Source organism: Trinickia sp. Z7, from assembly GCF_056498045.1.
In genome coordinates this window covers 1-57,671 of record NZ_JAUEQW010000011.1, presented here as the reverse complement: position 1 = coordinate 57,671, position 57,671 = coordinate 1, and the positions used below count along the sequence as shown (strand labels likewise).

The window sequence follows — 57,671 nt, the reverse complement described above, 5'->3', positions numbered from 1 at the left end:
ACGTCGTTTCGATCAAGGGCCCGCTCACGACGCCCGTCGGCGGCGGCATCCGCTCGTTGAACGTCGCGTTGCGTCAAGAGCTAGACCTGTATGTCTGCCTGCGCCCGGTTCAATATTTCAAGGGTGTTCCTTCGCCGGTGCGCGAACCGGAGAAGACCCACATGGTGATCTTCCGCGAGAATTCGGAAGACATCTACGCCGGCATCGAATGGGCGGCGGAATCGGAGCAGGCCAAGAAGGTCATCAAGTTCCTGCGCGAAGAAATGGGCGTGAAGAAGATTCGCTTCCCCGAAACCTCGGGCATCGGCATCAAGCCGGTATCGCGCGAAGGCACGGAGCGTCTGGTGCGCAAGGCGATCCAGTACGCGATCGACAACGATCGCCGCTCGGTCACGCTCGTGCATAAGGGCAACATCATGAAGTTCACCGAAGGCGCATTCCGCGACGCGGGCTACGCGCTTGCTCAGAAGGAATTCGGTGCGGAACTGATCGACGGCGGCCCGTGGATGAAGTTCAAGAACCCGAAGACGGGCAACGATATCGTCGTGAAGGATGTGATTGCCGACGCATTCCTGCAGCAAATTTTGCTGCGCCCGGCAGAGTACGACGTCATCGCCACGCTGAACCTGAACGGCGACTACATCTCGGACGCACTGGCCGCGCAAGTCGGCGGCATCGGCATCGCGCCGGGCGCGAACATGTCCGATTCCGTGGCCATGTTCGAAGCCACGCACGGCACGGCGCCCAAGTACGCGGGCAAGGACTACGTGAACCCGGGCTCGGAAATCCTGTCGGCTGAAATGATGCTGCGCCATATGGGTTGGACGGAAGCGGCCGACGTGATCATTTCGTCGATGGAGAAGTCGATCCTGCAAAAGCGTGTGACGTACGACTTCGCGCGCTTGATGGAAGGCGCGACGCAGGTGTCCTGCTCGGGCTTCGGTCAGGTGATGATCGAAAATATGTAACGCGCACGGCAGTCCTGCGTAGGCTGCTGCGAACCCCGGCCGGTGCTTCTTGCCCGCCGGGGTTTTTCTTTCGATGGTCGATATCGCATCGCATGCGATATTTCGACCTTCCAGGATATTGCCCAGTGAACGCTTCGATTTCGATTCGCGCATTCGAAACGCGCGATTTAGCCGAAACAGCTCGATTGTTCGATTTATATCGACAATTCTATGAGCAGCGCCCCGATTTGATGCATGCCGAGCGATTCATTCGCGCCCGCATCGATAATGGCGAATCGGTCGTGCTGGTAGCGGAGGACGGCGAGGGTGCGCTCGCGGGATTCTGTCAGCTCTACCCCTCGTTTTGTTCGGTGGCGGCGGCCCCGATCTATGTGCTGTACGACTTGTTCGTCGAACGGCGGGCACGGCGCCTCGGCCTCGCGCGGGCTCTACTCGCGGCAGCGCACGCGCGCGCCCTAGCGGACGGCAAGGTTCGAATGGACTTGACGACCGCCAAGACGAACGTGGCGGCACAGGCGCTGTATGAGTCGATGGGGTGGCGCCGCGACGACGTATTTTTGACTTACACGCTGGCGGTGCGTTAGCGCTGCATCGGAGGGGCGCCGTGGAGCGGCTCGCACGCGCGAGGCCTGGGGCAGCCTCCTTCAGGGCGAAAAAAACCCGGCCGAAGCCGGGCTTTCATAGGCGCTGCCGTCGAGGCAGTCTCAAGCTGCAGACTGAATGTTCGACGCCTGCTTGCCCTTCGGTCCTTGGACGACCTCAAAGCTCACCTTCTGACCTTCCTTGAGCGTTTTGAAACCGTTCATTTGGATGGCCGAGAAGTGCGCAAACAGATCCTCGCCGCCTTCATCGGGCGTGATGAATCCGAAGCCTTTCGCGTCATTGAACCATTTGACCGTACCAGTTGCCATACCAACTTCCCCTGTAACTCATGTCCCACGAGCCTGCTCGAAAAGCTCGACAGCCGCATGATGCAGCCGCCCCCTCCGCACTAGCTCACCTCGGCATTTTTTTTCGTACGTCCACTTCTTGCGGCTAGCTGAAAAAAGTGCCAGCTTGATTGTTGGATCTCTTTAAGCAGGTGTCAAGTGAATTTTGAGATGTTGGATGGAGCGTTGCTTCGAGCACCGATTTTCAGGGTTTCTCCCGCGTAGAGTTTGTGCGCTAGCGCAAGCGGCGGCTCTTGAAAAGTCGCATAATCGACTCAGATGTGTCCGGTGCCCGATACCGCGAAGCGCGGCCGGCGGCCGGGGTGGGCGTCGAGAAGCTCGGCACGCTCTGTGCGATACTCGATGCGGTCGCTTCGATCTCTGCGGCGGGAAGCCGCGGCGGCGAGCGTGGCGGCGGCGCGAATAGGCGCATGATGCGGGAAGCGGCGGCGATCGGCGCGCGAGTGGGCGCGGGGCGGCGGCGGCCCGGTCCACCAACCGGTCGGTCGGGTTTCGGCAGGATTGCGAGCCCGTCCGAGTTGTTTAGAATGGGTGTATGGCGATTATCCCGGACAAGCAGGATGGCACCGTACTGGAGCGGCAGGAAAAAGCGCTGAAACCGCCGTCCATGTATAAGGTTGTCTTGCTCAATGACGATTTCACGCCAATGGAATTTGTCGTGATGATCGTGCAGGAATATTTCAATAAAGATAGAGAGACCGCTACGCAGATCATGCTGAAGGTGCATCGCGAAGGGCGGGGGGTATGTGGGGTCTATACGCGGGACATCGCGTCGACCAAGGTCGAGCAAGTAGTTACCCACGCACGGCAGGCAGGGCATCCGCTGCAGTGCGTGATGGAGGAAGCATGATTGCCCAGGAACTGGAAGTCAGCCTGCACATGGCGTTCATGGAAGCACGCCAGGCGCGGCATGAGTTCATCACGGTCGAACATCTGTTGCTGGCGTTGCTGGACAATCCGACGGCCGCCGAAGTGTTGCGCGCGTGCGCGGCCAACATCGAAGATTTGCGCCAAAACCTACGCAATTTCATCCACGACAATACGCCCACGGTGCCCGGCACCGACGATGTCGACACGCAGCCCACGCTCGGCTTTCAGCGCGTGATTCAGCGCGCGATCATGCACGTGCAGTCGACCTCGAACGGCAAGAAGGAAGTCACGGGTGCGAACGTGCTGGTCGCCATCTTCGGCGAGAAGGATTCACACGCCGTCTACTATCTGCAACAGCAGGGCGTGACGCGGCTCGATGTCGTGAACTTCATTTCGCACGGCATTGCGAAGACGAGCAGCAGCGATTCGGCCAAGGCGGGCGACGCCAACGCCGAGTCGGAGGACGCCGCTTCGCAGAAGGAAACGCCGCTTGCGCAGTTCACGCAGAATCTCAATCAGATGGCCAAGGACGGGCGCATCGATCCGCTGATCGGTCGCGAGTCGGAAGTCGAGCGCGTCGTGCAAGTGCTTTGCCGCCGCCGCAAGAACAACCCGCTGCTCGTGGGCGAAGCCGGCGTCGGTAAGACGGCGATCGCCGAGGGGCTCGCCTGGCGCATCACGCGTGGCGAAGTTCCGGACATCCTGGCCGATGCGCAGGTGTATTCGCTCGACATGGGTGCGCTCTTGGCCGGCACGAAGTATCGCGGCGATTTCGAGCAACGCTTGAAAACCGTGCTCAAAGAGCTCAAAGAGCGTCCGCACGCCATTCTGTTCATCGACGAAATCCACACGCTGATCGGCGCGGGCGCCGCATCGGGCGGGACGCTCGACGCATCGAACCTGCTCAAGCCAGCGCTGTCCTCGGGCACGCTCAAGTGCATCGGCGCGACGACGTTCACCGAATACCGCGGCATCTTCGAGAAGGATGCGGCGCTGTCGCGGCGTTTCCAGAAGATCGACGTGACCGAGCCCACCGTGGAGCAAACGGTTGCGATCTTGCGCGGGCTCAAGTCGCGCTTCGAAGAGCATCACGGCGTCAAGTACTCGTCGGGTGCGCTGTCGGCGGCTGCCGAATTGTCGGCTCGTTTCATCACCGACCGGCATTTGCCCGACAAGGCGATCGACGTGATCGACGAAGCCGGCGCGGCGCAGCGCATTTTGCCCAAGTCCAAGCAGAAGAAGACGATCGGCAAGGGTGAGATCGAGGACATCATCTCCAAGATCGCGCGGGTGCCGGCGCAAAGTGTGTCGCAGGACGACCGCAGCAAGCTGCAGACGCTCGATCGCGATCTGAAATCGGTCGTGTTCGGCCAGGATCCGGCCATCGATGCGCTCGCCGCCGCCATCAAAATGGCGCGGGCGGGGTTGGGCAAAACGGATAAGCCGATCGGCTCATTCCTGTTCTCCGGTCCGACGGGCGTCGGCAAGACCGAGGTTGCACGCCAGTTGGCGTTCACGCTGGGCATCGAGCTGATTCGCTTCGACATGTCGGAGTACATGGAACGCCACGCCGTCAGCCGCCTGATCGGCGCGCCGCCGGGATACGTCGGCTTCGATCAGGGCGGGCTGTTGACCGAGGCCGTCACGAAGAAACCGCACTGCGTGTTGTTGCTCGACGAAATCGAGAAGGCACATCCGGATATCTTCAATGTGTTGCTGCAGGTGATGGATCACGGCACGCTGACGGACAACAACGGTCGCAAGGCCGACTTCCGCAACGTCATCATCATCATGACGACCAATGCCGGCGCCGAGTCGATGCAGAAAGGCACGATCGGGTTTACGTCGCGTCGCGAAACCGGCGACGAGATGGCCGACATCAAGCGGATGTTTACGCCCGAGTTCCGCAACCGTCTCGACGCGGTCATCAGCTTCCGCTCGCTCGATGAGGAAATCATCATGCGCGTGGTCGACAAGTTCCTCATGCAACTCGAAGATCAGTTGCACGAGAAGAAGGTCGACGCGCTCTTCACCGACGCGCTGCGCAAGCACTTGGCCAAGCACGGCTTCGATCCGCTCATGGGCGCGCGCCCGATGCAGCGCTTGATCCAAGACACGATCCGCCGCGCGCTTGCCGATGAGCTCCTCTTCGGCAAGCTCATGAGTGGCGGGCGCGTCACGGTCGATGTCGATGACAACGACAAGGTGCAGTTGACGTTCGACGAGAACGCCGCGCCGCGTAATGCGAGCCCGGAGACTGTCGAAATCGAATAGACGAGCAGCCTGGCGGATCGAGGTTCGCCAAGGAAAACGGCGCTTCGCAGTTCGAAGCGCCGTTTTTGTTTTTGTGCGAGCGGAGGCCGGCTCGCGGCCGGCGCAAGGTCCGAATCGCTGCGGTATTCCTTGGCTCGGACCCCGGGCGCGGACGACTGCGAATCACGCGAACGAGGACCGCGCACGCCCGACACAAGCGGCGGTCTGCGCCGCCGGTTTAGCGAGCGATCAATGTTTGCCCGTGCTGCCGAACCCGCCCGCGCCGCGCTCGCTCGCGGGAAATTCGTCGACGATATTGAACTGCGCCTGCACGACGGGCACGATGACTAGCTGTGCCAGGCGCTCCATGGGATTTAACGTGAACGTCGTATGACCGCGGTTCCACGTCGAAACCATCAACTCGCCCTGGTAGTCGGAATCGATCAAACCGACGAGATTGCCGAGCACGATCCCGTGCTTATGGCCCAAGCCCGATCGCGGGAGGATCAACGCTGCATAGCCAGGATCGCCGACGTGAATCGCGAGACCGGTCGGCACGAGCGCCGTTTGCCCCGGTTCGAGCGTGATCGACGCCTCGATAGCGGCGCGTAAGTCCAGGCCCGCGCTGCCCGGCGTGGCATAGGCGGGGAGGTAATCGCGCATGCGCGCGTCGAGGATTTTCAGGTCGAGTTTCATGAGTGAAAAAAGGAGCAGGGAAGCCGCTGTGTCGTGTCCTGTGCCATCGGCGCCAATCCGCGCCGAACACTTGCGCGAGGCACTGCGCTAGGCCATGGGCGCGTCGCGCTTGATCATCACGAAATGAGGCCCGTATCGGGGAGGCGTCGCGCGATCTCGGCAATCAGCACGCTCGCCAGCGTGTCCTTGTCAGCGCGGGGCAAATGCGTCGCCCCCGCCGCATCGAACAGGACCACCTCGTTGTCGTCGCGGCCGAACGTGGCCGGCCCGAGATTGCCGACGATGAGCGGGACGCCCTTCTTCAGGCGTTTTTGCTCGCCATTGGCCGCCAAATCGCCGCTTTCGGCCGCGAAGCCGACGCAGTACGGCGCATTGGGCAGTTTCGCAACGGTCGCGAGAATATCGGGATTTTCGACGAACGAAAGCGTCGGGACGGCTTGCGCCGCCGTTTTCTTGATCTTGTGCTCGCTTGCTTGCGTCACGCGCCAGTCGGCCACCGCCGCCACCGCGATGAATACGTCCGAATCCGCCACCGACTGCATGACGGCGTCGAACATTTGCTGCGCGGTTTCGACGTCTTCGCGCTCGACGCCCCAAGGGGTCGGCAGCGCGACCGGACCCGCGATCAACCGTACTTCGGCGCCGGCTTGCTGCGCAGCGCGCGCAAGTGCGAAGCCCATCTTGCCGCTAGAACGATTCGTGATGCCGCGCACGGGATCGATCGGCTCGAACGTCGGCCCGGCCGTGACGAGCACGCGCCGCCCCGCGAGCAGCTTCGGCCGGAAGAACGAGACGAGCGCCTCGAATGCATCTTCCGGTTCGATCATGCGGCCTTCGCCCACCTCGCCGCAGGCTTGCGAACCTGCGTCGGGGCCAAGAATGACGACGCCGTCGGCGCGCAATTGCGCGACGTTGCGTTGGGTGGCGGGATGCGCCCACATCTGCCGGTTCATCGCAGGCACGACGAGCAGCGGGCACTCGCGGGCGAGGCAAAGGATCGAGAGCAGATCGTCGGCGCGCCCATGGGCGAGCTTCGCGAGGAAGTCGGCCGATGCGGGCGCGATCACGATCGCATGCGCCGCACGCGATAGATCGATGTGCGGCATATTGTTGTCGATGCGCGTATCCCATTGGCTCGTGAACACGGGCCTGCCCGAGAGAGCTTGCATCGTGACCGGCGTGATGAACTGCGTCGCCGCATCGGTCATCGCGACCTGAACGGTCGCGCCCGCCTTGGTCAGCAAGCGCGTCAGTTCGGCGATCTTGTAGCTAGCGATGCCGCCCGTCATGCCGAGCAGCAGATGTTTGCCTGCGAGTTCCGCGGTTCCCAAGCTTGCCTCCGAAGCGCGTCAACGCGCGCCGCGCACACGCCGCAGCTCGTCGAGCACGAGCAGCGCGGCGCCAATGACGATTGCACTGTCCGCGAGATTGAACGTCGGCCAATGCCAGGTGCCGATATGGAAATCGAGGAAGTCGATCACGCGCCCGTGCACGAGGCGGTCGATCACATTGCCTAGCGCGCCTCCCATGATCAGCGCGAGCGCTGTGCAAAACAACCGCTGATTGCCGTGGCGCTTGAGCAAATAGACGATGACGCATGCGGCGATCACCCCCAGGCCCGTGAACGCCCAGCGTTGCCAGCCGCTGGCATTGGACAGAAAGTTGAACGCCGCCCCGCGGTTGAAGAACAGCAGGAAATTGAAGAACGGTGTGAGGACATATGGCGTGGCGTACGCGAACACCTTCGTGACTGCGATCTTGGTCAACTGGTCGAACAAGATGACGATCAACGAGATGCCGAGCCACGGGGCGAGAGAAGTGCCGCTCGCCTGCATCGAACGTGATTTTGCCATTAGGCTGCGCTCCTTTTTTCACCTTCGCCGAACAGGTTGCTGAAGCAGCGGCCGCAAAGCGTCGGGTGCTGCGCCTTCGCGCCGACGTCGGCGCGATAGTGCCAGCAGCGCTCGCACTTCAGATACTTCGAGGCGACCACGTCGACGCCTTCCTCGGATTCGGCATCGACCTTCACGACCTTCGCATCGGAGGTGATCAGCACGAACTTCAAGTCGCCGTCCAAGCTAGCGAGCGCATCGTAGGCGGCCCCGGTCGCACGGATCGTGACTTCGGCTTGTAGCGACGAGCCGATTTGCTCGGCCGCGCGCGCTTCTTCCAACGCCTTCGTCACGTTGCCGCGCACCGCGCGCAGCAATGCCCATTTCGCGCGCAACGCTTCCGCGCCCGGGATCTCCGGGTACACGTAGTACGTTTCCGTGAAGATCGTGTCGTTGCCTGGTTGAAACACCTTCCAGGCTTCTTCCGCCGTGAACGAGAGGAACGGCGCCATCACTCGCAGCAAAGCTTGAGCGATGTGATAGAGCACCGTTTGCGCCGAACGTCGCGCCGGCGAATCGGGCGCGCTCGTGTATAGACGGTCCTTCAGCACGTCTAGATAGAAGCCGCCGAGATCTTCCGAGCAAAACGTCTGCAGCTTCGCGACGACGGGGTGGAACTCGTACTTCTCGTAGTGCGCGAGGATGTCCTGTTGCAGTTCGGCGGCGAGCGCGACGGCGTAGCGATCGATCTCGAGCCAGTGCGCGACCGGCTGCGCGTGCGTGGCGAAATCGAAGTCGGACAGATTGGCGAGCAGGAATCGCAGCGTGTTGCGAATGCGGCGATAGCTTTCGGTCACCCGCTTGAGAATTTCTTCGGAGATAGCGAGCTCGCCCGAGTAGTCGGTGGACGCGATCCACAAGCGGATGATTTCGGCGCCCAGGCGGTTCGCGACCTCGTGCGGGTCGACGCCGTTGCCGAGCGATTTGCTCATTTTGCGGCCTTCGCCGTCCACGGTGAAGCCGTGAGTCAGCAGTGCGCGATACGGCGCGCAGCCGTCGAGCATCGACGCCGTCAACAGCGACGAGTGGAACCAGCCGCGGTGTTGGTCCGAACCCTCGAGATAGAGATCGGCCGGGAAGTGCGAGACGGCTTGGTGAGAGCCGCGCAGCACGTGCCAATGGGTCGTGCCCGAGTCGAACCAGACGTCGAGCGTGTCGCGGTTCTTCTCGTAGAGGTTGGCGTCCTCGCCGATCAACTCGCGCGCGTCCAGCGTTTGCCAGGCTTCGATGCCGCCTTGCTCGACGCGCTGTGCGACGGCCTCGAGCAACTCGATCGTGCGCGGATGCAGTTCGCCCGTTTCCTTGTGGACGAAAAACGCCATCGGCACGCCCCATTGGCGCTGACGCGAAAGCGTCCAGTCAGGGCGATTCGCGATCATGCTGTAGAGACGCTGCTTGCCCCACGACGGGAAGAACGCGGTGGCTTCCACGCCGGCCAATGCCGTTTCGCGCAGCGTGGCCGCGCCGTCGTTCGGCGTGAGGTCCATGCCCGCGAACCATTGCGAGGTGGCGCGATAGATGATCGGCGTCTTGTGGCGCCAGCAGTGCATGTAGCTGTGCGAGTATTTTTCCGCATGCAGCAGCGTGCCGGCTGCGGCGAGGGCCTCGACCACCTTCGGATTCGCTGCCCAAATGCTGAGCCCGCCGAAGAGCGGCAGCGATTCGATATAGCGGCCATCGCCCACCACCGGGTTGATGATGTCCGAATCGGCCATGCCGTGCGATTTGCACGACTCGAAATCTTCTACGCCGTAGGCCGGCGACGTGTGAACCACGCCCGTGCCCGAATCGATCGTGACGTATTCGCCCAAGTAGACCGGCGAGGTGCGCTTATAGCCGAGGTGCGCCGACGAGAGGGGATGGTGAAAGCGCAGATTGACGAGCTTCGCGCCGGACGCGGCGCCGATGACATTGCCCGTCAGGCCGAACTCGTCGAGCGATGCCTGCACGCGTTCTTGCGCGAGCACGAGCAGGCCGCGCTCGGTATCCACGAGCGCGTAGTCGAGCTCGGGATGCACGTTCAGCGCCTGGTTGGCCGGGATCGTCCACGGGGTGGTCGTCCAGATGACGATGCCGCCCTCGGCGCGCGGCAGCGACGCGAGGCCGAACGCACGCGCCGTTTTCTCGGGTTCCGCGAAGGGGAACAGAACGCTGATCGACGGGTCGACGCGGTCCTTGTACTCGACCTCGGCCTCGGCGAGCGCCGAGCCGCAGTCGAAACACCAATTCACGGGCTTCAGGCCGCGGAACACGTAGCCCTTTTCGAGGATCTTGGCGAGCGCGCGAATTTCGGCCGCCTCGTTCGAAAAGTTCATCGTCTTATACGGGTTGTCCCAATCCCCGAGCACGCCGAGCCGCTTGAACCCAGCCTTCTGCGTCTCGATCTGCTCGCTCGCATAGGCGCGCGCCTTTTGCTGCACTTGGGCCGCGGGCAGCGATTTGCCGAACTGCTTTTCGATCTGGATTTCGATCGGCATGCCGTGACAGTCCCAGCCCGGCACATACGGTGCGTCGAAGCCGGCCATGTTGCGGGACTTCACGATGATGTCTTTGAGGATCTTGTTGACCGCGTGGCCCAAATGGATGTCGCCGTTCGCATAGGGCGGGCCGTCGTGCAACACGAAGAGCGGGCGGCCTTTGCTGGCGGCGCGGATCTTCTCGTAGATGCCATTCTCTTGCCACGCCTTGACCCATTGGGGCTCGCGCTTGGGCAAATCGCCCCGCATGGGGAACGGCGTGTCGAGCAGGTTGACCGGATATTTGGCCTGCGGTTTCGAATCGGCTTTCTTGTCGCTCATAGTGCTATCGCTGAAATCGGTGGGCGCCCGAGCCGTGGGCGCGTCGGTATTGAATAAGTGGATGACCGCACGGACGGGCGCTGCGCCTTGCGCCGTGCGCCGGTTCGGCGGCTAGCGAATTCGGTCGGTTGCCGAGGTCGAAAACCCCGTCGCGCGGCTGCCGGGCGCGCCTTCGGCGGCCGCTTGCGCCCCCTCGAGCGCCGTGAAATAGGCGCGCGCACCTACGACATCGCGCGCGATGGCGGCCGTCAGCGTTTCGAGATCGGCGTACTTTTCCTCGTCGCGCAACTTTTTCAAAAATTCGACGCGCACGAGTTTGCCATAGGCGTCGCCATGCCAGTCGAGCAGATGCACTTCGAGCAGCACGCGCCCCGAATCGTCGACGGTCGGGCGCAGCCCGAGGCTCGCGACGCCGGGCAGCGGCGCCGCTTCGACGCCATGGACGCGAACGATGAAGATGCCGGCCAGCGCGGGACGCTTATGGGCGATCGGCAGGTTCAGGGTGGGAAAGCCCAGGTCGCGGCCGAGCTTGAGCCCATGCACGACGTGGCCGCTGATCGCATACGGGCGGCCGAGCGCGGCGTGGGCGGCGTCGAGATCGCCCGCGATCAGCGCGGCGCGCACGCCCGAGCTGGAAATGCGCGCGCCGCTCGGATCGGCGATCGTTTGCATCTGTTCGACCTCGAACGCGTATCGTTCCCCGGCCGCTTTGAGCGAGGCGAAATCGCCGGCGCGCTTGGCGCCGTAGCGGAAATCGTCGCCGATCAACACCCAGCGCGCGTGCAAGCCGTCCACGAGAATGCGCTTGACGAAGGCGTCGGGCGACTGGCTCGCGAACGTGTGATTGAAATGTTCCACCACCACGCGATCGACGCCGTTGGTGCGCAGCGCTTCGAGCTTGTCGCGCAGCATCGCGATGCGGGGCGGCGCGCCGGCCGGATTGAAGAACTCGCGCGGGTGCGGCTCGAAGGTCATGACGCACACGGGCAAGGCGCGCGCATGCGCCGCTTCGCTCACGCGGGCGAGCAGCGCCTGGTGGCCGCGGTGGACACCGTCGAAGTTGCCGATCGTCAGCGCGCAGGGCGCGCGGCTTTCGGCGTTGGGAAGACCGCGGAAGACTCTCACGATAGCCGTTGGGGTGGGCGGCGCATTGCCGCGAAGCCGATCATCGATGAACGGGCGGCGCATGCCGCAAAGCAGAAGATTATAAACGCTCGGCGCTTGGCCCGGCTCGCGCGCGGATTTGCGCGAGGCCTCGGGTGATAAAATCGCCGGATGAAAAATATCGTAATTCTGATTTCCGGGCGCGGCAGCAACATGCAAGCGATCGTACGCGCTTGCGAGCAAGAGCGCTGGCCCGCGCGCATCGCGGCCGTCGTGTCTAACCGGCCCGATGCCGCCGGGCTTGCGTTCGCAGCGTCCCGCGGCATTGCCACCGCCGTGGTCGAACATGGCGGCTATCCCGATCGCGAAGCCTTCGACGCAGCGCTTGGGCAGGTCGTCGATCGCTTCTCGCCCGACCTCGTCGTGCTGGCCGGCTTCATGCGCGTGCTCACATCGGAGTTCGTCGAACGTTACGCCGGCCGCATGCTCAACGTTCACCCGTCCTTGCTGCCTAGCTTTCCCGGGCTGCGCACGCACGAGCGGGCGCTCGAAGCAGGCGTGGCGCTTCACGGCGCGACGGTGCATTTCGTGACGCCGCAACTCGATCACGGCCCGATCGTCGCGCAAGGCGCGATTCCCGTTACGGCCGGCGACGATGCCCGCTCGCTCGCGCAGCGCCTGCTCGCGGTCGAGCACGTGATCTATCCGCGCGCGGTGCGCTGGTTCGTCGAAGATCGCTTGACGCTCTCGGGCCTGCGCGTGCTCGTCACGCCGCCCGAACCGCAATGGTATTTCTCCGACACGCAAGAGGCGGCCGTATGAAGCAAACGAAGAAGAAAGAAAAGGGCGCGCACGGTCCCGCGCGCGCCGGCGGCAAGCGAGATTCGGCGCTGCACGGGTTCCTGATCGGCCAGACCGAAACGCTGCTGGCCGAAGTCCTCAAATTCACGGGCCCCGCCGACGCCACGACGAGCCGCTTCTTTCGCGCCCATCCGAAGCTCGGCCACGCCGAGCGCGGCGTCATCGCCGAGGCCGTGTTCGCGGTGTTGCGCCGGCGCATGGAATTCGCCCACTTGGCGGAGAGCGGCAGCGGCAGTCCCACGCGGCGCCTCGCACTGCTCGGGCTGATGCAGACTGCCGGCCGCGCCGCGCTCGCGCCTTACGTGTCCGAAGCCGAAGGCGCATGGCTCGAGCACGTTTCGAAGATCGATCCGGCCAGCTTGCCGCTGCGCGTGCGGACGAACTTGCCCGATTGGATCGCCGAAGCGCTGGCCAAGCGGTTCGACGCGCAGGAGCTGGCGCAGTTGGCCGCCGCGCTCAACTACCCGGCGCCGCTCGATTTGCGCGTCAATCCGATCAAGGCGAATCGCGAGCAGGTCATCGATGCGCTGGAAGCCGCCGGCGTGGAAGCGGGGGCGACGCCGTTTGCGCCGTTCGGCGTGCGCGTCGTCGGCAAGCCCGCGCTTACCAAGCTCAAGCCGTTCGAGGATGGCTGGATCGAGGTGCAGGACGAGGGCAGTCAATTGCTCTGTGCGCTCGTCGCGCCGCGTCGCGGCGAGATGATCGTCGACTTTTGCGCCGGTGCGGGCGGCAAGACGCTCGCCCTCGGTGCGGCAATGCGCTCCACGGGCCGCCTGTACGCGTTCGACGCGTCCGACCGGCGCCTCGCCAAACTGAAGCCGCGTCTTGCGCGCAGCGGTTTGTCGAACGTGCATCCGGTGCTGATCGACAGCGAGCACGATGCCAAGATCAAGCGCTTGGCAGGCAAGATCGACCGCGTGCTCGTCGATGCGCCGTGTAGCGGCTTGGGCACCTTGCGGCGCAACCCCGATCTGAAATGGCGCCAGAGCCCGGGCTCTGTCGAGGAACTCGCGCCCAAGCAGGCGTCGATCCTCGCCAGCGCCGCGCGCCTCGTGAAACCCGGCGGCCGGCTGGTCTATGCGACCTGCAGCGTGCTCGAAGCGGAAAACGAAGCGATCGTCACGCAGTTTCTCGCCGATCACCCCGATTTCTCGCTCGTACCGGCGGGCAAAGTGCTCGCCGAGCAGCGCATCGAGCTCGAGATGGGCGATTACCTTTCGCTCTGGCCGCATCGGCATGCGACCGACGGCTTTTTCGCCGCGGTGCTCGAACGCCGCGCGTGATCGTTAGCACAAGGCCGGCCGCGTGTGCGGCCGGCCTCTCATCGAGATGACACAGAACCGCATCCTTTCCCATATGCTGGCCGACATCGCGCGCGATTACGGTCAGCCCGTCATGATCTGGCAGGCGTCGACGCTGCTCGGCACGTTGCTCGTTGCATGGGTGCTCGCACGCCTCGTCGCCCGCGCACTGGATTCGCGCCGGCGCGCGCGGCAGGAAACGGCGCGTTTCGGCGCGGAGAGCCTGCGCAAAGCGTTGTTTCCGCTGCTGGGCGGTGTGCTCGTTTGGACGGCGCAGACCGCGCTCGACGAGTACATGTCGACCTCGCTGCTGGAGCTTGCGCTCGTTCCGCTGTTCGGGATTGCGCTCATCTACATCGTCTTTTTCGTTGCACGCCGCGTATTCGGACGCACCGGCCACGCCCACGCGTGGCTCTCCATCGCCGAAAAGCTCGTTTCCGTGTTGGTGTGGATCGGCATGGCCATCACCGTGCTCGGCATTCAGGACGAGGTGCTGCGCTGGATGGCGTCGGTGCGCTTTCGCGTCGGCAACGCGCACATGACGCTGCTGTCGTTCACGACGGGGCTGACGTGGGTCTGTGCGACCGTCGTGTTTGCGCTGTGGCTCGGCTCGGTCTACGAGGACCGCGTCATGCGCGCGCATTCGGTCGACGCCAATTTGCGCGTCGTGCTGTCGCGAGTCGGGCGCGCGCTGTTGTTGCTGGCGGCGGTGCTGCTCAGCTTCTCGCTCGTGGGCATCGACATCACCGTGCTCGGCGTGTTCGGCGGGGCGCTCGGCGTGGGCCTCGGACTGAGCTTGCAAAAGATCGCGAGCAATTATGTCTCGGGCTTCATCATCTTGATCGATCGCTCGTTGCGGCTAGGCGATACGATCAACGTCGCGGGTCTGCAGGGCATCGTCACCCAAATCACCACGCGTTACACCACCGTGCGGGGGCTGGACGGCATCGAGACCCTGATCCCCAATGAAAAGCTCGTGACGGACGTGGTGCAAAACCACTCCTCTTATTTGACGCGCGGCTATGCGAAGGCTGCCGTGCAGATCGCGTATACATCCGACGTCGACCAAGCGATGGCCTTGCTCGTCGAGGCGACGCGCGGCGTCGAGCGGGTGCTCGAGGATCCGGCGCCCGCCGCGTATCTCGTGGGCTTCGGCGCCGACGGCATCAATTTGGAACTCGGCTTTTGGATCGAAGAAGCGGCCAAGGGCACGGCCGCCACCCGTTCGAGCGTCAACCGCAACATTTGGCGATTGTTCGAGGAGCACGGCATTTCGATTCCCTATCCGCGACGCGATATCCATCTCGTCGGCGGGTTGCCGGCCGTGCTGAACGGCGCGGTGGAGCTGGCCCAGGACCCGTCCATCGGCGCGGGCGCGAACGAGACGCGCGAAGCGGGCACGCCGCTCGCTCGAGATGCGGCGACGGGCGCTTGATTGCCGCTGCGGCGATATGCCGCGCCCCACGCAGCCGCTCGACAGGCCCAAATCGGTAAAAATGTCGATCCAACGAGCTGTTGCATCGCAAAAATTCTTTTTTGTTACAAATACTTGCGTCGATTGCAGTAAAATGCAGGCAGCTATCGAAAGCTAGCTTTCACCTCTCGGCATCCGCTCGATTGCGGGCGTCGTCGCAATACAGGTAAACACCTTGCTGAACTCCCTTCTCGATTTCCTCGCGCACGGCTTGCTTCGTTTTTCGTGGTGGCAAATTGCGCTGTTCGCGCTCGCCGTCACGCACGTCACGATCATCGGCGTCACCGTCTATCTCCACCGCTGCCAGGCGCACCGGGCGCTCGATCTGCACCCGATCGCGAGCCATTTCTTCCGCCTGTGGCTGTGGATGACGACAGGCATGCTCACGGGCCAATGGGCGTCGATCCACCGCAAGCACCATGCGAAATGCGAAACCGAAGAGGATCCGCATAGTCCGCAAACGCGGGGCATCTGGAAGGTGTTGCTCGAGGGGGCGGAGCTGTATCGCGCCGAGGCCAAGAACGAAGAAACGCTGCGGCGCTTCGGTCACGGCACGCCCAACGACTGGATCGAGCGCAATGTCTACACGCGCTATCCGATCCTTGGCGTGAGCCTCATGATGGTGATCGACGTCGCGCTGTTCGGCATCGTCGGGCTCAGCGTGTGGGCGGTGCAGATGATCTGGATTCCGTTTTGGGCGGCCGGCGTCGTGAACGGTCTCGCGCACTTCTGGGGGTACCGCAACTTCAATTCGGCCGACGCGAGCACGAACATTTTCCCTTGGGGCATCCTGATCGGCGGGGAAGAGCTCCACAACAATCACCACACGTACGCCACCTCGGCCAAGCTGTCGAATAAGTGGTTCGAGTTCGACATCGGTTGGCTTTACATTCGCTTGATGTCGGCCGTTGGCCTCGCCAAGGTCAAGAAGATCGCGCCCACGCCGCGTCTTGCGGCCAGCAAACCCGTGCTCGACCAAGACACGCTGCAGGCGGTGTTGACGAATCGCTACGAGGTCATGGCGCGCTATGCCAAGACCGTCAAGCGAGCCTATCGCCAGGAGCTCGCGCGGCTCAAGGAAGTCGGTGCGCGCGAAAAGTATCAATTGATGCGCGGCGCGCGCGAGTGGTTCCACAAGGAAGAAGCTGGGCTCGACGAGCCGCAAAAGCGTCAGTTGCCGGAAATCTTCGCCGACAGCCAAACCCTGCGCACCTTCATCGAGTTGCGTAAGGATCTCAGCGCGATCTGGGAGCGGTCGAACGCCTCCCGTGAACAATTGCTGGCCCAGTTGCAGGACTGGTGTCATCGGGCCGAGCAGAGCGGCATCAAAGCGTTGCAGGAATTCGCGATGCGCCTGCGCCGCTACGCCTGAGCGCCTGCTAACGCGAAATCCTTTAAAATTTCGGTACGTCATCGACACCCCGCTTTGGCGGGGTGTTGCTTTTTGGGCCTCGTGTGTTCGCGGGCCGTTTTGCGCTGGGCTCGGCTCGACCGTCAGGCGCGCTAGTGGAGATTAGGATGGACTCGGCCATCAAGACCGTCGAATTCGACAAGCCGCTCGCGGGCGCCGTTTGCGGCGTCGGCCACGCTTGGGCGAAAGTGCCGCCGGCGCCGTCGCCAGAAGAGAAGCGGCAACTGAAGGCGCGCGTGCGCGAGTTGCTCGAGCGTGAAAAGGCCGTGCTCGTCGCGCACTACTACGTCGATGCCGAGTTGCAGGAACTAGCCGACGAAACCGGAGGCTGCGTGGCCGACTCGCTCGAGATGGCGCGCTTCGGGCGCGATCACGAGGCGCAAACGCTCGTCGTGGCGGGCGTGCGTTTCATGGGCGAAACCGCAAAAATCCTGAGCCCCGGCAAGCGCATTCTGATGCCCGATCTCGATGCGACGTGCTCGCTCGATCTCGGCTGCCCGGCCGACGAGTTCTCGGCGTTCTGCGATGCGCACCCGGACCGGACCGTCGTCGTGTATGCGAACACGAGCGCGGCCGTGAAGGCGCGCGCCGATTGGATGGTGACATCCTCGATCGGTCTCGAGATCGTCTCGCACCTGCACGCGCGCGGAGAGAAAATCCTTTGGGCGCCCGACCGCCACCTGGGCGAGTACATTCAGAAACAGACGGGCGCGGATATGCTGCTATGGCAAGGCTCGTGTCTCGTGCATGACGAGTTCAAAGGTATCGAGCTCGATTTGTTGAAGGCCGAGCATCCCCAGGCAAAGGTGCTCGTGCATCCCGAATCGCCTGCGAGCGTGGTGGCCCTGGCCGACGTCGTCGGTTCGACCACGCAGTTGATCGACGCCGCCAAGCGCCTCGATGCCACGCACTTCATCGTCGCGACCGACCTCGGCATTTTGCACAAGATGCAGCTTGCGGCACCCGGTAAGACTTTTATTGCTGCACCGACGGCCGGCAATAGCGCAACCTGCAAGAGCTGCGCGCATTGCCCTTGGATGGCGATGAACGGGCTTGCGAACTTGGTCGAGGTGCTCGAGCGCGGCCACAACGAAATCTTCGTCGACCCCACCGTCGGCGAGCGCGCCCGCGTGCCGATCGATCGGATGTTGGCGTTCGCGGCGGCTCACAAGAAGCGTGTGCAGGCAAGCGGCGATCTCGCCCGCGACACCTCGCTCTTTGCCAACGTCGGCGCGGCTTGACGCGCGTTGCGTCGGCATCCCCTCTTTCGCTATTCGCATGCCGCGGCGCCGGTCCGGCTCGCTGCGGTGCAAAGGACTACTGAACATATGACCGTGCAACGAGCAACGGCGGCCCAGGACGTCGTATCGCCGCTTTTTGCGGAGATTCGCGCGCAGTACGGCGCCGCATTCGACGCGGCGCTCGCGCGCAATATCGCTGACGCGTTATCGGAAGACGTGGGCGAGGGCGATTTGACGGGGCGGCTCGTACCGGCCGATTCGATTCGCGATGCGCGCATTCTGGTGCGGGAAGAGGCTGTGCTTTGCGGCGTGCCGTGGTTCGTCGCCGTGATGGAACAGGTCGATCCCGCGATCGAAATCGACTGGCGCTATCGCGAGGGTGAGCGGATGGCGGCCGATTCCGTCGTTTGCTTTCTGCGCGGGCCCGCGCGTGCACTGCTCACGGCGGAGCGCAACGGCTTGAACTTTCTGCAATTGCTCTCCGGTGTGGCCACTGCCACGCGCCGGTACGTCGATGCGATCGAGGGCACGCGCGCCCGTATTCTCGACACGCGCAAGACCTTGCCTGGGCTGCGCCTCGCGCAGAAGTACGCCGTGCGTGTGGGCGGCGGCGCGAATCAGCGCCTAGCGTTGTACGACGGCATCTTGATCAAGGAGAACCACATCGCCGCGGCCGGCGGTGTGGGACCGGCCTTGGAGGCAGCGTACGCGTTGAACGCTGGGGTTTCGATTCAAATCGAAGTCGAAACGCTCGAGCAGCTCGAATCGGCGCTTGCGCACCGAGCCGATTCGATCCTCCTCGACAATTTTTCGTTCGAGGCGATGAGCGCCGCCGTCAAGCTGACTGCTGGACGCGCGCTGCTCGAAGTGTCGGGCGGTGTGAATTTCGACACCGTGCGCGCAATCGCGGAAACGGGCGTCGATCGGATCTCGATCGGCGCGCTGACGAAAGACGTGCGCGCGACCGATTTCTCGATGCGGCTGCTTTAGGGCAGTTCACGCTCGGCGAGCATGCTCGCCAGCCGGGCCATCGGGCTGAACAAGCCCGCGCGCTCCGCCCCCCCTCGCACGGCCTACGGCTCAAACTTGCCGGTTCGGGACGCGCTCGGGCGCGAGCACGGTCGGCAACGCTTTGGGCAGGGCGGACGGCCAATCGCGCGAGAAGTGCAGGCCGCGACTTTCCCTGCGTGAGCGCGCGCTGTCGACGATCAACGAAGCGACGTCGACCAAATTGCGCAGCTCGAGCAGATCGCGGCTTACTTTGAAGTTTGCGTAGTATTCCTGAATCTCGTCTCGCAGCAGCGAGAGGCGGTGCTTGGCGCGCGCCAAACGCTTGTCGGTCCTCACGATCCCCACGTAGTTCCACATCAACCGGCGTAGCTCATCCCAATTGTGGGCGACGACGACTTCCTCATCGGGATCGGAGACGCGGCTTTCGTCCCAGTCGGGCAGCGGGGCATGGGCGGCTGCATCGAAGCCTTCGCGCTCGATCGCGTCCGCGGCAGAGCGCCCAATGACGAGGCATTCGAGCAGAGAGTTGCTCGCGAGGCGGTTCGCGCCGTGCAGGCCCGTGTACGACGTTTCGCCCACGGCATAAAGGCCGGCCAGGTCCGTGCGTCCCGCCAAATCGGTGACGACGCCGCCACAGGTGTAGTGCGCCGCAGGCACGACGGGGATCGGGTCTTTCGTGATGTCGATGCCGAACTCTAGGCAGCGCGCAAGTATCGTCGGGAAATGCTCGTGCAGGAACGCGGCAGGCTGATGGCTGATGTCGAGATAGACGCAGTCGATACCGCGCTTCTTGATCTCGAAATCGATCGCACGCGCGACGACGTCACGAGGAGCGAGTTCGGCCCGTTCGTCGTGAGCCGGCATGAAACGCGTACCGTCGGGCAGCAGCAACTTGCCGCCTTCACCGCGCACGGCTTCCGTGATCAAGAACGACTTCGCGTAGGGGTGAAAGAGGCAGGTCGGGTGGAACTGGATGAACTCCATGTTCGACACCCGGCAGCCGGCTCGCCACGCCATCGCGATGCCGTCGCCCGTCGCCGTATCGGGGTTCGTCGTATACAAATAGACTTTGCCCGCGCCGCCCGTTGCGAGGATCGTGTGGGGCGCTTCCAGCGTGACCGTCCGTCCGCTCTCGATATCGAGTGCGTAGAGGCCATGGCAGCGGCGGCCCGGCAGGCCGAGGCGATCGGACGTGATGAGGTCGATCGCGTAATGATCCTCTAGCAGGGTGATGTTCGGGTGTTGACGTACGCGTTCGGACAGCGTGGCCACGACCGCGTGCCCGGTGGCATCCGCCGCGTGGATGATGCGGCGATGGCTGTGCCCGCCCTCGCGCGTCAGATGAAAGCCCAGTTCGGCCGCGTCGTCGCGCGTGAACGGGACGCCCTGATCGATCAGCCACTCGATGGCCGTGCGGCCGTGTTCGACGATGAACCGCGTGGCGGCTTCGTCGCACAGCCCCGCACCGGCGACGAGCGTATCGTCGACGTGGTTTTCGACGCTATCGGCCGAGTCCAGCACCGCGGCGATTCCGCCTTGCGCCCAGTCGCTCGCGCCTTCCGTCATCGACCGCTTGGCAATGACGGCCACGCGCCGCTTCTCGGCGAGATTGAGCGCAACGGTCAGGCCCGCCAGGCCGCTGCCTACGATTACGACGTCGAAATTCATCTGTGTTTCCCTTTTCCCCGATCCCCCGCGCGTACGCGTAGCAGATTGCAGCCGTGTGAAAGTCGCGTGGGTAAGCTTGGGAGGATACCGCGACCAGCAACGCAATGGGGGCGCACCAAAGCAAAAGCCCCGCGCGCGGCGGGGCTTTTGGTCGTATTCGGCTCGAACGAGACCGATTACTTGATCTTCGTTTCCTTGTACGCAACGTGCTTGCGGACGACGGGATCGAACTTCATGATCTCCATCTTTTCCGGCATGTTGCGCTTGTTCTTCGTCGTGGTATAGAAGTGACCCGTGCCTGCGGTCGACTCCAGCTTGATCTTGTCGCGTGCGCCTTTGGCCATGACTGGACTCCTTAGATTTGGCCGCGCGAGCGCAGATCGGCCAGCACGGTGTCGATGCCGTTCTTATCGATCAAGCGCAGACCGGCGTTCGAGACGCGCAGACGCACGAAACGGTTTTCGCTTTCCACCCAGAAACGGCGGGATTGCAGATTCGGCAAGAAACGCCGCTTCGTCTTGTTGTTGGCGTGGGAAACGTTGTTGCCGCTCATCGGCGCTTTCCCAGTTACTTGGCATACGCGTGCCATATGAGAGCACTCCTAAAACGCTTAAATTCGGGGTTCAAGCCTGGTCGGGGCCTAACAGGAAAGGGCACAAGGAAGCCGCTCAGCAACTGAGTGCGGCGACCTCCCCCAAGCTTCTGAACGAGGTTGGAAACAGGCAGACGGCGATTCTAGCAGAAAAAGCGCCGAAAAATCAAACCGAATTTAAGAACAGGCGATTTGCCTGGGCAAACGCGGCGGGCGGGCGGCGGGCGCGGCAGCGGGGGGCGCTACAGCCAGCCCGCGCGGGCGAACGAGAAGACGTCGTGGCGCCCCACCACGAGATGGTCGACGAGCCGGACGTCGATCAGCGCGAGCGCATCGTGCAACACGCGTGTGAGCTGACGGTCGCTCGCGCTCGGTTTGACCGCCCCGGACGGATGATTGTGGGCGACGACGAGGCTGGCGGCATTGGCCTCGAGGGCTCGGCGCACGATTTCACGCGGATAGACGGCCAGGCGCGTCAGCGAACCGCGCGAGATTTCTTCGCTGTCGATCAGCCGATGCCGAGCGTCCAGATACAGGCACAGGAACACTTCGTACGGGCGCGCGCCGATCAAAAGGCGTACGTAGTCGTGCACTGCTTCGGTCGAATCGACGAGCGGCTGTTCGCGCGCCCGCTCGGCCAGGGCGCGGCGCGCCATCTCGATGACGGCCAGCAGCACGGCGGTCTTTGCCGGCCCGATGCCGTGCACGCCGTCGAAATCGCGCGGGGTGGCGTCGAGAATGCCGCGCAGCGACCCGAAGCGAGCCAGTAGCGAGCGCGCCAGGTCGAACACGTTGTGCCCGGGAAGCCCCGAACCTAAAAAAATTGCAATGAGTTCGGTGTCGGACAGCGAGGCGGCGCCGCGCCCGAACAGCCGCTCACGCGGCATGTCGCGCGCCTGCGCCCCGCGCGGGCGGCGCGGCGCCGCCGCTTTCAACGGGGCGAGCAGGTCGGAACTAACGGGCATGTGCATATCTCATAGAAGCGGTTGAGTGGTTGGGCACGGACTGTGCGCGCATTAGGCGCGCGCCGCCCGGCGCGAGGTGGCTTACAATGGAGCCTTTGTGCGGGGCCCGTATCGCCGGGCGTCGAAACGCGCAGCGTGCGCGCCAAGCCCGCCGCAACGCGGCCTAATTGCAACGCGCGTGTCGCGTTCGTCCTACGAGCTATCCCATGAGCATCATCGATATTTCAGAAGTGAAAGCGGGTTCGCATGTGACGCTTCACTACCGGCTTGCACTTGCCGACGGCGCCGACATCGTGAACACTTTCGGCGATAAGCCCGCTACGCTGCTGCTCGGCGCCGGCCAACTCGCGCAGCCGCTGGAAGACATTCTGATAGGGATGAAGGCGGGCGACCATTCGACTTTCCGGCTAGGCGAGGGCCAAGCGTTCGGCCCGCGCAGTCCCGACTTGATTCAGCGCGTGTCGCTCGCCACCCTGCGGGAACACGGCATGGTGGGCGAGGACTTCGCACCCGGCGATCTGATCGAATTCAATGCGCCGAGCGGCGGGCGCTACGCCGGAGTGCTCAAGGAGATCGGCGAAACGTCCGCGCTGTTCGATTTCAACCATCCGCTCGCGGGTCAGGCGTTGACGTTCGAAGTGCAAATCATCGGAATTCTGTAGACATGAGCCCGTCGGATACCTCCATCGCCGCTGCCGAGGCGGAAGTCTTGCTCGCCCAGCCGCGCGGCTTCTGCGCGGGGGTGGACCGCGCCATCGAGATCGTCGAGCGCGCCATCAAGCTGTTCGGCGCGCCGATCTACGTGCGCCACGAAATCGTTCACAACGCCTATGTCGTCGAAGATTTGCGCAAGAAGGGCGCGGTTTTCGTCGAGCAGCTCGACGACCTCCCGGCCGGCAGCACCGTCATCTTCAGTGCGCACGGGGTGTCGAAAGCCGTGCGCGAGGAGGCCGAGGCGCGCGGGCTGCGCATCTACGACGCCACCTGTCCGCTCGTGACGAAAGTTCATATGGAAGTGGCGAAGATGCGCCAAGAGGGGCTCGACATCGTGATGATCGGGCACAAAGGGCACCCCGAAGTCGAGGGCACCATGGGGCAGTCGGGCGAGGGCATGTATCTCGTCGAGAGCGCGGAAGATGTCGATGCGCTCGAACTGTCCGACCCGTCGCGTATCGCGTTCGTCACGCAAACGACGCTGTCGGTCGATGACGCCGCCGACATCATCGCCGCGCTCAAGGCGCGCTTCCCGCACATTCGGGAACCGAAGAAGCAGGACATCTGCTACGCCACCCAGAACCGGCAAGACGCAGTCAAGTTCATGGCGCCGCAATGCGATGTCGTCATCGTGGTCGGCAGTCCCAATAGTTCCAATTCCAACCGGCTGCGCGAAGTCGCGCAGAAGCGCGGCGTCCCCGCCTATATGGTGGATTCGCCCGATCAAATCGATCCGGCTTGGGTGGAGGGCAAGCAGCGCATCGGCGTGACGGCCGGCGCGTCTGCGCCCGAGGTGCTCGCTCAAGCGGTCATCGGGCGGCTGCGCGAGCTCGGTGTGCGCAACGTGCGCGCGCTCGAAGGCATCGAAGAGAACATTGCTTTTCCATTGCCGCGCGGGCTCTCGCTTCCGAGCTGACGCGCGCGCGGGCGAATGCACGCCCCGCTGCAACCTGGGTCGGGCGGTTGGGGTTTGCCCTGACTGCCGTATTTTTTCCGAAAAGCGCGCCCCCTGCGGGCGCGCTTTTTTATTTTCCGTAGGTGCACAAAATCGAAGGTTGCTCCTAATAAACGAAGAAATGTCGCAACTGGGTTGCGACGTGCACCAAATAAGGGTCCCAAAAAAAGGTTGCAATGCAGGAAAACCCTGGCGATTCAGCATATTGGCCGCTCGGCAATTGGAGTTACAATGCGCGCGTCCTCAAGGGTCCTGAGCCTTTGGGCACCAGTATTGAGTAAGGCGCGGGAGACCTAGTTAATGCAAGACAAGTTTGCTTACGCCGCATCGAGCATGACGAGAGGCGGCGAGGCGAGCATCGGTGACGCGGCATGGGCCGTCGCGGCGCCGGCGAGTGAAACGGCGGTTGTCGCCCCCTTGGAAAGCTTCCAAGGGCGGGCGATCGAGTCCGCGCCTTTCGATCAGGACAGAAAAAATAAAATGCAGGCGGCATCGCGGTCGGATCGACGCGCGCGGTCGCCTCGCCGGCGCAGCACGTCGCTTTCGCGTGCGATGGTGCCGGTGCTTCTTCCCACCCGCATTGAACGCGCCCGGCCCAGCGCGCGCAGGTATGGCGGAACTTTTTCAGCGAGTGTGTTGCCTGCAGCGCAGGCCACGCTCGAAATCGGAGCAACAATCCTTGCAGGCGGTGTGCGTGCCCGCAAGGTGACGTCGTCGGCGCTCGATGCGCCGTTGCGTCGCGCCGGTTTGCAGGCGGCCTCGGCCGCTGCGTGCCGGCGCCTGGATGCGGACTTCGCGCAGCATGGCGAAGCGAGCGCCCGCACATTGGCGTCGGTAGCGGCGCCGTTAGCGTTCGATGCCGCTCGTGCGGCGCCGAGCGCAAAGCAGTGCGCTGACTCGAGCGAAACGCCCAAGATGCAAAAGGCGATGTCCACCGCATGCGCGAGCATGCGACAGGACGCCATCGCATTTGGCGGCGGCGGCGGTTCGCAGGAAGGCGCCATTACGCTTCACGACTTCAAGGACGGCGCACGCGCGGTCCTCGACGTCGTGCAAGTGTAATGACGGAGCATGAACGCGACGGCACCGGATACCCGACGGTGCCGTTTTTGCATCCGCCTCACCGGGTCTGCCGCCGAATCACGGCTTCAGCGGTATCCGTGAGGCGGCCGACCCTTACCGGTTTATTTATCAGTACCCGCAGTGCCGTTGCGGTTTTCGCCGACCGTCCGCGTTACAACCGGCGCGAAGCGAAGATCCAGTCGCACGGGCTAAGGAGCTTTAAATGGATATCTTCATCCAGCAGATCCTCAACGGTCTGGTGCTTGGTAGCGTCTACGCCATCATTGCGCTCGGCTATACGATGGTGTACGGCATCTTGGGCATCATCAACTTTGCTCACGGCGACGTCCTGATGGTCGGCGCAATGGTCGCGCTATCGACCATCACGGTGCTGCACAACCATTTCCCCGGGCTCGGCAACATCCCGACGCTCATCATCGGGCTCATCGTCGCGGCGATCGTCTGCGCGATCGTGGGGTACGTGATCGAGCGGGCTGCCTACAGGCCGCTACGCCGCGCTCCGCGCTTGGCTCCGCTGATCACCGCGATCGGCGTGTCGATCCTGCTCGAAACGCTGGCCATGATGATCTGGTCGCGCAATCCGCTGCCGTTCCCGCAGTTGATTTCCACCGATCCGATCAACGTGATCAAGGCGACCGACACGAGCGTGGGCGCCGTGATCTCGGCCACGGAAATCACGATCATCGTCGTCGCGTTCCTCGTGATGGCCGGCCTGCTTTTGCTCGTGCATAAGACCAAGCTTGGCCGCGCGATGCGTGCGATCGCCGAAAACCCGAACGTGGCGAGCCTGATGGGCGTGAACCCGAACTTCGTGATTTCGGCCACGTTCATGCTCGGCTCGGCCTTGGCTGCCTTGGCCGGCGTGATGGTGGCGTCCGAATACGGCAACGTCCACTTCTATATGGGCTTCATCCCCGGCATGAAGGCGTTCACGGCTGCGGTGCTGGGCGGGATCGGCAACCTCGGCGGCGCGATGGTCGGCGGCGTGGTGCTCGGTTTGATCGAACAACTGGGCGCAGGCTACATCGGCAATCTGACCGGTGGCGTGTTCGGCAGTAACTATCAGGACGTGTTTGCCTTCATCGTGCTGATCATCGTCTTGGTGTTCCGTCCGTCGGGTCTGCTCGGCGAACGTGTGGCGGACCGCGCGTAAGGGCAAGGAGCAAGGAAAATGACTTCAATTCAACCGATCGAGCCGTCCACGACGCTCATCCCTGAGAAAAATGCCACGAAGACGCTCGTCGTTGGCGTGCTCACGGCTATCTTCGTTATCGCCGCGCCGATGATCATCGGTGCCGCGGGCGGCAACTACTGGGTCCGCGTGCTCGACTTCGCGATGCTCTACGTCATGCTGGCGCTGGGCCTGAACGTGGTGGTGGGCTTCGCCGGCCTGCTCGACTTGGGCTACATCGCGTTCTACGCGGTGGGCGCCTACACGGCGGCCTTGTTGACCTCGCCGCATCTGTCCACCCAGTTCGAGTGGATCCACAACATATGGCCCAACGGCCCGCACCTGTCGTACTTCCTGATCGTGCCGATCGCGATGGGGCTCGCGGCGTTGTTCGGGGTGCTGCTGGGCGCGCCGACGCTGCGTCTGCGCGGCGACTATCTGGCGATCGTGACGCTCGGCTTCGGCGAAATCGTGCGGATCTTCATGAACAACCTGGACCGCCCGGTCAACATCACGAACGGGCCGCAGGGCATCACCGGCGTCGATCCCGTGCATGTGGCAGGCTTTAGCCTCGCGCAAACGCACACGATCTTCGGCATGCAACTGCCGTCGGTCTACTCGTACTACTACCTGTTCGTGCTGTGCTCGCTATTCGTGATCTGGGTGTGTACGCGCTTGCAGCACTCGCGTATCGGCCGCGCATGGGCCGCGATCCGCGAAGACGAAATCGCCGCGAAGGCGATGGGCATCAACACGCGCAACGTGAAGCTGCTGGCGTTCGCGATGGGGGCGTCGTTCGGCGGCCTCTCCGGTGCGATGTTCGGCGGCTTCCAAGGGTTCGTCTCGCCTGAGTCGTTCACGTTCTGGGAATCGGTCGTCGTGCTCGCCTGCGTGGTGCTCGGCGGCATGGGCCACATCCCCGGCGTGATTCTGGGCGCCGTGCTGCTCGCGATCTTCCCCGAATTCCTACGCTCGACCATGGGCCCGCTGCAGCACTGGCTGTTCGGTCATCAGATCATCGACACGGAAGTGATTCGTCAGCTGCTGTACGGCCTGGCGATGGTCCTCATCATGCTCTATCGCTCGGAAGGCCTGTGGCCCGCGCCGAAGCATGAGGACAAGATCGCTAAATTGGCCAAGCGCGGCGCCAAGAAACCTGTGCGCGCGTAAAGAGCGGAGGAACACGCAAAATGAGCAATAAAAGCATTCGTTTGTCCGTGACGGGCGTGAACAAGCGCTTCGGCGGCTTGCAAGCGCTGTCGGACGTGGGCCTTCAGATCGAAGAAGGCACGATCTACGGCCTGATCGGCCCGAACGGCGCCGGCAAGACCACGTTCTTCAACGTGATTACGGGCCTGTACACGCCTGATTCGGGCGAGTTCAAGCTCGACGGCCAGAACTACACGCCGACCGCCGTTCACCAAGTGGCTCAGGCCGGTATCGCCCGGACGTTCCAAAACATTCGCCTGTTCGGCGGCATGACGGCGCTCGAGAACGTGATGGTGGGCCGTCATGTGCGCACCAAACACGGGCTGTTCGGCGCGGTGTTCCAGACGCCGGCCGAGCGCAAGGAGGAGCGCGAGATCAAGGAGCGCGCGCTCGAACTGCTCGAATACGTGGGTGTGCTGCAGTATGCCGATTACACGGCGCGCAACCTCTCGTACGGCCATCAGCGCCGTCTGGAAATCGCGCGCGCGCTGGCAACGGATCCGAAGCTGTTGGCATTGGACGAGCCGGCTGCGGGCATGAACGCAACGGAAAAGGTCGAGCTCACGCGCCTCTTGGAAAAGATCCGCAACGACGGCAAGACGATCTTGCTGATCGAGCACGACGTGAAGCTCGTGATGCACCTGTGCAATCGCATGACGGTGCTCGATTACGGCAAGGTGATCGCCGAAGGTCTGCCGCAAGACGTGCGGAAAGATCCGAAGGTGATTGAGGCATATTTGGGCGCGGGGGTCCACTGATGGCTACGGCAATGTTGAAAATCAAGGGCCTGCAAGTCAATTACGGCGGCATTCAGGCAGTCAAGGGCGTCGACATGGAAGTCGCGCAGGGCGAGCTGGTCACGTTGATCGGTGCGAACGGCGCGGGCAAGACGACGACGATGAAGGCCATTACGGGCCTGAAGCCCTACTCGGCGGGCGACATCGAGTACGAAGGCCAGTCGATCAAGGGCGTGCCGGCGCATGAACTGCTCAAGCGCGGCTTGGCGATGGTGCCCGAAGGCCGCGGCATATTCGCGCGCATGTCGATCATCGAGAACATGCAAATGGGCGCGTATTTGCGCAGCGATAACGACGGCATTCAAAAGGACGTCGAGCGCATGTTCGGCTACTTCCCGCGCTTGAAAGAGCGGGCCAAGCAATTGGCCGGCACGCTCTCGGGCGGCGAGCAACAGATGCTGGCGATGGCGCGGGCCATCATCAGCCGTCCGAAGCTGCTGTTGCTGGACGAGCCGTCGATGGGTCTGTCGCCGATCATGGTCGAGAAGATCTTCGAGGTCGTGCGCGATATCTCGAAGGAAGGCTTGACCGTGCTGCTCGTGGAGCAGAACGCGCGCCTTGCGCTGCAGGCGGCTAACCGCGGTTATGTGATGGATTCTGGTATGGTCACGATGTCGGGCGATGCCAAGCAAATGCTCGACGATCCGAAGGTGCGGGCCGCTTATCTCGGCGAATAACGCCATTCTCTCGCGCGCCCGTGCATTTCAGCACGGGCGCCGTCAAAGGGCCGCCACGGCCCGCAGCAGCATCGTTCTAAAACCCGATCTAAAAAGGGAACTACAACAGTGAATAAGTCGCTTCTCACCGGCTGTGCAGCAGTAGCCGCGCTTTCTTTCGCGCTTTGCAATTCCGCTCAAGCCGATACGACCGTCAAAATCGGTCACGTCGCTCCGCTCACGGGCGGCTCGGCCCACCAAGGCAAGGACAACGAAAACGGCGCTCGTCTCGCGATCGAAGAGATCAACGCGAAGGGTCTCGTGATCGGCGGTCAGAAGGTCACGCTGGCGCTCGACCCGCAAGACGACGCGGGCGATCCCCGTCAAGCGACGCAGGTTGCGCAAAAGCTGGTCGATGACAAGGTCGTCGCCGTCGTCGGTCATGAAACGTCGGGCACGTCGATTCCCGCTTCGAAGATCTACAGCGATGCGGGCATCGTCCAAATCTCGCCGTCGGCCACGAATCCGAAGTACACGCAGCAGGGCTTCAAGACGACCTACCGCGTGGTCGCGACCGATGCGCAGCAAGGCCCGGCACTGGCGAACTACGCCGCTACGGGCCTGCACGTGAAGAAGGTTGCGATCGTCGACGATTCGACGGCGTACGGCCAAGGTCTCGCGCAGGAATTCGAGAAGGCCGCGAAGGCAGCCGGCTTGAACGTCGTGTCGCACGATGCGACGAACGACAAGGCCGTCGACTTCCGCGCGATTCTGACGAAGATCAAGGGCGAGAACCCCGACGCCATCATGGTGGGTGCGATGGACGCGACGGGTGGCCCGTTCGCCAAGCAAGCCAAGCAGTTGGGCCTGCGCGCGAAGATCCTCGCGGGCGACGGCGTTTGCACGGCTAACATCGTCGATCTGGCCGGCCCCGCCGCCGACAACATCGTTTGTTCGCAAGCCGGTATCGGCCTCGACCAAATGAAGGGCGGCTCGGAATTCGCCGCCAAGTACAAGCAGCGTTACAGCCAGGACGTCGTGTTGTATTCGCCGTACACGTACGATGCCGTGTACATCATCGCCGATGCGATGAAGCGTGCGAATTCGATCGATCCGGCGAAGATCCTTGCCGCGATGCCCACGACCGATCACAAGGGCGTGATCGGCGAGACGACGTTCGATGCGAAGGGCGACCTGAAGCACGGCGTGATCTCGATCTACGGCTATAAGGAAGGCAAGCGGACCTTCATCAACAAGGTTTCGATGTAAGTCGAAATAAGCCTTCGTTGTAGATGAGCGGTTCGATGTAAAAGGCCGCATGCACGAGAGTGCATGCGGCCTTTTTTAACGTTCAGCCGTTGCGGATAAGAAGCGCGACCCACGCGCGTCGGCTCACGAGCCTCAATGCGCGTGATGGCCCTTCATTGCCTTACAGCGTATCCAGTACGCGTTTGAGCATTGTCATCATCTGGTCGATTTCGTCGGTGGTAACGTTCAGCGCGGGCATGAAGCGCAGCAAATTCGGCCGCGCGGCATTGAGCAGTACGCCGGTGGGCTGCAGCTCGCGCGCCTTCTCGACGATCTGCGGCCCGATGTCCTTCCCGAGCAGCAGCGCCCGCAGCAATCCTTCCCCGCGCTCGCCCTCGAAGCCGCGCTCGGCGGACAGCTCGAGCAGCTTCGCGCGCAAATACTCGCCGCGTGCGCGCACACCTTCGAGAAAGCCCGGCGCGGTCAGCGTCTTGATGACCGCGCACCCCACCGCCGTCATCAGCGGATTGCCGTTGTAGGTGCCGCCTTGCTCGCCCGCTTCGAAGACGGCGACCTCGGCCTTGGACAGCAACGCCGCGAGCGGCACGCCGCCGCCGATACCCTTGCCGAGCGTCATGATGTCGGGCTCGATGCCTGAAAGCTCATAGGCGAACAACGTGCCGGCGCGCCCGCATCCGCTTTGCACTTCGTCGACGATGAGCAGCAAGCCGTGACGCCGGGTCAGTTCGCGCAACTCGCGCATGAACTCGCGTGTGGCCGGAACGACCCCGCCTTCGCCTTGAATCGGCTCGAGCATGACGGCCACGGTCTTATCGCCGATCAGCTTCTCCACCGATGCGATGTCGTTCAACTCGGCTTTCGGGAAGCCCGGCACCTGCGGCGCATACATGGTGTCCCAGCCCGCCTTGCCGCTCGCCGACATCGTCGCGAGCGTGCGGCCGTGAAAGCTGTGATCGAACGTGATGATTTCGTAAGCGCCGTTCTTGAATTTTTTGCCCCACTTGCGTGCAAGCTTGATCGCGCCTTCGTTCGCTTCCGCGCCGCTGTTCGCGAAGAAGACTTTGTCGAACACGCTATGCTCGGTCAGCAGCGACGCGAGGTTCGCCATCGGCTCGTTGTAGAACGCCGGCGACGGGTTGATGAGCTGCCTTGCCTGAGTCTCTAGCGCTTCGATCATCGCCGGATGGCAGTGACCGAGGCAGTTGACGGCCCAACCTTGAATGAAGTCGAGGTAGCGCTTGCCTTCGCTATCGAAGATCCACGAACCCGCGCCGCGCGTGAATACGATGTCCGGCCGGTTGGTGATGTACATCAGCGACTGCGTCGGGTTCTCTGTCGATTGCATGGCACGGCTCCGCGAAAAATGAAGAAAGAGTGAAGGAGAAACGAAAAAAGCCACGGTAGTCCGTGGCTTTCGCGGTTTGACCGGTGGCGCCTGCTCGCTTGCTGCTGGCGAGGCGCGCGTCCGCTACGAGCCGACGGCTTCCCTTGGCGGGAGCGAGCGGCGACGTCGGAGGGCGGGCAGGTGGCAGGTCATGGGCGCAAGAATACGACAGCGTGTACGTAGATGCAATCGCAGCCGCTTTTGCGCTGTCGTATTTTTTTCTCATCAAACGGCGTTGACGAGGTCGACCTCGCTCGTGAACGAATCGGCGTAGAACTCGTCCGCCGGCAGTTTGTGATGAGCGGTGAAATCGCGCTGGGCCGATTCGACCATCACCGGCGCGCCGCATGCATAGACCTGGTAACCCGACAAATCGGGCAAATCCTCGATGACGGCACGATGCACGAAGCCGGTACGGCCGGTCCAGTTATCGCTCGGATCCGGTTCCGACAGCACCGGGACGAACTTGAAATTCGGGTGATCCTTGGCCCAGCCTTCGGCAAGCTCGAGCATGTAGAGATCCTTCTTGCGGCGGGCGCCCCAGTAGAGCGTGATCGGGCGTTCGACGTTCTTGAAGAACGCGTGCTCGGCGATGGCTTTGATCGGGGCAAAGCCGGTGCCCGAAGCGAGCAGGACGATCGGTTTGTCGGAATCTTCTCGCAGGAAGAACGTGCCGAGCGGACCTTCGAAGCGCAGGATGTCGCGCTCCTTCATCGTGTTGAAGACGTGATCGGTGAACACGCCGCCCGGCATGTGACGGATATGCAACTCGATCGGGCCTTCTTGATTGGGGGCGCTCGCCATCGAATAGCTGCGGCGCTTGCCGTCCTTCAGAATGAACTCGACGTACTGCCCCGCGAGGTATTGCAGCCGCTCGTTCGCCGGCAATTGCAGCTTGAGCACGATGACATCGTCGGCGCGGCGCTCGAGCGCGTTCACGCGGCAGGGCAGTTTCTTGACTTGCACGTCGCCTACGCCCGCGATTTCGCGCACGTCGATGACGAGGTCGGACTGGGCCGTGGCGCAGCAAAAGAGCGCCATCCCGCGCGTTTTCTCATCGTTCGAAAGCGCCGACGACGAGTGCGAGCCCTGCTCGATTTCACCCGAGACGACCGAGCCTTTGCACGAGCCGCATGCGCCGTTTTTGCAGCCGTACGGAACCCCGACGCCTTGGCGCAAGGCCGCGGTGAGCACGGGTTCGTCGGGTTCCACTTGAAATTGCCGGCCGCTTTGCCGGATCGTCACGTTGTATGCCATAGCTCGATCGAAACAAAAAACCAAAAAACCGTGGAGGCAAGGCGCGCGGCGCGGTTGACCGCTACAATGCGCGCACATGAACGCCACACGAATCTTGCGCCGGCCCCGCGTGCTGATCGTCGGGTGCGGCGATGTCGGACTGCGATGCGCAGAGCGCCTGCTCGCGCACGCCGTGCAAGCGCGCGTCTTCGCGCTCACGACACGCCTTGACCGCGCCGCGACCCTGCGCGCACACGGGCTCACGCCGATCGTGGGCGATCTCGATGCGCCGCGCAGCCTGCGCCGGTTGGCGGGGCTCGCGCGCACCGTCCTGCACCTCGCACCGCCGCCGTCGAGCGGCGCCGACGATCCGCGCACGCGCGCGTTGATCGCGGCGCTCGGCGCTCGAAAGCGCCACCGGGCGGCGTTTCCGGCCGCGCTTGCGGTGGGCCCGTTGCGCAAACGCTGCGCAGCATCGCGCGGGCCCGTATCGCGGCGCTCGGCGCTTGGCACGCCCTTGCCGCACATCCGCGGTATTGTACCCGAGGCCCTTGGTGCGGCCGACCTGCGCGCGCCTATACGTCTTGTCTATGCGAGCACGACCGGGGTTTATGGCGATTGCGCGGGCGCGCTGATAGACGAAACGCGGCCGGTGCGCCCGGCCACCGCGCGCGCGAAGCGGCGCGTGGCGGCCGAGCGGCGGCTGCGGCAAGCCAACGTGCGCGGCACGACGGCCGCGAGCATCGTTCGCATTCCCGGCATCTATGCGCGCGACCGGCTGCCGCTCGCGCGCATCGAGCACGGCAAGCCTGCATTGAGCGAAGAGGACGATGTCTATACGAACCACATCCATGCCGACGATCTTGCCGCGATCATGCTGCGCGTGGCGCAATGCGGGCGGATCGGGCGCGTCGTTCATGCATCGGACGACACCGTGCTGAAAATGGGCGCTTATTTCGATCGCGTAGCCGATGCGTTCGGCTTGCCGCGTGTGCCGCGCATTACGCGCGAGGCGGCCGAGCGCACGCTCGATCCGATGGTGCTCTCTTTCATGCGCGAATCTCGGCGTTTGTCCAACACCCGCTTGAAGCGCGAGTTGCGCTTCGCGCTGCGCTACCCGTGCGTCGACGTATTTTTGCGCGCCGTTGCACAGGAGCCGGGCGCCTCTGACGCTAAATGAGCGCGGGCAACGCCTCTAGCAGCAGAAAGCACAGCAGCGCGCCGAGCAACGCGCCGATGAGGTTCGGATGGTATCGGCGCCGAACATGCATGACGGCCAGCAGCGCGCCGATGAGAATCGCGCCAAGCGCGGCGAACGCAAGCACGACGTACGAGATCTCGAACGTACTGTTGATGACCACTGCAGCCTCCCCTGCAAAGCTCCTTTTTGGCAGACAACGCGTGCCGGCGCGGGTCCGCCTCGTTTGAGGCCAGTATAGGCGCGGGGCGTGCGCAGCCCCATAGGGGGCGGACCCGATATGGCTGGGCATTGGCGTGGGTTCGTGCGTTGACGCACCTTCGGCGCGTGCGTCGTGAGCGCGGGCGGGGTATCGCAAGCCGCGCATCGGCGATTAGACGGCGCCTATGGCGCCTGTCGCCGCACCTGGGCGAGCCGCGTTACGCAGGCGCTGGGCTCGATGCGCCGCGCAGCGCTTGCAGCTGTTTTTCGTCGAGCCATTGCCACGCACCCGGAGCAAGGTCTTCGGGTAGCGCCAGCATGCCGATTCGCGCGCGGTGCAACGCCTCGCAACGGTTGCCGGCCGCGGCGATCATGCGTTTGACCTGGTGGTATTTGCCCTCGTTGACGGTGATTTCGAGCTGCATTTCATCCCGCATCGCTGCGGCGGCGGCCGCGATCGGGGCTGTTTCGCCATGCAGCAGCACGCCATCGCGCAGCGCTTGCAATTGACGCTCGTCGAGCGGGTGCCTCGTCGTGGCGAGATAGGTCTTCGGAACCTTGCGCTTGGGAGAGGTGTACGTGTGAACGAATTGACCGTCGTCGGATAGCAACAGCAGGCCGGTGGTGTCTTCGTCGAGGCGGCCGACGCACTGCATGCCGCGTGCCGCGAGTTGCGGGGGCAACAAGCTGAACACACTGGGGTGATGCTGCGGCTCGCGCGAACATTCGTATCCGGCTGGTTTGTTGAGCATCGCATAGGCGCGCTCGCGATACCGCCACGGGGCGCCATCGACCTCGAAGGTGAGGTCCTCCACCGCGAAATCGGCGTCGGCATCGAGGCAGACGCCGCCGGCCACCGCCACACGCGCTTGCACGATCAAAGCGCGGCATTGGCGCCGCGAGCCGAAGCCTTGAGTGAACAGAATGCTTTCGAGGTTCATGGCGTACGTCGATCCACAATGGCCGCGATTGTACGCTGTGCCGCTGCCGCTGCCGCAGGCCAACGCCGCGCGCCTTACCGCGCGCGCGCCACGGCTTTCTGCAAATCGTCCTTCAAGGCGTCGAACACCGGATTGTCGTTGTCCTTGCGATAAACGAAGCGCAACTCGACCGGCTTGAGCGGCGTCGTGCGCACCGGCCGGTACGTGACCCCCTTGAAGTGGAGCATGGCCGCCGCCGCGGGGATCAACGCCACCCCGATGCCAGCCCGCACGAGCGCGAGCATCGAATGGATCTGGCTCACGTATTCCACGATGTCGGGCAACACTCCCGCGCGCTCGAGCAGGGCGCTGACGAGCTGATGGAAATAGCGCGCCTCGTAGGGCGAATACATTAGCAAAGACCGCCCCTCGCAATCGGCGAGCGTGGGCCGCGCGGGCCACTCTTTCGCCGCGGCCGCCGGCAAGGCCAGCACGAGCGCATCGTTGGGACAGGGCCGATCGACGAGTTCGCCGTGCTCGACGGGCGGGCGCAGCAGTCCGAAGTCGATTTCCCGCGAATCCAAGGCCTCCAACTGCGCGCCGCTCACCATTTCCTTGAGCGTGAGCCTAACACCCGGCGAAGCCGCCCGCACTGCGCTCACGAGCGCCGGCAGGACACCGTAGCCGACCGATGCGGTAAAGCCGATCGCCAGCGTGCCCGATGAGCCCGCCGCTACGCGGCGCGCGGTGGCCGCGGCCTCGTCGGCCAGGCGCAAGATGCGCGCGGCGTCGGGCAAAAAGCTACGGCCCGCGGCCGTGAGCTTGACCGAGCGGCTCGAGCGGGCGACCAGCTCGGTGCCGACCTGATGCTCGAGCAGCCGGATTTGCCGCGACAGCGGCGGCTGCGTCATATGAAGCCGCTCGGCGGCCCGGCCGAAATGGAGTTCTTCGGCCACGGCGACGAAGCAGCGGAGGTGGCTCAGTTCGAACATCGATACAAAACCTGAATCAATCGAAACATTCGTTATCTTGGACGTGAATCGTTCGCGGTGCAAGAATCGGCGCATTGCATTTCATCACTCAACGCTTTCTTGCGCTTCGTTGCGCCGCCCGCCATGTCACGTTACACGCCCACCGAATTCGCCCGCCAAATCGGCACCGGTCTGCTTTCCTTCCCCGTCACCCATTTCAAGGACGATTTCTCGTTCGACGACGCCGCTTACCGCGCCAATCTGGACTGGTTGTTCAGCCACCCGGCCGCCGGCCTTTTCGCCGCGGGCGGCACGGGCGAATTCTTTTCGCTGACGCTGGGCGAAGTCGAGCGCGTCGTGCGCGCGGCCGTCGAGCAGACGGGCGGGCGCGTGCCCGTGATCGCACCGGCGGGCTACGGCACGGCGATGGCAACGCAGTTGTGCGCATCGGCCGAGGCGGCCGGCGCCGACGGTATCTTACTGTTGCCGCCGTACCTGACCGAAGCGCCTGCCGACGGCCTCGCGGCTCATGTCGAACAAGTGTGCAAATCGACGCGCCTGGGCGTGATCGTCTACAACCGCGCCAACCAAGTGCTGGACGAAGTGGCGCTCGAGCGCCTGGCCGAGCGGTGCCCGAACCTCGTCGGCTTCAAGGACGGCGTCGGCGATCTCGAACTGATGACGCGTATATACGCGCGTTTGGGCGATCGCTTCACCTACGTCGGCGGCTTGCCGACGGCCGAGACGTTCGCGCTGCCGTATCTGACGCTTGGCGTGACGACGTACTCGTCGGCGATCTTCAATTTCGTGCCCCAGTTCGCGCTCGATTTCTACACTGCCGTGCGGGCGGGCGATCAGACGAAGGTCTATGCCGATCTGAAAAAGTTCGTGTTGCCCTACATCGCGCTGCGCAACCGCAAACGCGGCTACGCGGTGTCGATCGTGAAGGCGGGCATGAACGCGATCGGCCGTAGCGCCGGGCCGGTGCGCGCACCGCTGACCGATTTGACCGAAGCGGAACAGGCCGAGCTGAAGTCGCTCATCGCCCGCATCGCGTAGGCGTTGACTCACGTGACCGGCGCGCGCTCGGCGTGCGCCGACGAATAGAACCCGGGCCGTCGAGCCTGGACGAAAGACTCATCCGCGGCGCACATCAAGGGCGCTTGCGCGAAGGAGGGGACGATGCAAACCAAAACCACGACAGCGGGCGCGACGGCCGTGCCGCATGCCTCGCGCGCCACGCGCGTGCGCTACGTCGTTCTCGCGATGCTGTTCATCGCGACGACGATCAATTACGCCGACCGCGCGAGCATCTCGATCGCAGGCTCGGCGATGCAAAAGGACTTCGGCATCAGCGCCGTGTCGCTCGGCTATATCTTCTCGGCGTTCGGCTGGTCGTACGTGATCGCGCAATTGCCGGGCGGCTGGCTACTCGACCGATTTGGCTCGCGCCGCGTCTATGGCGCCAGCATTTTCCTCTGGTCGCTGTTCACCCTGTTTCAGGGCACCATCGGTTTTCTCGCAGGCGGGGCGGCAATCGCCGCGATGTTCGCATTGCGCTTTCTCGTGGGTTTCGCCGAAGCGCCCTCGTTTCCGGCCAACAGCCGCATCGTGGCCGCATGGTTTCCGGCCGATGAGCGCGGCACGGCATCGGCCATCTTCAATTCGGCGCAGTATGCGGCTACCGTCATCTTCGCGCCATTGATGGGCTGGCTCGTGCATTCGTTCGGCTGGCATTCGGTGTTCGTCGTGATGGGCGTGCTCGGGGTCGCCATGGCCCTCGCGTGGCGCATGTTCATGAGAGACCCGAAGGATCACCCGCGCGTGAATCGCGCCGAGATCGAGTACATCGAGGCGGGCGGGGGGCTCGTGGATCTGGACCGCGGCACGCGCGGCGCGTCCAAGCAAGGCCCCGACCTGCGCCATATCAAGCAGTTGCTGCGCAGCCGCATGCTGATGGGCATTTACCTCGCGCAGTACTGCATCAACGCGCTGACGTATTTCTTCATCTCGTGGTTTCCGGTCTATCTCGTGCAGGCGCGGGGCATGTCGATCCTCAAGGCGGGCTTCGTCGCGTCCGTCCCCGCCATCGCCGGCTTCTTGGGCGGCGTGCTCGGGGGCATCATTTCGGATGCGTTGCTACGGCGCGGCGCATCGCTCTCGCTCGCGCGCAAGTTGCCGATCGTCCTTGGCATGCTGCTGTCGATGAGCATGGTGATCTGCAATTACGTCGATGCGCAAGTGATCATCGTGGCCGTCATGGCGCTCGCATTCTTCGGCAAAGGGCTCGGCGCGCTCGGCTGGGCCGTCAACTCGGACACCGCGCCCAAGGAGATCGCCGGCTTGAGCGGCGCCTTGATGAATACGTTCGGCAATTTGTCGAGCATCACGACGCCGATCGCGGTCGGCTATATCGTCGGCCACACGGGATCGTTCAACGGCGCGCTCGTGTTCGTCGGCCTGCACGGCCTCGTCGCCTGCGTCTGCTATCTATTCGTGGTCGGGAAGATCGAGCGCGTGAAGCTCGCATCGGTCCCTTCGCCGAACTGATCGACCGCAGCGAATCGAATCGACAAGGAGAAGCACCAAGGTGGACCGGCAAACGACCGATTCCCTCACGCAAAGCGGCACGCCGCGCGTGACGAGCATGCGCGTGATTCCCGTTGCGGGCCGCGACAGCATGTTGCTCAATCTGTGCGGCGCGCACGCTCCGTTCTTCACGCGTAACCTCGTATTGTTGACGGACTCGGCCGGGCGCATGGGCGCCGGCGAAGTGCCGGGCGGCGAGGGCATTCGCGCGGCGCTCGAACGCATCGCCGCGCTCGTGATCGGCACCGAGCTCGGGCGCATGAACGGCACGCTCGATGCCGTACGCCGCGCGTTGGCCGGCGGCGGCGGCGAGGCGCATCGGGGCACCGTGTACGAAGTGGGTTCGCAAGCCGAGTCGGCCGTGCTGCGTCAGCCGCACGAAATCAACTTGCGCATGGACAACGTGCTGACGGCCGTCGAAGCGGCGTTGCTCGATTTGCTCGGCCAGTGCCTGGGCGTGCCGGTCGCGCAATTGCTCGGCGGCGGCCAGCAACGCGAGCGGGTGCCGGTGCTCGCGTACCTGTTCTATATCGGCGATCGCGCCAAAACCGACCTGCCGTACGTCGACGGTAGCGGCGAGCGCGACGACTGGCTGCGCTTGCGTCACGAGGCGGCGCTCACCCCCGCCGCGATCGCGCGTCTGGCCGAAGCGGCGACCGAGCGCTACGGGTTCGCCGATTTCAAACTGAAGGGCGGCGTGATGGACGGCGCCGAGGAGATGGAAGCGATCGCAGCGCTCAAGTCGCGTTTTCCGAACGCACGCGCGACGCTCGATCCGAACGGCGCATGGGCGCTCGACGAGGCTATCGCTCTGTGCCGCGGACAAGGTCACTTGCTTGCATACGCGGAAGACCCCTGCGGGCCCGAGCACGGTTACTCGGGCCGCGAGACGATGACCGAGTTCCGGCGCGCGACCGGTATTCGGACGGCGACGAACATGATCGCGACGGATTGGCGTCAATTGGGCCACGCGCTCGTGCTCGGCGCGATCGACATTCCGCTTGCCGATCCTCATTTTTGGACGATGCAAGGCTCGGTGCGCGTGGCGCAGTTGTGCAGTGAGTTCGGCCTGACATGGGGCTCGCATTCGAACAATCATTTCGATGTGTCGCTCGCCATGTTCACGCACGTCGCAGCCGCTGCGCCCGGGCCGATTACCGCGATCGACACGCACTGGATTTGGCAAGAAGGCGCCGAGCATCTAACGCGCGAGCCGTTTGCGATCGAAGCGGGGCAGGTGGCGGTGCCGGCCCGGCCGGGGCTGGGCATCGAGATCGATCTCGAGCGCGTCGAGCAGGCGCATGCGCTTTACCGATCGCTCGGCAACGGCGCACGCGACGACGCCGCGGCGATGCGCTATCTCGTGCCCGGCTGGACCTACGACCCGAAACGGCCGAGTTTCGGCAAAGCAGTGCGCGGCAGCGGCTCGAATGCTCGACGCTGAAGGCTGCGTTCGATGGCATTGAATTCGCTTCGACGCACACCTGCTTCGAAGCGGCGAGAACTTGAAATCGATGAGCAAGACGCAATGACGAATCAGACGATGCTTTCTCCTACCCAGACCACCCCCTCCACCCCGGTAGTGACGCGCATGCGCGTCGTGCCCGTGGCGGGGCGCGACAGCATGCTGCTCAATCTGAGCGGCGCCCACGGCCCCTTCTTCACCCGCAACATCGTCATTCTCGAAGATAGCAACGGGCGCACGGGCCTTGGCGAAGTGCCCGGCGGCGAGGCGATTCGGCGTACGCTGGAAGAGGCGAGCGCACTCGTGGTCGGCGCATCGCTCGGACGCTGGCAAGACGTGCTGAATCAGGTGCGCCGCCGCTTCGCCGATCGCGATGCGGGCGGCCGCGGCACGCAGACGTTCGACTTGCGCGTGACCGTGCATGCGGTGACGGCCATCGAGGCGGCGCTGCTCGATCTGTTGGGACAGCATTTGGAGGTGCCCGTCGCCGCGCTGCTCGGCGAAGGGCAGCAGCGCACGCACGTGCCGATGCTGGGCTATTTGTTCTACGTCGGCGAGCGCACGCGCACGCCGCTGAACTATCGCAGCGAGACCGATGCGGCCGATCCGTGGTTCCATCTGCGCAACGAGCCGGCGCTGACCCCCGAGGCTGTCGTGCGGCTGGCCGTGGCCGCGCATGAACGTTACGGGTTCCAAGATTTCAAGCTCAAAGGCGGCGTGCTGCCCGGCGAGGAGGAAATCGCGGCGGTGACCGCACTTGCCGAGCGTTTCCCCGATGCGCGCATCACGCTCGATCCGAACGGCGCGTGGTCGCTCGCGGAGGCGATTCGCTTGTGCCGCGGTAAAGACGACGTGCTAGCCTACGCCGAGGACCCGTGCGGCGCCGAGAACGGCTATTCGGGACGCGAGGTCATGGCCGAATTCCGGCGCGCGACGGGCCTGCGCACGGCGACGAACATGATCGCGACCGATTGGCGTCAGCTCGGCCATGCCGTGACGCTCGGCGCCGTCGACATTCCGCTCGCCGATCCGCATTTTTGGACGATGCGCGGTTCGGTGCGCGTGGCGCAGCTTTGCGCCGAGTGGGGCCTGACATGGGGCTCGCATTCGAACAACCACTTCGATATTTCGCTCGCGATGTTTACGCACGTCGCGGCCGCAGCGCCGGGTGAGATCACGGCGATCGACACGCACTGGATTTGGCAGGACGGTCAGCGCCTCACGCGCGAGCCTTTCGAGATCGAACAAGGACGAGTTGCCGTGCCCGCGCGTGGGGGCCTGGGCGTCGACCTCGACGAAGAAGCGCTTGCCGGCGCGCATGCGCTCTATCTCGAACATGGTCTGGGCAGCCGCGACGACGCGGCGGCGATGCAGTATTTGATTCCCGGCTGGACGTTCGACAACAAGCGTCCCTGCCTGGTGCGCTGAAAGCGCGTTAAACGATGAGGTCTTTCGCAATGTCTGCTTCAACTTCCGCGCCCGAACCGGCTACCGAGCGAGCGCTCACCATTCGCCTCGACGATCGCGACAACGTTGCGATCGTCGTCGATGCGCGCGGTCTCGCGGCAGGATCGGTGCTCGACGATGGTACCGTGCTCGCGCAGGCCGTGCCGCAAGGCCATAAAGTCTCGCTGGCCGATCTGGCGCAGGGCGATGCGATCGTGCGCTATGGCGAGATCATCGGTTATGCGACCAAGCCGCTCGCGCGCGGCAGCTGGGTGGACGAAAACGCGGTGCAATTGCCGCAGCCGCCGGCGCTCGACGCATTGCCGCTCGCCACGCGCAAAGCGCCGGACCTGCCCAAGCTCGAAGGTTACACGTTCGAAGGCTATCGCAACGCCGACGGCACCGTCGGCACGAAGAACGTGCTCGGCATCATGACGAGCGTGCAGTGCGTCGCGGGCGTGACCGAGTACGTGGTGGGGCGCATCAAGCGCGAGTTGCTTCCGCGTTATCCGAACGTGGACGACGTGGTGGCGCTCACGCATACCTACGGGTGTGGCGTCGCGATCAACGCGCCGGCGGCGATCGTGCCGATCCGCACGCTGCAGAACCTCGCCGTCAACCCGAACTTCGGCGGCGAAGTGATGGTGATCGGCCTGGGTTGCGAAAAGCTCGTGCCCGAGCGGCTCGTCCCCGCCAAGCTCGCGCCGGGCGGACGCATCCCGATCGAGGTCGCGGGCAGGCCGCAATCGCCGGTGCTGTCGCTGCAGGACGAGGCGTACGAGGGATTCGGCGAGATGGTCGATGCGATTCTCGAGATGGCCGACGAGCGGCTTGCACGCTTGAACGAGCGTCGCCGCGAAACCTGTCCCGCATCGGATCTCGTGATCGGCGTGCAGTGCGGGGGCAGCGATGCGTTTTCCGGCGTGACGGCCAACCCCGCGGTCGGCTTTGCGGCCGATCTGATCGTGCGTGCGGGCGGCACGGTGATGTTCTCGGAAGTGACCGAAGTGCGCGACGCCATCCATTTGCTGACGCCGCGCGCAGTGGATGAAGAGGTGGGCCGTGCGCTGTTGCGCGAGATGGCCTGGTACGACGACTACTTGAGCGGCGGGCGCGCCGATCGCAGCGCGAATCCATCGCCCGGCAACAAGCGCGGCGGGCTCTCCAACGTGGTCGAGAAAGCGCTCGGTTCGATCGTCAAATCGGGCACGAGCCCCATCGTGGACGTGCTCGGCCCCGGCGAAAGAATGCGCCGCAAGGGCCTCATCTTTGCGGCGACGCCTGCCAGCGACTTCGTTTGCGGCACGCTGCAACTCGCCTCGGGCATCAACTTGCAGGTCTTCACGACGGGCCGCGGTACGCCTTACGGCTTGGCGATGGCGCCCGTGATCAAGGTGTCGACGCGCAAGTCGCTGTCCGAGCGTTGGTACGACCTCATCGACCTCGACGCGGGCCGCATCGCGACGGGGGAGGCGAGCATCGCCGATGTCGGCTGGGAGCTCTTCCACATGATTCTGGAGGTGGCGAGCGGGCGCCGCCAGGTGTGCGCGGACAAGCTCGGCTTGCATAACGATCTCGTGCTGTTCAACCCCGCGCCGGTGACCTGACATGACGCAAACGTCCCACATCGTCGATCCCTTGGACGGCGTTCGCACACACTGCGGCCGCATCTTGTTGACGGGCGCCGCGGGCGGGCTTGGCCGCGTGCTGCGCGAGCGGCTGCGGCGTTATGCCGATGTGCTGCGCGTATCCGACATCGCGCCGGTGGGCGATCCGCGCGAAGGCGAGGAAGCGATCGTCTGCGATCTAGCCGATACGGCGGCCGTCGATGCGCTCGTTGCCGGGGTGGACGTGATCGTGCATCTGGGCGGCGTGTCGGTCGAGCGCCCGTTCGAAGAAGTGCTGCCGGCCAATATCCAAGGCGCCTACAACGTGTACGAAGCTGCGCGCCGCCATGGCGTACGTCGCGTCGTATTTGCAAGTTCGAACCATGTGACCGGCTTTTATCGGCAAGGCGAAGTCATCGGTGCGACGGCCGCGCCGCGACCCGATAGCTACTACGGCTTGAGCAAGGCGTTCGGCGAACAGCTGGCGCGTTTCTACTTCGATCGCTACGGCATCGAAAGCGTGTGTGTGCGCATCGGCTCATCGTTTCCCCAACCGAAGGATCGCCGCATGCTGTGCACCTGGCTCGGCTACGACGATCTCGAACAGCTCGTTCGGCGCGCCATGTTCGTGCCGAAGGTGGCTTGCACGATCGTCTATGGCGTGTCGCGCAACCGCGATAGCTGGTGGGACAACGCGCAGGCCGCCCTACTCGGTTATGTGCCGGCGCAGTCGAGCGAGCCGTGGCGCGAGCGCGTCGAGCGCGAGCAGCCGCCACTTTCCGACGACGACCCCGTTCGCCTGTTCCAAGGCGGGGCGTTCGTCACGGCCGGGCCTTTCGGAGGCTGACCGCCATGGCAGCCACGACATCGATCGAACGAATCGGCGAGATGCGCTGCGGTGTCGGCGAGAGCCCGATTTGGCATCCGGCTGAGGGCGCGCTCTATTGGAGCGACATCGTCGGCCGCACGCTGTGGTGCTGGGAAGCGAGCACCGGTCATACGCACTCGTGGGCGCTGCCCGAGATGGCGGGCTCGTTCGCGTTGCTCGCGCAAGGCGGGATCGCGCTGGCGATGGAGACCGGCGTGTATCTCATGGCGCAGCCCACGCCCGGCGAGCCGATGACGAGCGCGGGCTGCTTGGCGAAGGTCGCGCACGCGGCGCACGACATGCGGTTCAACGATGGGCGCTGCGATCGGCAAGGACGCTTCATCGCCGGGACGATGGTGCGCGATATGGCGCTGGCCTGCGCCGCGGGGCGTCTGTATCGGCTCGATGCGGGGCGGCATAAGCTGCATGTGCTCTGCGACGACCTGATCGTGCCGAACGGGCTCGCGTTCAGCCCCGACGGCCGCACGATGTATCTGTCCGACTCGCATCCGAGCCGGCGCGTGATCTGGTCGTTCGATTACGACGTCGACGACGGCGTGCCGCACGGCCGGCGCGTATTCGTCGAGATGCCCGCGGCGTCGCACCTGGGCCGCCCCGACGGCGCGGCGGTCGACGCGCAAGGATGCTATTGGATCTGCGGCAACGACGCGGGCCTCGTGCATCGCTTCACGCCGTCGGGCAAGCTCGATCGCAGCATCGAAGTGCCGGTCGCCAAGCCTGCGATGTGCGCGTTCGGCGGCGCGCAGTTGGATACGCTGTTCGTCACGTCGATCCGAATCGAAGGCGATGCCCTCTCGGGCGCCACGTTCGCGCTCGATGCCGGCGTCAAAGGATTGCCGGAGCCGATGCTGCGGCTGCCGAGCGATGCGTCGAAGGCGGGAGGGTAGCGGGCGGGCAAGCAAGTAGAAGCAGGCAAGCAGGCGGCAACAGGAATCTACGAAACGGGGAATCCCGATAACCTTTGGAGGAGACATGGCAGATTCAACTATCGCGCGTCGTATCGGCCGCATCGCTGCGGCGCTCGGTTTTTCGATGGTGGCGACGGCGAGCTTCGCCGCGCCGGTGTCGCTGAACATCGTCGACGTGGCGGGCAACCTCGCGCTGACGAAAGACGGCTTCGAGGCGTTCAAGGCGAAGTATCCGAACCTGGTCGGCAACATCACGTACACGAACGCACCGGCGCCGCAGTTGCCGGGCAAGATCAAGGCGATGCAGTCGGCAGGCCGCTCGGATATCGATCTCGTGCTGACGGGCACCGATGCGCTCGCCGCGGGCATCGAACAGAAGCTGTGGCAGAAACTGCCGGAGAAGCTGATCGCCGATGCGAACGGCAGCTACGCGCCCGGCCCGCTGGAAATGGAAAAGCTCGCACAAGGCTACGGCCTCGAAGTGACGTTCATGCCCGCGGGTCCGCTCATCGAGTACAACCCCGACAAGGTGCAGAAGGACCAGGTGCCGAAGACGCCTGAGCAACTGCTGTCGTGGTGCAAGGCGCATCCGAACAAGCTCATCTACGCACGCCCGGCGAACTCGGGCCCGGGGCGCACGTTCCTCATGGGCCTGCCGTACGTTCTCGGCGACAAGGACCCCTCCGATCCGATCAACGGCTGGGACAAGACCTGGGCGTTCCTCAAGCAGCTCAACGAATGCGTGCCGTACTACCCGGGCGGCACCTCGGCCGTCATGAAGGAGCTCGGCGAGGGCACGCGCGACATGACGGTGACGGTCACCGGCTGGGACATCAATCCGCGCGCCCTCGGTATCGTGCCCGCGAACTTCAGGGTGCAGGCGTTCGACAACATGAAGTGGGTCAACGATGCGCACTACATGGTGATCCCGAACGGTGTGCCCAAGGAGAAGGTCGACGTCTTGCTCAAGATGATGGCGTTCATGCTCGAGCCGGCGCAGCAAGCCATGACCTACGACGACGGGTACTTCTATCCGGGGCCGGCGATCAAGGGCTTGACGGCGTCGAACGCACCCGAGAAGAGCCGCTTGGTGATCGAGAAGTACGGCCGCCCCGAATACGGCGCATGGATGGCGAAGTTCCCGAACGTGCAGCCGTTGCCGGCCGACAAGATGGTCGCCGCGTTCCAGAAATGGGACCGTGAAGTGGGCGCCCAAAAGACGAAGTAAGCAACGCAAGCGAAATGCATGTGGCCGGGTGAGCCGGCCACATGCCGAGAGGTCCGTTAGGAAATTCATCATGAAGCATACATTCGATCGGTTGCGCCTCAGTTCGGTCCACCGCAGCTTTGCGAACGCGCAGGGCGAGCACGTCGCTGCGCTCAAAGGCCTCGACCTCGATATCGAACGCGGCGAGTTCATCGCGTTGCTCGGGCCGTCCGGGTGCGGCAAGTCCACGGCGTTGAACTGCATTGCCGGCTTGCAGCCGCTCACGGGCGGCGAGATTTGGCTCGACGACAAGCGCATCGACGTATTGCCGCCCGAGCGGCGCGGCTTTGGGATGGTGTTCCAGAACTACGCGCTGTTTCCGCACATGTCGGTGCTCGAGAACGTCGGCTTCGGCTTGAAAATGCGCGGCACGCCCAAGAGCGAGATCGAACAGCGCGCCCGCGCGGCGCTGCAGCTCGTGCAGCTCGTCGGGCACGAAAGCAAATTGCCGGGGCAACTGTCGGGCGGTCAGCAGCAGCGCGTTGCGATTGCGCGCGCTATCGTCATCGAGCCGCCCGTCGTGCTGATGGACGAGCCGCTGTCGAATCTGGACACCAAGCTGCGAATCGAGATGCGCGCCGAGATCCGGCGCATTCACGGCGGCCTGGACCGGGCGACGATTTATGTGACGCACGATCAGGACGAAGCGCTATCGATGGCCGACCGCATCGTGGTGATGAAGGAAGGCGTGGTTCAGCAAGTCGCCTCGCCCAAGGAGGTCTACTGCCGCCCGAAGAATCTGCATGTCGCCCGCTTCATGGGCTACCGCAACGTGCTGCCGTGCGTGCTCGAGCGCGCGGCCGGGGAAGCCGTGGAAGTGTCGGCCAGCGGCGTGCACTTCGTCGGCACGCCCATGGAAGCGCTCGACAGCAAGCAAGCGGTGATTGCGATTCGTCCCGACGATCTCGTGCGTGCGGAAGCAGGCACGCGCAATGCCTTCGAGGTGCACGTCGATGTCGTGGAATACGGCGGCCGCGATTCGCTGCTGCTCGTCACCGCGCCGTTCGGCAAGCTGTGGGCTCGCGTGGAAGGGGAGTTTGCGCAAGGCGAGCGCGTGACGCTCGCGATCTCGACCGAGCGCGCGCTGGTCTACCGTCAAGAGGTCGCATCATGAGCGCACTGACGCTGTCGGGGCCGCGCGACGTGAAGGGATGGCTCGTCACGCCCGCGCTCGGGTTCATCGTCGCACTGTTCATTTATCCGTTCGCCTACGGCCTCATGCTGTCGTTCGAGCCGATGAACGGCGGGGGACTCTTCGCCAACTACCGGACGTTTTTCACCGATAGCGCGATGTGGCCGACGATCTTCGTGACGCTGAAGCTAGCGGTCCCGGCCACGCTGATCAACGTGGGTCTTTCGGTGCCCGTCGCATTTTCGTTGCGCCGCAAGTCGCCTTATCAGAAGCTCGCGACGACCTTGCTCGTGATTCCGATCACGCTCGGCACGGTGCTCATCGCCGACGGCATGCTGACGTATTTCTCGCCGAACGGTTGGTTTCCGCAGGCGGTGCAAGCGTTGCATCTATACGGCGACGAAGTGCGGCTCACCCATAACTACTGGGGTGTGCTCATTTCGTTGATCGTATCGGGCTTTCCTTTCGCGTTTCTGCTCACGCTCTCGTACGTGACGGGGATCGACCCGACGCTCGCGCGCGCGGCGGCGACGCTCGGCGCGAGCCCGTGGCAGCAGTTCAAGCAAATTTATTTACCGTTGCTCGTGCCGGGGCTGACCATGGCCGCGTGCTTGTCGTTCGTGCAAGCGTTCTCGGTGTTTCCATCGGCGGTGCTGCTCGGCTCGCCGGCCGGACCGACGCGCGTGATGTCGATCGCGGCGTCCGAGGCGGCGTTCGAGAGCTACGATTACTCGCTTGCTTCGACGATCGCCATCGTGATGGGCTTCGTGCAATTGATCGTCGTGGCCGGCATGCTCGGCGCGCGCCGGTTCTTCTATACCGGTCCCGTGACGGGAGGAAAGGGATGATGGCAACCGATAATCAAGGCGCTCGCGTGCTGCCGATGGCCGAGCCGCGTAGCGGCAGCGGCGCCTCGAACGCTCGCCCGAGCAAGCACGCCGAAGGCATCGGCAGCCGTCTGTGGCGTGCGCTGGTCTGGGGCGTCATGGGCTTCTTTCTGCTCAACGTCGTGCTGCTGATCGCGACCGTGGCCGTCAACTCGATCGGCACGCGCTGGTTCGGCACGCTGCTGCCGCAAGGGTTCACGCTGCATTGGTACGCGCAAGCATGGAGCGACTTTCAGCTTGCGAGCGTGTTGCGCGTGACGATGGAAGTGGTCGGCGCGGTCGTGTTCTTGTCGATCGCACTGGGTGTGCCGGCCGCCTACGCACTCGCGCGGGCGAACTTCCCCGGCAAGCGGATCGCCATGCTCACGTTCCTGCTGCCGCTGATGGTGCCGCCCGTGACGTACGGCATTCCAATGGCGACCGTGATGTACAAGGTGGGCTTGGCGGGTACGCTGACCGGGGTGATCCTTGCCAATCTCGTGCCCGCGTTGCCGTTCGTCATTCTGGTGATGACGCCGTTCATCGAGCAGATCGACCCGAATCTGGAAGCCGCCGCGCGCATCTTCGGCGCGAATACGCTGCGCTACTTTCGCCACGTGCTGCTGCCGCTGCTCGTGCCCGGCATGCTTGCCGCGGGATTGCTCGTGCTGGTGCGCACCATCGGGATGTTCGAGTTGACGTTCTTCACGGCAGGGCCGGACACGCAGACGCTCGTCGTGGCGCTGTACTACGCCGTGTTCTCGACGGGGGTGCGTGCGCCGCAATCGATCGATGCGATGGCAATGATCTATATGGCCATCACGCTCGTGTGGGTGCTGATCGCGTTGCAGTTCGTGAGCCCGACGCAGCTCGTGTCGCGGGTGAAGGAGCAGCGCTGAGCTGCATGGCGCAGCGCCGGATGAACCTCGTCCGGCGCTTCCATGCGCGTTTTCCGGGTTTGCACGGCGACGGCTGATGCCTCGCCCAACTGGCGTCGCTTACGGAGGGTGTCGTCTGCAAACGCATCTCGCGCGCCGAACGCAAAAAAGCCGCACGCCCTGAGGGGTGCGGCTTTTTTGCTTGAATAATGGTGCCCGGGGTCGGACTCGAACCGACACGCCTTGCGGCGGGGGATTTTGAGTCCCCTGCGTCTACCTGTTTCACCACCCGGGCGAGCATCGACACCAGCAAGTGCCGACAGCAAGACGGCGATTATGGCCGAAATTGGACCGTCTGACAAGATCCCCTGCCATCGCCCGCATCGAACCGATTTCGGACACGAACCGAGCGGTGCAGGCAAGGCCCCGCGTCCCCCTCTACGGACTCTCTACCGAACCTGCTGAACCTCGCGGAACACACGCTCGCGCGCTTATGCCGCATGCCCGTCGGACGCTTTTTCTTTCTCCTTTTCCCGTTGATTCACGTCAATCGGCAGAAACCCGCTCGCGCGTATCGTCAGCGCAAAGATCGATCGCTTGCCCACTCACAAGCGACGCGAGCGTCGGGCACTGGGTCCGACGCCGGATATTTCGGGGGAAAGTCGTGATTCGCGCAGTCTTTACGCCAGGAATGGCATTGATGGGACGCATGAGGATGCCCAAAAAGCTCCTCGTGCTGGCGCTGCTGTTCATCGCACCGTTATCGGCGACGCTGTTCATTACGCTGAATTCGGCCTTGAGCGCCTATGCGTCGACGCGCAGCGAGCGCGAAGGACTGGCGCTGCTCGCCACGACTCAGCAGTGGCTCAAGGCCGTGCAAGTGCGCCGAGGCGCCGGGGCATCTGTCCTAGCGGGCAATGCCGGCTTGCGCGCCGCATTCGATTCGGCGAGCGCCGACGCCGATGCCGCGCTCGCGCAACTCACGGCGCAAGCCAGCGCTAACGACCGGTTCGACGTGCGACGCGAGGTCAAAACCCTCGGCGAACGATACGCGCTACTATCGGCCGCGGGCCTGAACGTATCCGGCGCGGACCTGTTCGAGTCGCATACGGGCTTCGTGCACGCATTGTTTGCATTCGAACGCGATCTCACCGCCAAATCGAAGCTTGCGACCGACCCCGACGCTTCCGATGCGGCTCTCATCGAAGCGGTCGCCTTCGCGCTGCCGAACGCCGCCGAAACCGTAGGCGTGACCCGCGGCAAGGGCGCCGCGGCATTGAGCGCGGGCCAACTCACCGAGCTCGACAAAGGTGTGTTGGCAACGCGCGCAGCGATGCTCGACGAAGAGAGCGCGGCGCTGACGCACGCGGTCGCCGGCATGCATCTCGCGCAGGACGACCGCGCAGGGGCGGCGGCAATGGCGGCCATCGACTTCGGCGCGTTCGACACGTTCCGCCGTACCGTGGCGGCGCTTGCTCGCGACGGTGCGGGTTCCAACGACGCGAAGACGTTCTTTCAACAAGGCACGCTAGCCATCGCCGGACTGTACCGCACTCATGCCGAGCTTTCGAGCGTGGTTCGCGCCCGGCTCGTTGCGCGCGAAGGCCGCGCGCGCAACGAGGTCATCGCACTGTCGCTGCTCAGCGCGGTCTCCGTTGCATGCGCACTCTATCTGTTTGCGGCATTCGCATTGCGCACGCACAAGGACATCGCGGCGCTGTCCGCCTCGTTGAGCGCGATCGGCGCGGGCGACCTGCGCGCGACGCTCGCCGTTCAGGGCCAGGACGAATTGGCGTTCATCACACACCGGCTCAACGAAGTCGTCGCCGCGTGGACGCGCACGATTGCCGCGACGCGCGAGGCCGCGCGGTCCGTGCTCGTCGGAAGCGGCGAAATCGCGACGGGGAACCAGGACCTGTCGCAGCGCACGGAGACGCAGGCGGCATCGCTGCAGGAAACGGCGGCCAGCATGGAGGAACTGACTTCGACCGTGCGTCACAACGCGGCCAATGCCGCGAGCGCCAACAAGCTCAGCGCGGAAGCGGCCGGCCGGGCTTCGGAGACGGGCGCGATCGTGACTTCAGCCGTCGACTTGATGAAGCAAGTTCATGACGGCTCGAACCGCATGGTCGAAATCGTCTCGGTCATCGAAGGGATCGCCTTTCAGACCAACATTCTCGCGCTGAACGCCGCGGTCGAAGCCGCACGGGCGGGCGAGCAGGGCAAAGGGTTCGCCGTCGTGGCGGGAGAAGTGCGCGCACTGGCGCATCGCAGCGCGGACGCCGCAAAGGACGTGAAGGCGCTCATTCACACCTCGATCGAACGCGTGACGGGAGGCTCCGCCCTGTTCGTCCAAGTCGACGACGCCATCCGCGCCGTGATCGATTCGATCGCGCGCGTCGACCGCATCGTGGGCGATATAGCCGATGCCTCGGTGCAACAGAGCGACGGCATCGAGCAAGTCAACATCGCCATCGCGCAGATGGACGATGTGACGCAGCGCAACGCCGCGCTCGTCGAGCAATCGGCGGCCGCGAGCGCGTCGCTGAGAGAGCAAGCCGAACGCATGGAGCAGATGGTCGCGCGGTTTCAGCTTGCATGATCGCGGCGCTTACTGGCTCAGGTAGACGAACTTGCCGCCCTTGACGATGCCCATCACGCTAGCGCGCTGATCGAGCCCGACGTGATCGCTCGCGCTCGTGTCGACGATGCCGTTCGGCACTACGAGGTCACGAGCCTGCTCGAGGGCAGTGCGCAGCGCCGTGCGAAATGCTTCGGTGCCGGGCTTGGCCGTCTTCAAAGCCCGTGCGACGGCATCCTGAAGCCGCGGATAGACGCCTGCCGCGTCGCCCGCGAACTGCGTCACGCTATCGGGCCCGTATTTCGCCTCGTAGGCGCTCACGAACGCCAGCGCCGCCTTCTTCGCCGGATGGTCTGCCGGCAGCGTGCGCGCCACGACGACAGGCTGCGTCGGGAACAACGTGCCCTCGACGTCTTTACCGCCCAGCTTGATGAAAGCGGGCGTGGCGATACCGTGCGTCTGGTAGATCGGCCCTTTGAAGCCGCGCTCGATCAACTCGCGCTGCGGCAGCACGGCGGGCGTGCCCGCACCCGCGACCAGAATCGCATCGGGCCGCGCAGCCATTAGCTTGAGCACCTGGCCGGTCACGCTCGAATCGGTACGGTTGTAGCGCTCGGTCGCGACGATTTCGATGTGCCGCAATTTCGCGAAGGTCGAAAACTCCTTGAGCCAACTGTCGCCATAGCTGTCGGCGAACCCGACGAAGCCGACGCGCTTCACGCCGTGATTGGTCATGTAGCGCGTCATCACGTCGGCCATCGCGCTGTCGGTTTGCGCCATCTTGAACGCCCAGACGCGTTTGCCTTCCTGCGGCTCGACCACGCTTGCCGAGCCGATCAGCGTGATCATGGGCGTGTGCGACTCGGCCACGACGTCGAGCGCGGCGAGCGCCGCCGGGGTGACGTTCGGCCCTACGACCACATCCACGTGATCCTCGTTGATCAGTTTGCGGATATTTCGCACGGCCGCACCCGGGTCGGACCCGTCGTCCAGCACGATGTATTGCGCAGGTTGCCCGGCGATCGTCTTGGGCCACATCAGCATCGCATTCTTGCTCGTGATGCCGATGACGGCCGCCGGGCCTGTCGTCGACAAATCGATGCCGACTTTGATGTCGGCGTAAGCCGGGGCGGTCGCCGCCGCGCCGGCGAGCGCGAAAGCCGCGAGCGCGCGGCGCAAGAGTGCGTTCAAGGCCATGCCATGGTCTCCAGAGGGAAGGGTTGCCCAGCCCATGCGCGCGGGCTCGGCGTTGTTCGACTGCTGCGCAATCGGGTCAAAGTTCGTAGCTCTCGTGCTCGCCCTTGAGCGCTTGCTCGATGAGCTTGCGGTTGAGCGTCGGCGAGAGCAGTTCGACGAGCGTATAGACGTAGCTGCGCAGGTAGGCGCCTTGTTTGAGCGCGACGCGCGTCAGGTTGCTGCCGAACAAGTGTCCGACCGGCATCGCCCGCAAATGGCGATCGCGCTCGGCGTTGAAGGCGATATCGGCCATGATGCCGACGCCCAGGCCCAGTTCGACGTAAGTTTTGATGACGTCGGCGTCGATGGCCTCGAGCACGATGTCGGGCGAGAGCGAGCGCAGCGCGAACGCCTGATTGATCTTGGTGCGGCCCGCGAACGCATTGTCGTAAGTAATGAGCGGATATTGGGCCAGATCCTCGAGCGATAACTGCTTGCGTTGCAGCAGCGGATGGTCCGCGGGCATGACCGCCACATGGTGCCACTGGAAGCAGGGCAGCGAAACGAGCTCCTTATAGGAGGCGATCGCCTCGGTGGCCACCGCGATATCCGCTTGGTCGTGCATCACCATCTCGGCCACCTGCGTGGGGCTGCCTTGCAAGATCGACAGGTGAACCTTCGGGAACCGCTTCTTGAATTCGGCGATCGCGCCGGGCAGCGAGTAACGCGCCTGAGTGTGGGTGGCGGCGATCACGAGGTTGCCTTGATCCTGCGCAGCGAAATCCTTGCCGATCCGCTTTAGGCTCTCCACCTCCTGCAAGATGCGCTCGACCGACGCCAAAATGATGCGGCCCGGCTCCGTCAAAGACCGCACGCGCTTGCCGTGGCGGGTGAAGATTTCGACCCCCAATTCGTCTTCGAGCTCGATGATCGCCTTGGAGACGCCCGGCTGCGAGGTGTACAGCGCCTTGGCGGCCTCGGTCAGATTGAAGTTTTGGCGTACCGCCTCGCGCACGAACCGAAATTGGTGCAGGTTCATTTATAACCCTACCGGCATAAGGAAAGAATTTTTTAGTCGTTTGAAATATAAGGGCAGTTTATTACGATCGACGGACGTTTTTCAATATGCATAGCTGTTTTTGTCATTAGCACATGCGTGAACGGCCCGAGGATCGGCCCGCCGCATGGGTCGATAGCGATTCGGGCGCCGCGAACGAGCGCGGCGCGACACAACCTGGGGTCCCCGAATGTATCAATACGATCAGTACGACCAGACCATCGTCGACGAGCGCGTCGCGCAGTACCGCGACCAAGTCCGCCGCCGCTTGTCGGGCGAATTGAGCGAGGACGAGTTCCGTCCGCTGCGGCTGCAGAACGGCCTTTACATGCAGCGCCACGCCTACATGCACCGTATCGCGATCCCGTACGGCAACCTGCGCAGCGACCAATTGCGCATGCTGGGGCACATCGCCCGCAAGTACGACCGGGGCTATGGCCATTTCTCGACGCGCACGAACATCCAGTACAACTGGATCCGCCTCGAGGACACGCCCGATCTGCTGGCCGATCTCGCATCGGTGCAAATGCACGGCATTCAGACCTCGGGCAACGACATTCGCAACATCACGGCCGATCAGTTCGCCGGCGTCGCGCCCGACGAGATCGTCGATCCGCGTCCGTGGGCGGAAATTCTGCGTCAGTGGTCCACGTTCCACCCCGAATTCAGCTGGCTGCCGCGCAAGTTCAAGATTGCCGTGTCGGCTTCCAAGGAAGACCGGATCGCGGTCCAGATCCACGATCTGGGCGTTTACCTGACGAAGAATGAAGCGGGCGAGGTCGTCTGCTCGATTCTCGCGGGCGGCGGCTTGGGCCGCACGCCGATCCTCGGGGCGATCATTCGCGAAAACCTGCCCTGGCAGCATCTGCTCACGTATTGCGAGGCGGTGCTGCGCGTCTACAACCGGTTCGGCCGCCGCGACAACTTGTTCAAGGCGCGCATCAAGATTCTCGTCAAGGCGCTCGGGCCCGCGAAGTTCGCGCAGCAGGTCGAGGAGGAATGGCAGCATCTGAAGGACGGCCCCTCGACGCTCACGCAAGCCGAATACGATCGCGTCGCGCAGTACTTCAAGCCGCCGCCGTACGAGAAGCTCTCGGATACCGACGCCTCGTTCGAAAAGCATCTGCTCGAAAACCGCGCGTTCGCGCGTTGGATCGAGCGCAACATGCGTCCGCACCGCGTGCCCGGCTACGCCGCGGTGACGCTGTCGCTCAAGCCGGCCAAGGGCGCGCCCGGCGATGCGACTGCCGAGCAGATGGAGGCGGTCGCTGATTGGGCCGATCAGTATTCGTTCGGGGAAATCCGCGTTTCGCACGAGCAGAATCTGATTCTCGCCGATGTGAAAAAGCGCGATCTGTACGCGTTATGGGAAGCGGCGAAGAAGCAGGGTTTCGCGACGCCGAATCTCGGCTTGCTGACCGATATCATCGCGTGCCCGGGCGGCGATTTCTGCTCGCTCGCCAACGCGAAATCGTTGCCGATCGCCCAGGCGATCCAAGACCGCTTCAACGATCTCGATTACGTCTACGATCTCGGCGATCTGTCGCTGAACATCTCAGGTTGCATCAACTCGTGCGGGCATCACCACGTGGGCAACATCGGCATTCTCGGCGTCGACAAGGACGGTTCCGAGTGGTACCAGTTGACGCTGGGCGGCGAGCAGGGCACCGGGGCGACCGGCGCGCACTTGGGCCGTGTGATCGGCCCGTCGTTTGCGGCGGATGAAATGCCCGACGTGGTGACGAAAGTGATCGATACCTTCGTCGAGAACCGCATCGACGGCGAGCGCTTCATCGATACCTACAATCGAATCGGCATCGCGCCGTTCAAGGAACGCGTCTACGCGTCGCGCCAACCGGCGCACGCGTGAGCATCGGGCGAGTGAGGGATTTTTGCAGATGACTTCGATTATCAAGAACCGGGCAGTGGTGGCGGACGACTGGACCGTCGTGCGCGCGTCCGACGATGGCGCGCTGCCCCAGGTCGACGCGTTGCCGGCGGGCCGGGTGCTCGTGCCGTTCGCGCTCTGGAAAGAAGCGCGCGAGGCGCTCCTCGCAGCGCGCGCGAAAGATGCGCTGGGCGTCTGGCTCGCGCCCGACGATGAGCCGGCCGATCTCGTCGCCGATTTCGACGAGATCTCGTTAATTGGTGTGGATTTCCCCGTGTTTCGCGATGGCCGCGGCTATAGCACGGCGCGGCTGTTGCGCGAGCGTTATGGCTGGCGCGGCGAGTTGCGCGCGATCGGCGACGTGCTGCGCGATCAGCTGAACTTCATGGCGCGCTGCGGGTTCGACGCGTTCGCCGTGCGCGCCGACAAAGACATTCACGATGCCCTGCGCGCATTCGAGGAATTCTCGGTCAAGTATCAAGGCGCTTTCGACACGCCGCAGCCGCTGTTTCGCCGCCGCGCGGCCCTTGCCACGGAGTCGCAGACATGAGCCAGGACCGGACCCCGGCCGCGGCCGAACTGGATGCGGCGCTGCAGGCGAAAATCGATCGCCTCCACGCGTTCGTCGACGAAATCGCCACACGTCACGCGAAGATCAAGCTGGCGAGCAGCTTGGCGGCCGAGGACATGGTGCTCACGCATGCGATCTTGTCGCGTGCGTTGCCGATCGGCATTTTTTCGTTGAATACGGGCCGCCTGCACGCCGAGACGCTGGAGATGATCGATCGCATTCGCGCGCGTTACGGCTACGAGATCGAGCAGTTTCATCCGCAAGCCAGCGCCGTCGACGAGTACGTCGAGACGCACGGCCTGAACGCCTTCTATGAAAGCGTCGAATTGCGCAAGCGCTGCTGCGAGATTCGCAAGGTCGAGCCGTTGAACCGCGCGCTCGCCGGCGTGGATGCGTGGGTCACGGGCCAGCGTCGCGAGCAGTCGGTCACGCGTGCCGAACTGCACGAGCAGGAACACGATGCCGCCCGCGACATCGCCAAGTACAACCCGCTTGCAGATTGGAGCGAGGGCGAAGTCTGGGCGTATCTCAAGCTATACGACGTGCCGGTCAATCCGCTGCACGCGCGCGGGTATCCGAGCATCGGCTGCGAACCTTGCACGCGCGCGGTGCGCCCGGGCGAGGATAGCCGGGCGGGCCGGTGGTGGTGGGAGTCGCGCGATTCGAAAGAGTGCGGGCTGCATGTCACGACGCTGCAGTTCGCACCCGGCGCCGCGCAACCGTCGACCCAGGCTTGAACCGCTCCCGAGGCAGCACCCCGATAGCATCCGCATCAGCAGCATCCGAGCGCCGTGACGGCCGGCTCGAGCGCACCGGCGCCGAGCGACGGACACGGGCAAACGATAGGAAACCGTTAAACATGAGCACGATTCTCGAACCTTCCGCGACGACCCCGCTCACGGTCACGACCACCCGCATGGACCACCTCGACTGGCTCGAGGCGGAATCGATCCACATCCTGCGCGAGCTCGTGGCCGAATGCAGCAAGCCGGCGTTGCTGTTCTCGGGCGGCAAGGATTCGGTGGTGGTGCTGCATCTGGCGCTCAAGGCGTTCGGCCTGGGGGCGAACCGCAAGACGTCGCTGCCGTTTCCGCTGGTGCACATCGATACGGGTCACAACTATCCCGAAGTGATCGACTTTCGCGATCGCCGCGCCGAGCAGATCGGGGCGCAATTGGTCGTGGGCCAGGTGGAGGATTCGATCCGGCGCGGCACGGTGCGCCTGCGCCGCGAGACCGATTCGCGCAATGCCGCGCAGGCGGTGACGCTGCTCGAGACGATCGAGGCGCACGGTTTCACGGCGATGATCGGCGGGGCGCGCCGCGACGAAGAGAAGGCGCGCGCCAAGGAGCGCATCTTCTCGTTTCGCGACGAGTTCGGCCAGTGGGACCCCAAAGCGCAGCGCCCGGAGCTCTGGAGCGTGTACAACGCGCGCTTGCACAAGGGCGAGCACCTGCGCGTGTTCCCGATCTCGAACTGGACCGAGCTGGACATCTGGCAATACATCGCGCGCGAAGGGCTCGAGCTGCCCT

General features: G+C 64.0%; 52 protein-coding genes and 1 tRNA gene (1 of these 53 running past the window's edge). 35 read left to right on the top strand and 18 right to left on the bottom strand.

Annotated features, from left to right (window positions below; all coding sequences use genetic code 11):
* Together icd and QQS38_RS18495 are read left to right on the top strand one after the other, a co-directional pair.
* Positions 1-968: the 3' portion of an NADP-dependent isocitrate dehydrogenase gene (gene icd / locus QQS38_RS18500; protein WP_325343843.1), read on the top strand. Its footprint begins 289 nt before the window's first position; 968 of the gene's 1,257 nt are visible here — the last part of the coding sequence; the start codon falls outside the window, past its left edge; its stop codon occupies positions 966-968.
* A gap of 137 nt (positions 969-1,105) precedes the next feature.
* The gene (locus QQS38_RS18495; RefSeq protein ID WP_479646926.1) at positions 1,106-1,552 is read left to right on the top strand and encodes a GNAT family N-acetyltransferase; all 447 of its coding nucleotides are present in this window, start codon (positions 1,106-1,108) and stop codon (positions 1,550-1,552) included.
* 120 nt (positions 1,553-1,672) lie between these two features.
* On the opposite strand, the gene cspD is transcribed toward QQS38_RS18495, so the two are convergent.
* Positions 1,673-1,879: a cold shock domain-containing protein CspD gene (gene cspD, locus QQS38_RS18490; RefSeq protein WP_007586257.1), complete on the bottom strand. Its 207-nt coding sequence runs from the start codon at positions 1,877-1,879 to the stop codon at positions 1,673-1,675.
* A gap of 574 nt (positions 1,880-2,453) precedes the next feature.
* Between cspD and clpS the strand changes: the two genes are divergently transcribed.
* Both clpS and clpA read left to right on the top strand, forming a co-directional pair.
* Positions 2,454-2,768, top strand: coding sequence for an ATP-dependent Clp protease adapter ClpS (gene clpS, locus QQS38_RS18485; RefSeq protein WP_102612772.1), 315 nt, complete (start codon positions 2,454-2,456; stop codon positions 2,766-2,768).
* Positions 2,765-5,062, top strand: a complete 2,298-nt coding sequence (gene clpA / locus QQS38_RS18480; RefSeq protein ID WP_479646802.1) for an ATP-dependent Clp protease ATP-binding subunit ClpA — start codon at positions 2,765-2,767, stop codon at positions 5,060-5,062. The genes clpS and clpA overlap by 4 nt, the downstream gene beginning before the upstream one ends.
* 228 nt (positions 5,063-5,290) lie before the next feature.
* On the opposite strand, the gene dut is transcribed toward clpA, so the two are convergent.
* The 5 genes from dut to QQS38_RS18455 all read right to left on the bottom strand — a co-directional run bounded on the left by dut (position 5,291) and on the right by QQS38_RS18455 (position 11,552).
* Complete coding sequence (gene dut, locus QQS38_RS18475; RefSeq protein ID WP_479646801.1) at positions 5,291-5,737, bottom strand: dUTP diphosphatase; 447 nt, start codon at positions 5,735-5,737, stop codon at positions 5,291-5,293.
* Between the two features lie 116 nt (positions 5,738-5,853).
* Complete coding sequence (gene coaBC / locus QQS38_RS18470; protein WP_479646800.1) at positions 5,854-7,068, bottom strand: bifunctional phosphopantothenoylcysteine decarboxylase/phosphopantothenate--cysteine ligase CoaBC; 1,215 nt, start codon at positions 7,066-7,068, stop codon at positions 5,854-5,856.
* Between the two features lie 18 nt (positions 7,069-7,086).
* Positions 7,087-7,590 carry a signal peptidase II gene (gene lspA, locus QQS38_RS18465; protein ID WP_479646799.1) on the bottom strand — a complete coding sequence of 168 codons (504 nt, stop codon included), beginning with the start codon at positions 7,588-7,590 and terminating at the stop codon, positions 7,087-7,089.
* The gene (ileS, locus tag QQS38_RS18460; protein ID WP_479646798.1) at positions 7,590-10,427 is read right to left on the bottom strand and encodes an isoleucine--tRNA ligase; all 2,838 of its coding nucleotides are present in this window, start codon (positions 10,425-10,427) and stop codon (positions 7,590-7,592) included. Before ileS ends, lspA begins: the two co-directional genes overlap by 1 nt.
* A 111-nt stretch (positions 10,428-10,538) precedes the next feature.
* A complete protein-coding gene (locus QQS38_RS18455; protein ID WP_479646797.1) occupies positions 10,539-11,552 on the bottom strand; it encodes a bifunctional riboflavin kinase/FAD synthetase in 1,014 nt (337 codons plus the stop codon).
* Between the two features lie 150 nt (positions 11,553-11,702).
* Between QQS38_RS18455 and purN the strand changes: the two genes are divergently transcribed.
* The 6 genes from purN to nadC all read left to right on the top strand — a co-directional run bounded on the left by purN (position 11,703) and on the right by nadC (position 18,809).
* The gene (purN, locus tag QQS38_RS18450) at positions 11,703-12,353 is read left to right on the top strand and encodes a phosphoribosylglycinamide formyltransferase (RefSeq protein WP_479646796.1); all 651 of its coding nucleotides are present in this window, start codon (positions 11,703-11,705) and stop codon (positions 12,351-12,353) included.
* Positions 12,350-13,675: an RsmB/NOP family class I SAM-dependent RNA methyltransferase gene (locus QQS38_RS18445; RefSeq protein WP_479646795.1), complete on the top strand. Its 1,326-nt coding sequence runs from the start codon at positions 12,350-12,352 to the stop codon at positions 13,673-13,675. Before purN ends, QQS38_RS18445 begins: the two co-directional genes overlap by 4 nt.
* Positions 13,676-13,721: 46 nt before the next feature.
* Positions 13,722-15,128 carry a mechanosensitive ion channel family protein gene (locus tag QQS38_RS18440; RefSeq protein ID WP_479646794.1) on the top strand — a complete coding sequence of 469 codons (1,407 nt, stop codon included), beginning with the start codon at positions 13,722-13,724 and terminating at the stop codon, positions 15,126-15,128.
* Positions 15,129-15,342: 214 nt separating this feature from the next.
* Entirely contained in the window at positions 15,343-16,539 is a 1,197-nt protein-coding gene (locus QQS38_RS18435; RefSeq protein ID WP_479646793.1) for a DesA family fatty acid desaturase, read from the top strand.
* Positions 16,540-16,685: 146 nt separating this feature from the next.
* Positions 16,686-17,819: a quinolinate synthase NadA gene (gene nadA, locus QQS38_RS18430; protein WP_479646792.1), complete on the top strand. Its 1,134-nt coding sequence runs from the start codon at positions 16,686-16,688 to the stop codon at positions 17,817-17,819.
* Positions 17,820-17,906: 87 nt separating this feature from the next.
* Positions 17,907-18,809, top strand: coding sequence for a carboxylating nicotinate-nucleotide diphosphorylase (gene nadC, locus QQS38_RS18425; RefSeq protein WP_479646791.1), 903 nt, complete (start codon positions 17,907-17,909; stop codon positions 18,807-18,809).
* 90 nt (positions 18,810-18,899) lie between these two features.
* Here nadC and nadB read toward each other — a convergent pair whose 3' ends face one another.
* The 4 genes from nadB to radC all read right to left on the bottom strand — a co-directional run bounded on the left by nadB (position 18,900) and on the right by radC (position 22,055).
* Positions 18,900-20,498, bottom strand: a complete 1,599-nt coding sequence (gene nadB / locus QQS38_RS18420; RefSeq protein WP_479646790.1) for an L-aspartate oxidase — start codon at positions 20,496-20,498, stop codon at positions 18,900-18,902.
* Positions 20,499-20,674: 176 nt separating this feature from the next.
* Complete coding sequence (rpmG, locus tag QQS38_RS18415; RefSeq protein WP_007586229.1) at positions 20,675-20,842, bottom strand: 50S ribosomal protein L33; 168 nt, start codon at positions 20,840-20,842, stop codon at positions 20,675-20,677.
* A gap of 11 nt (positions 20,843-20,853) precedes the next feature.
* A complete protein-coding gene (gene rpmB, locus QQS38_RS18410; protein WP_479646789.1) occupies positions 20,854-21,087 on the bottom strand; it encodes a 50S ribosomal protein L28 in 234 nt (77 codons plus the stop codon).
* A gap of 245 nt (positions 21,088-21,332) precedes the next feature.
* A complete protein-coding gene (gene radC / locus QQS38_RS18405; protein ID WP_479646788.1) occupies positions 21,333-22,055 on the bottom strand; it encodes a RadC family protein in 723 nt (240 codons plus the stop codon).
* Positions 22,056-22,261: 206 nt separating this feature from the next.
* Here radC and QQS38_RS18400 point away from each other — a divergent pair, with 206 nt between their 5' ends.
* The 8 genes from QQS38_RS18400 (at position 22,262) to QQS38_RS18365 (ending at position 29,909) form a co-directional block, all read left to right on the top strand.
* Positions 22,262-22,717 carry an FKBP-type peptidyl-prolyl cis-trans isomerase gene (locus tag QQS38_RS18400; protein ID WP_479646787.1) on the top strand — a complete coding sequence of 152 codons (456 nt, stop codon included), beginning with the start codon at positions 22,262-22,264 and terminating at the stop codon, positions 22,715-22,717.
* 2 nt (positions 22,718-22,719) lie between these two features.
* Entirely contained in the window at positions 22,720-23,685 is a 966-nt protein-coding gene (gene ispH / locus QQS38_RS18395; RefSeq protein WP_479646786.1) for a 4-hydroxy-3-methylbut-2-enyl diphosphate reductase, read from the top strand.
* A 675-nt stretch (positions 23,686-24,360) separates the two neighbouring features.
* Complete coding sequence (locus QQS38_RS18390; RefSeq protein ID WP_479646785.1) at positions 24,361-24,786, top strand: hypothetical protein; 426 nt, start codon at positions 24,361-24,363, stop codon at positions 24,784-24,786.
* A 223-nt stretch (positions 24,787-25,009) separates the two neighbouring features.
* Complete coding sequence (locus QQS38_RS18385) at positions 25,010-25,960, top strand: branched-chain amino acid ABC transporter permease (RefSeq protein ID WP_479646784.1); 951 nt, start codon at positions 25,010-25,012, stop codon at positions 25,958-25,960.
* A gap of 18 nt (positions 25,961-25,978) precedes the next feature.
* A complete protein-coding gene (locus QQS38_RS18380; protein ID WP_479646783.1) occupies positions 25,979-27,148 on the top strand; it encodes an ABC transporter permease subunit in 1,170 nt (389 codons plus the stop codon).
* Between the two features lie 20 nt (positions 27,149-27,168).
* A complete protein-coding gene (locus tag QQS38_RS18375; RefSeq protein ID WP_479646782.1) occupies positions 27,169-27,945 on the top strand; it encodes an ABC transporter ATP-binding protein in 777 nt (258 codons plus the stop codon).
* A complete protein-coding gene (locus QQS38_RS18370) occupies positions 27,945-28,661 on the top strand; it encodes an ABC transporter ATP-binding protein (RefSeq protein ID WP_479646781.1) in 717 nt (238 codons plus the stop codon). The genes QQS38_RS18375 and QQS38_RS18370 overlap by 1 nt, the downstream gene beginning before the upstream one ends.
* 108 nt (positions 28,662-28,769) lie before the next feature.
* Positions 28,770-29,909, top strand: a complete 1,140-nt coding sequence (locus tag QQS38_RS18365; protein ID WP_479646780.1) for a branched-chain amino acid ABC transporter substrate-binding protein — start codon at positions 28,770-28,772, stop codon at positions 29,907-29,909.
* Between the two features lie 160 nt (positions 29,910-30,069).
* On the opposite strand, the gene QQS38_RS18360 is transcribed toward QQS38_RS18365, so the two are convergent.
* Positions 30,070-31,254 (bottom strand): acetylornithine transaminase, encoded by a 1,185-nt coding sequence (locus QQS38_RS18360; protein ID WP_479646779.1) that lies wholly within the window; start codon positions 31,252-31,254, stop codon positions 30,070-30,072.
* A gap of 264 nt (positions 31,255-31,518) precedes the next feature.
* A complete protein-coding gene (locus QQS38_RS18355; RefSeq protein ID WP_479646778.1) occupies positions 31,519-32,550 on the bottom strand; it encodes a CDP-6-deoxy-delta-3,4-glucoseen reductase in 1,032 nt (343 codons plus the stop codon).
* Positions 32,551-32,626: 76 nt separating this feature from the next.
* Between QQS38_RS18355 and QQS38_RS18350 the strand changes: the two genes are divergently transcribed.
* Positions 32,627-33,709: an NAD-dependent epimerase/dehydratase family protein gene (locus QQS38_RS18350; protein WP_479646777.1), complete on the top strand. Its 1,083-nt coding sequence runs from the start codon at positions 32,627-32,629 to the stop codon at positions 33,707-33,709.
* Here the strand turns inward: QQS38_RS18350 and QQS38_RS18345 are convergent.
* The 3 genes from QQS38_RS18345 to QQS38_RS18335 all read right to left on the bottom strand — a co-directional run bounded on the left by QQS38_RS18345 (position 33,702) and on the right by QQS38_RS18335 (position 35,840).
* Complete coding sequence (locus QQS38_RS18345) at positions 33,702-33,890, bottom strand: hypothetical protein (protein WP_479646776.1); 189 nt, start codon at positions 33,888-33,890, stop codon at positions 33,702-33,704. The two genes, QQS38_RS18350 and QQS38_RS18345, sit on opposite strands and share 8 nt — an antisense overlap.
* Before the next feature lie 256 nt (positions 33,891-34,146).
* Complete coding sequence (locus QQS38_RS18340; RefSeq protein WP_479646775.1) at positions 34,147-34,869, bottom strand: pseudouridine synthase; 723 nt, start codon at positions 34,867-34,869, stop codon at positions 34,147-34,149.
* Positions 34,870-34,943: 74 nt separating this feature from the next.
* Positions 34,944-35,840, bottom strand: coding sequence for a LysR family transcriptional regulator (locus QQS38_RS18335; protein ID WP_479646774.1), 897 nt, complete (start codon positions 35,838-35,840; stop codon positions 34,944-34,946).
* A 123-nt stretch (positions 35,841-35,963) separates the two neighbouring features.
* Between QQS38_RS18335 and kdgD the strand changes: the two genes are divergently transcribed.
* The 11 genes from kdgD to QQS38_RS18280 all read left to right on the top strand — a co-directional run bounded on the left by kdgD (position 35,964) and on the right by QQS38_RS18280 (position 48,887).
* A complete protein-coding gene (kdgD, locus tag QQS38_RS18330; RefSeq protein WP_479646773.1) occupies positions 35,964-36,878 on the top strand; it encodes a 5-dehydro-4-deoxyglucarate dehydratase in 915 nt (304 codons plus the stop codon).
* A 123-nt stretch (positions 36,879-37,001) separates the two neighbouring features.
* Complete coding sequence (locus tag QQS38_RS18325; protein WP_479646772.1) at positions 37,002-38,369, top strand: MFS transporter; 1,368 nt, start codon at positions 37,002-37,004, stop codon at positions 38,367-38,369.
* Positions 38,370-38,466: 97 nt separating this feature from the next.
* On the top strand, positions 38,467-39,852 hold the full coding sequence (locus tag QQS38_RS18320; RefSeq protein ID WP_479646925.1) for an enolase C-terminal domain-like protein: 1,386 nt from the start codon (positions 38,467-38,469) through the stop codon (positions 39,850-39,852).
* 99 nt (positions 39,853-39,951) lie between these two features.
* Positions 39,952-41,301, top strand: coding sequence for a glucarate dehydratase (gudD, locus tag QQS38_RS18315; protein ID WP_479646924.1), 1,350 nt, complete (start codon positions 39,952-39,954; stop codon positions 41,299-41,301).
* Between the two features lie 29 nt (positions 41,302-41,330).
* A complete protein-coding gene (gene garD, locus QQS38_RS18310; protein ID WP_479646771.1) occupies positions 41,331-42,926 on the top strand; it encodes a galactarate dehydratase in 1,596 nt (531 codons plus the stop codon).
* A gap of 1 nt (position 42,927) precedes the next feature.
* Positions 42,928-43,773 carry an NAD-dependent epimerase/dehydratase family protein gene (locus QQS38_RS18305; RefSeq protein ID WP_479646770.1) on the top strand — a complete coding sequence of 282 codons (846 nt, stop codon included), beginning with the start codon at positions 42,928-42,930 and terminating at the stop codon, positions 43,771-43,773.
* 5 nt (positions 43,774-43,778) lie between these two features.
* Positions 43,779-44,702: an SMP-30/gluconolactonase/LRE family protein gene (locus QQS38_RS18300; protein WP_479646769.1), complete on the top strand. Its 924-nt coding sequence runs from the start codon at positions 43,779-43,781 to the stop codon at positions 44,700-44,702.
* A gap of 85 nt (positions 44,703-44,787) precedes the next feature.
* A complete protein-coding gene (locus QQS38_RS18295; protein ID WP_479646768.1) occupies positions 44,788-45,951 on the top strand; it encodes an ABC transporter substrate-binding protein in 1,164 nt (387 codons plus the stop codon).
* Positions 45,952-46,021: 70 nt separating this feature from the next.
* Positions 46,022-47,104: an ABC transporter ATP-binding protein gene (locus QQS38_RS18290; protein ID WP_479646767.1), complete on the top strand. Its 1,083-nt coding sequence runs from the start codon at positions 46,022-46,024 to the stop codon at positions 47,102-47,104.
* Positions 47,101-47,970 (top strand): ABC transporter permease, encoded by an 870-nt coding sequence (locus QQS38_RS18285; protein ID WP_479646766.1) that lies wholly within the window; start codon positions 47,101-47,103, stop codon positions 47,968-47,970. Before QQS38_RS18290 ends, QQS38_RS18285 begins: the two co-directional genes overlap by 4 nt.
* A complete protein-coding gene (locus QQS38_RS18280; protein ID WP_479646923.1) occupies positions 47,970-48,887 on the top strand; it encodes an ABC transporter permease in 918 nt (305 codons plus the stop codon). Before QQS38_RS18285 ends, QQS38_RS18280 begins: the two co-directional genes overlap by 1 nt.
* 189 nt (positions 48,888-49,076) lie before the next feature.
* Here the strand turns inward: QQS38_RS18280 and QQS38_RS18275 are convergent.
* A tRNA-Leu gene (locus QQS38_RS18275) sits at positions 49,077-49,161 on the bottom strand.
* A 396-nt stretch (positions 49,162-49,557) separates the two neighbouring features.
* Between QQS38_RS18275 and QQS38_RS18270 the strand changes: the two genes are divergently transcribed.
* Complete coding sequence (locus tag QQS38_RS18270; protein ID WP_479646922.1) at positions 49,558-51,468, top strand: methyl-accepting chemotaxis protein; 1,911 nt, start codon at positions 49,558-49,560, stop codon at positions 51,466-51,468.
* Positions 51,469-51,477: 9 nt separating this feature from the next.
* On the opposite strand, the gene QQS38_RS18265 is transcribed toward QQS38_RS18270, so the two are convergent.
* Together QQS38_RS18265 and QQS38_RS18260 are read right to left on the bottom strand one after the other, a co-directional pair.
* Positions 51,478-52,644, bottom strand: coding sequence for an ABC transporter substrate-binding protein (locus QQS38_RS18265; protein WP_479646765.1), 1,167 nt, complete (start codon positions 52,642-52,644; stop codon positions 51,478-51,480).
* Positions 52,645-52,720: 76 nt separating this feature from the next.
* The gene (locus QQS38_RS18260; protein WP_277431385.1) at positions 52,721-53,662 is read right to left on the bottom strand and encodes a CysB family HTH-type transcriptional regulator; all 942 of its coding nucleotides are present in this window, start codon (positions 53,660-53,662) and stop codon (positions 52,721-52,723) included.
* A gap of 208 nt (positions 53,663-53,870) precedes the next feature.
* On the opposite strand from QQS38_RS18260, the gene QQS38_RS18255 reads away from it, so the two are divergent.
* The 4 genes from QQS38_RS18255 to cysD all read left to right on the top strand — a co-directional run.
* The gene (locus QQS38_RS18255) at positions 53,871-55,550 is read left to right on the top strand and encodes a nitrite/sulfite reductase (protein WP_479646764.1); all 1,680 of its coding nucleotides are present in this window, start codon (positions 53,871-53,873) and stop codon (positions 55,548-55,550) included.
* Positions 55,551-55,578: 28 nt separating this feature from the next.
* Positions 55,579-56,118 (top strand): DUF934 domain-containing protein, encoded by a 540-nt coding sequence (locus QQS38_RS18250; protein ID WP_479646763.1) that lies wholly within the window; start codon positions 55,579-55,581, stop codon positions 56,116-56,118.
* Positions 56,022-56,876, top strand: a complete 855-nt coding sequence (locus QQS38_RS18245) for a phosphoadenylyl-sulfate reductase (protein WP_479646921.1) — start codon at positions 56,022-56,024, stop codon at positions 56,874-56,876. The genes QQS38_RS18250 and QQS38_RS18245 overlap by 97 nt, the downstream gene beginning before the upstream one ends.
* A gap of 122 nt (positions 56,877-56,998) precedes the next feature.
* The coding region (gene cysD, locus QQS38_RS18240) for a sulfate adenylyltransferase subunit CysD (RefSeq protein ID WP_479646762.1) at positions 56,999-57,671 on the top strand (673 nt) is incomplete at its 3' end.

Bases quoted from the DNA above. Each gene is read 5' to 3' on its own strand.
- clpS (WP_102612772.1), top strand. From the start codon at position 2,454: ATGGCGATTATCCCGGACAAGCAGGATGGCACCGTACTGGAGCGGCAG.
- rpmG (WP_007586229.1), bottom strand. From the start codon at position 20,842: ATGGCCAAAGGCGCACGCGACAAGATCAAGCTGGAGTCGACCGCAGGC.
- QQS38_RS18360 (WP_479646779.1), bottom strand. From the start codon at position 31,254: ATGCAATCGACAGAGAACCCGACGCAGTCGCTGATGTACATCACCAAC.
- radC (WP_479646788.1), bottom strand. From the start codon at position 22,055: ATGCCCGTTAGTTCCGACCTGCTCGCCCCGTTGAAAGCGGCGGCGCCG.
- clpA (WP_479646802.1), top strand. From the start codon at position 2,765: ATGATTGCCCAGGAACTGGAAGTCAGCCTGCACATGGCGTTCATGGAA.
- QQS38_RS18335 (WP_479646774.1), bottom strand. From the start codon at position 35,840: ATGTTCGAACTGAGCCACCTCCGCTGCTTCGTCGCCGTGGCCGAAGAA.
- QQS38_RS18285 (WP_479646766.1), top strand. From the start codon at position 47,101: ATGAGCGCACTGACGCTGTCGGGGCCGCGCGACGTGAAGGGATGGCTC.
- dut (WP_479646801.1), bottom strand. From the start codon at position 5,737: ATGAAACTCGACCTGAAAATCCTCGACGCGCGCATGCGCGATTACCTC.
- QQS38_RS18340 (WP_479646775.1), bottom strand. From the start codon at position 34,869: ATGAACCTCGAAAGCATTCTGTTCACTCAAGGCTTCGGCTCGCGGCGC.
- nadC (WP_479646791.1), top strand. From the start codon at position 17,907: ATGACCGTGCAACGAGCAACGGCGGCCCAGGACGTCGTATCGCCGCTT.
- nadB (WP_479646790.1), bottom strand. From the start codon at position 20,498: ATGAATTTCGACGTCGTAATCGTAGGCAGCGGCCTGGCGGGCCTGACC.
- QQS38_RS18445 (WP_479646795.1), top strand. From the start codon at position 12,350: ATGAAGCAAACGAAGAAGAAAGAAAAGGGCGCGCACGGTCCCGCGCGC.
- QQS38_RS18385 (WP_479646784.1), top strand. From the start codon at position 25,010: ATGGATATCTTCATCCAGCAGATCCTCAACGGTCTGGTGCTTGGTAGC.
- QQS38_RS18325 (WP_479646772.1), top strand. From the start codon at position 37,002: ATGCAAACCAAAACCACGACAGCGGGCGCGACGGCCGTGCCGCATGCC.
- QQS38_RS18350 (WP_479646777.1), top strand. From the start codon at position 32,627: ATGAACGCCACACGAATCTTGCGCCGGCCCCGCGTGCTGATCGTCGGG.
- QQS38_RS18400 (WP_479646787.1), top strand. From the start codon at position 22,262: ATGAGCATCATCGATATTTCAGAAGTGAAAGCGGGTTCGCATGTGACG.
- QQS38_RS18290 (WP_479646767.1), top strand. From the start codon at position 46,022: ATGAAGCATACATTCGATCGGTTGCGCCTCAGTTCGGTCCACCGCAGC.
- QQS38_RS18305 (WP_479646770.1), top strand. From the start codon at position 42,928: ATGACGCAAACGTCCCACATCGTCGATCCCTTGGACGGCGTTCGCACA.
- purN (WP_479646796.1), top strand. From the start codon at position 11,703: ATGAAAAATATCGTAATTCTGATTTCCGGGCGCGGCAGCAACATGCAA.
- ispH (WP_479646786.1), top strand. From the start codon at position 22,720: ATGAGCCCGTCGGATACCTCCATCGCCGCTGCCGAGGCGGAAGTCTTG.
- QQS38_RS18380 (WP_479646783.1), top strand. From the start codon at position 25,979: ATGACTTCAATTCAACCGATCGAGCCGTCCACGACGCTCATCCCTGAG.
- lspA (WP_479646799.1), bottom strand. From the start codon at position 7,590: ATGGCAAAATCACGTTCGATGCAGGCGAGCGGCACTTCTCTCGCCCCG.
- kdgD (WP_479646773.1), top strand. From the start codon at position 35,964: ATGTCACGTTACACGCCCACCGAATTCGCCCGCCAAATCGGCACCGGT.
- QQS38_RS18375 (WP_479646782.1), top strand. From the start codon at position 27,169: ATGAGCAATAAAAGCATTCGTTTGTCCGTGACGGGCGTGAACAAGCGC.
- QQS38_RS18440 (WP_479646794.1), top strand. From the start codon at position 13,722: ATGACACAGAACCGCATCCTTTCCCATATGCTGGCCGACATCGCGCGC.
- QQS38_RS18300 (WP_479646769.1), top strand. From the start codon at position 43,779: ATGGCAGCCACGACATCGATCGAACGAATCGGCGAGATGCGCTGCGGT.
- QQS38_RS18295 (WP_479646768.1), top strand. From the start codon at position 44,788: ATGGCAGATTCAACTATCGCGCGTCGTATCGGCCGCATCGCTGCGGCG.
- QQS38_RS18370 (WP_479646781.1), top strand. From the start codon at position 27,945: ATGGCTACGGCAATGTTGAAAATCAAGGGCCTGCAAGTCAATTACGGC.
- cspD (WP_007586257.1), bottom strand. From the start codon at position 1,879: ATGGCAACTGGTACGGTCAAATGGTTCAATGACGCGAAAGGCTTCGGA.
- QQS38_RS18255 (WP_479646764.1), top strand. From the start codon at position 53,871: ATGTATCAATACGATCAGTACGACCAGACCATCGTCGACGAGCGCGTC.
- nadA (WP_479646792.1), top strand. From the start codon at position 16,686: ATGGACTCGGCCATCAAGACCGTCGAATTCGACAAGCCGCTCGCGGGC.
- QQS38_RS18260 (WP_277431385.1), bottom strand. From the start codon at position 53,662: ATGAACCTGCACCAATTTCGGTTCGTGCGCGAGGCGGTACGCCAAAAC.
- gudD (WP_479646924.1), top strand. From the start codon at position 39,952: ATGCTTTCTCCTACCCAGACCACCCCCTCCACCCCGGTAGTGACGCGC.
- QQS38_RS18265 (WP_479646765.1), bottom strand. From the start codon at position 52,644: ATGGCCTTGAACGCACTCTTGCGCCGCGCGCTCGCGGCTTTCGCGCTC.
- QQS38_RS18270 (WP_479646922.1), top strand. From the start codon at position 49,558: ATGGCATTGATGGGACGCATGAGGATGCCCAAAAAGCTCCTCGTGCTG.
- garD (WP_479646771.1), top strand. From the start codon at position 41,331: ATGTCTGCTTCAACTTCCGCGCCCGAACCGGCTACCGAGCGAGCGCTC.
- QQS38_RS18320 (WP_479646925.1), top strand. From the start codon at position 38,467: ATGCGCGTGATTCCCGTTGCGGGCCGCGACAGCATGTTGCTCAATCTG.
- rpmB (WP_479646789.1), bottom strand. From the start codon at position 21,087: ATGGCACGCGTATGCCAAGTAACTGGGAAAGCGCCGATGAGCGGCAAC.
- QQS38_RS18355 (WP_479646778.1), bottom strand. From the start codon at position 32,550: ATGGCATACAACGTGACGATCCGGCAAAGCGGCCGGCAATTTCAAGTG.
- ileS (WP_479646798.1), bottom strand. From the start codon at position 10,427: ATGAGCGACAAGAAAGCCGATTCGAAACCGCAGGCCAAATATCCGGTC.
- QQS38_RS18280 (WP_479646923.1), top strand. From the start codon at position 47,970: ATGGCAACCGATAATCAAGGCGCTCGCGTGCTGCCGATGGCCGAGCCG.
- QQS38_RS18250 (WP_479646763.1), top strand. From the start codon at position 55,579: ATGACTTCGATTATCAAGAACCGGGCAGTGGTGGCGGACGACTGGACC.